This window comes from Serratia sp. CY74737 (assembly GCF_052166775.1).
GTDB lineage: Bacteria > Pseudomonadota > Gammaproteobacteria > Enterobacterales > Enterobacteriaceae > Serratia > Serratia ureilytica.
The window spans coordinates 111988-167478 of the sequence record NZ_JBJNOF010000014.1 but is presented as its reverse complement, the minus strand read 5'-3'; the positions used below and the strand labels follow the sequence as shown (position 1 = coordinate 167478).

Annotated in this window: 56 protein-coding genes, 2 tRNA genes, 3 other RNA genes and 1 pseudogene (2 of these 62 cut by a window edge); 22 read left to right on the top strand and 40 right to left on the bottom strand. The window is 58.7% G+C overall.

Annotated elements, in window-relative coordinates; translation table 11 throughout:
* A protein-coding gene (gene exoX, locus ACJ8PE_RS19385) for an exodeoxyribonuclease X (protein ID WP_197792826.1) crosses the window boundary here: on the top strand, positions 1-101 show its end. Its footprint begins 568 nt before the window's first position; the window shows 101 of its 669 coding nt (coding positions 569-669); its start codon lies beyond the left edge, outside the window; the stop codon is at positions 99-101.
* Between the two features lie 35 nt (positions 102-136).
* Here exoX and ACJ8PE_RS19380 read toward each other — a convergent pair whose 3' ends face one another.
* From ACJ8PE_RS19380 to ACJ8PE_RS19355, 6 genes are all read right to left on the bottom strand, one after another.
* Positions 137-2170 carry a S9 family peptidase gene (locus ACJ8PE_RS19380; RefSeq protein WP_047026280.1) on the bottom strand — a complete coding sequence of 678 codons (2034 nt, stop codon included), beginning with the start codon at positions 2168-2170 and terminating at the stop codon, positions 137-139.
* Positions 2171-2238: 68 nt separating this feature from the next.
* The gene (locus ACJ8PE_RS19375; RefSeq protein WP_197792825.1) at positions 2239-2892 is read right to left on the bottom strand and encodes a tellurite resistance TerB family protein; all 654 of its coding nucleotides are present in this window, start codon (positions 2890-2892) and stop codon (positions 2239-2241) included.
* A 149-nt stretch (positions 2893-3041) separates the two neighbouring features.
* Entirely contained in the window at positions 3042-3620 is a 579-nt protein-coding gene (locus tag ACJ8PE_RS19370; RefSeq protein WP_033642710.1) for a TorD/DmsD family molecular chaperone, read from the bottom strand.
* Positions 3621-3662: 42 nt separating this feature from the next.
* Positions 3663-4400, bottom strand: coding sequence for a phosphatase (locus ACJ8PE_RS19365; RefSeq protein ID WP_197792824.1), 738 nt, complete (start codon positions 4398-4400; stop codon positions 3663-3665).
* A gap of 90 nt (positions 4401-4490) precedes the next feature.
* Positions 4491-5432: a glyoxylate/hydroxypyruvate reductase GhrA gene (gene ghrA / locus ACJ8PE_RS19360; protein ID WP_046686868.1), complete on the bottom strand. Its 942-nt coding sequence runs from the start codon at positions 5430-5432 to the stop codon at positions 4491-4493.
* A 127-nt stretch (positions 5433-5559) separates the two neighbouring features.
* The gene (locus tag ACJ8PE_RS19355) at positions 5560-7026 is read right to left on the bottom strand and encodes a peptide MFS transporter (protein WP_197792863.1); all 1467 of its coding nucleotides are present in this window, start codon (positions 7024-7026) and stop codon (positions 5560-5562) included.
* Positions 7027-7472: 446 nt separating this feature from the next.
* On the opposite strand from ACJ8PE_RS19355, the gene ACJ8PE_RS19350 reads away from it, so the two are divergent.
* The 5 genes from ACJ8PE_RS19350 (at position 7473) to ACJ8PE_RS19330 (ending at position 8513) form a co-directional block, all read left to right on the top strand.
* Positions 7473-7562: transfer RNA gene (locus ACJ8PE_RS19350), tRNA-Ser, on the top strand.
* 364 nt (positions 7563-7926) lie between these two features.
* A tRNA-Ser gene (locus tag ACJ8PE_RS19345) sits at positions 7927-8016 on the top strand.
* A 46-nt stretch (positions 8017-8062) separates the two neighbouring features.
* Positions 8063-8182: non-coding RNA, RtT sRNA (locus ACJ8PE_RS19340), on the top strand.
* 46 nt (positions 8183-8228) lie between these two features.
* Positions 8229-8348, top strand: a non-coding RNA gene (locus ACJ8PE_RS19335) — RtT sRNA.
* 47 nt (positions 8349-8395) lie between these two features.
* Positions 8396-8513, top strand: a non-coding RNA gene (locus ACJ8PE_RS19330) — RtT sRNA.
* A 53-nt stretch (positions 8514-8566) separates the two neighbouring features.
* Here ACJ8PE_RS19330 and ACJ8PE_RS19325 read toward each other — a convergent pair.
* Positions 8567-8923, bottom strand: coding sequence for a helix-turn-helix domain-containing protein (locus tag ACJ8PE_RS19325; RefSeq protein ID WP_033642706.1), 357 nt, complete (start codon positions 8921-8923; stop codon positions 8567-8569).
* Between the two features lie 297 nt (positions 8924-9220).
* Between ACJ8PE_RS19325 and sdeA the strand changes: the two genes are divergently transcribed.
* Entirely contained in the window at positions 9221-10408 is a 1188-nt protein-coding gene (gene sdeA, locus ACJ8PE_RS19320) for a multidrug efflux RND transporter periplasmic adaptor subunit SdeA (protein WP_197792823.1), read from the top strand.
* 24 nt (positions 10409-10432) lie between these two features.
* A complete protein-coding gene (gene sdeB, locus ACJ8PE_RS19315) occupies positions 10433-13576 on the top strand; it encodes a multidrug efflux RND transporter permease subunit SdeB (RefSeq protein ID WP_442536832.1) in 3144 nt (1047 codons plus the stop codon).
* Positions 13577-13641: 65 nt separating this feature from the next.
* On the opposite strand, the gene ACJ8PE_RS19310 is transcribed toward sdeB, so the two are convergent.
* The 9 genes from ACJ8PE_RS19310 to hinT all read right to left on the bottom strand — a co-directional run bounded on the left by ACJ8PE_RS19310 (position 13642) and on the right by hinT (position 20811).
* A complete protein-coding gene (locus tag ACJ8PE_RS19310) occupies positions 13642-14121 on the bottom strand; it encodes an RrF2 family transcriptional regulator (protein ID WP_033642703.1) in 480 nt (159 codons plus the stop codon).
* A gap of 265 nt (positions 14122-14386) precedes the next feature.
* Positions 14387-14923 carry a glycine zipper 2TM domain-containing protein gene (locus tag ACJ8PE_RS19305; RefSeq protein WP_004928798.1) on the bottom strand — a complete coding sequence of 179 codons (537 nt, stop codon included), beginning with the start codon at positions 14921-14923 and terminating at the stop codon, positions 14387-14389.
* A gap of 356 nt (positions 14924-15279) precedes the next feature.
* Entirely contained in the window at positions 15280-16584 is a 1305-nt protein-coding gene (locus tag ACJ8PE_RS19300) for an NAD(P)/FAD-dependent oxidoreductase (RefSeq protein WP_004928794.1), read from the bottom strand.
* 332 nt (positions 16585-16916) lie between these two features.
* Positions 16917-17459 (bottom strand): alpha/beta hydrolase YcfP, encoded by a 543-nt coding sequence (ycfP, locus tag ACJ8PE_RS19295; RefSeq protein ID WP_015377468.1) that lies wholly within the window; start codon positions 17457-17459, stop codon positions 16917-16919.
* 79 nt (positions 17460-17538) lie between these two features.
* Complete coding sequence (gene nagZ / locus ACJ8PE_RS19290) at positions 17539-18558, bottom strand: beta-N-acetylhexosaminidase (RefSeq protein ID WP_404768968.1); 1020 nt, start codon at positions 18556-18558, stop codon at positions 17539-17541.
* A gap of 37 nt (positions 18559-18595) precedes the next feature.
* Positions 18596-19462: a thiamine kinase gene (thiK, locus tag ACJ8PE_RS19285; protein WP_197792817.1), complete on the bottom strand. Its 867-nt coding sequence runs from the start codon at positions 19460-19462 to the stop codon at positions 18596-18598.
* The gene (gene lpoB / locus ACJ8PE_RS19280; RefSeq protein ID WP_044031470.1) at positions 19443-20033 is read right to left on the bottom strand and encodes a penicillin-binding protein activator LpoB; all 591 of its coding nucleotides are present in this window, start codon (positions 20031-20033) and stop codon (positions 19443-19445) included. The genes thiK and lpoB overlap by 20 nt, the downstream gene beginning before the upstream one ends.
* A gap of 26 nt (positions 20034-20059) precedes the next feature.
* The gene (locus tag ACJ8PE_RS19275; RefSeq protein ID WP_025302428.1) at positions 20060-20449 is read right to left on the bottom strand and encodes a YcfL family protein; all 390 of its coding nucleotides are present in this window, start codon (positions 20447-20449) and stop codon (positions 20060-20062) included.
* A gap of 11 nt (positions 20450-20460) precedes the next feature.
* Positions 20461-20811 carry a purine nucleoside phosphoramidase gene (gene hinT / locus ACJ8PE_RS19270; protein ID WP_004928776.1) on the bottom strand — a complete coding sequence of 117 codons (351 nt, stop codon included), beginning with the start codon at positions 20809-20811 and terminating at the stop codon, positions 20461-20463.
* 221 nt (positions 20812-21032) lie between these two features.
* On the opposite strand from hinT, the gene ACJ8PE_RS19265 reads away from it, so the two are divergent.
* Positions 21033-21938 carry a transporter substrate-binding domain-containing protein gene (locus ACJ8PE_RS19265; RefSeq protein ID WP_197792815.1) on the top strand — a complete coding sequence of 302 codons (906 nt, stop codon included), beginning with the start codon at positions 21033-21035 and terminating at the stop codon, positions 21936-21938.
* Here the strand turns inward: ACJ8PE_RS19265 and ACJ8PE_RS19260 are convergent.
* Complete coding sequence (locus ACJ8PE_RS19260) at positions 21935-22312, bottom strand: winged helix-turn-helix transcriptional regulator (RefSeq protein WP_080273385.1); 378 nt, start codon at positions 22310-22312, stop codon at positions 21935-21937. The genes ACJ8PE_RS19265 and ACJ8PE_RS19260 overlap by 4 nt on opposite strands.
* Positions 22313-22411: 99 nt before the next feature.
* Between ACJ8PE_RS19260 and ACJ8PE_RS19255 the strand changes: the two genes are divergently transcribed.
* Positions 22412-23161, top strand: a complete 750-nt coding sequence (locus tag ACJ8PE_RS19255) for an SDR family oxidoreductase (protein ID WP_197792813.1) — start codon at positions 22412-22414, stop codon at positions 23159-23161.
* Between the two features lie 37 nt (positions 23162-23198).
* On the opposite strand, the gene ACJ8PE_RS19250 is transcribed toward ACJ8PE_RS19255, so the two are convergent.
* The gene (locus ACJ8PE_RS19250) at positions 23199-24503 is read right to left on the bottom strand and encodes an Nramp family divalent metal transporter (protein ID WP_033642695.1); all 1305 of its coding nucleotides are present in this window, start codon (positions 24501-24503) and stop codon (positions 23199-23201) included.
* A gap of 230 nt (positions 24504-24733) precedes the next feature.
* Here ACJ8PE_RS19250 and mntR point away from each other — a divergent pair, with 230 nt between their 5' ends.
* Both mntR and ACJ8PE_RS19240 read left to right on the top strand, forming a co-directional pair.
* A complete protein-coding gene (gene mntR / locus ACJ8PE_RS19245; protein ID WP_016928182.1) occupies positions 24734-25204 on the top strand; it encodes a manganese-binding transcriptional regulator MntR in 471 nt (156 codons plus the stop codon).
* Positions 25205-25218: 14 nt separating this feature from the next.
* Complete coding sequence (locus ACJ8PE_RS19240; RefSeq protein ID WP_197754441.1) at positions 25219-25584, top strand: DUF4180 domain-containing protein; 366 nt, start codon at positions 25219-25221, stop codon at positions 25582-25584.
* A 56-nt stretch (positions 25585-25640) separates the two neighbouring features.
* Here the strand turns inward: ACJ8PE_RS19240 and ptsG are convergent, their stop codons facing one another.
* The 14 genes from ptsG to yceD all read right to left on the bottom strand — a co-directional run bounded on the left by ptsG (position 25641) and on the right by yceD (position 37951).
* Entirely contained in the window at positions 25641-27074 is a 1434-nt protein-coding gene (gene ptsG / locus ACJ8PE_RS19235; RefSeq protein WP_016928184.1) for a PTS glucose transporter subunit IIBC, read from the bottom strand.
* Positions 27075-27417: 343 nt separating this feature from the next.
* Complete coding sequence (locus ACJ8PE_RS19230; RefSeq protein WP_033642690.1) at positions 27418-28194, bottom strand: metal-dependent hydrolase; 777 nt, start codon at positions 28192-28194, stop codon at positions 27418-27420.
* A 19-nt stretch (positions 28195-28213) separates the two neighbouring features.
* On the bottom strand, positions 28214-29221 hold the full coding sequence (gene holB / locus ACJ8PE_RS19225) for a DNA polymerase III subunit delta' (protein WP_197761077.1): 1008 nt from the start codon (positions 29219-29221) through the stop codon (positions 28214-28216).
* A complete protein-coding gene (gene tmk / locus ACJ8PE_RS19220; protein ID WP_033642688.1) occupies positions 29221-29859 on the bottom strand; it encodes a dTMP kinase in 639 nt (212 codons plus the stop codon). The genes holB and tmk overlap by 1 nt, the downstream gene beginning before the upstream one ends.
* Positions 29849-30874 (bottom strand): endolytic transglycosylase MltG, encoded by a 1026-nt coding sequence (gene mltG / locus ACJ8PE_RS19215; RefSeq protein WP_089196922.1) that lies wholly within the window; start codon positions 30872-30874, stop codon positions 29849-29851. The genes tmk and mltG overlap by 11 nt, the downstream gene beginning before the upstream one ends.
* Positions 30875-30887: 13 nt before the next feature.
* Positions 30888-31685, bottom strand: a complete 798-nt coding sequence (gene pabC, locus ACJ8PE_RS19210; RefSeq protein ID WP_033642686.1) for an aminodeoxychorismate lyase — start codon at positions 31683-31685, stop codon at positions 30888-30890.
* A 145-nt stretch (positions 31686-31830) separates the two neighbouring features.
* Positions 31831-33072, bottom strand: a complete 1242-nt coding sequence (gene fabF, locus ACJ8PE_RS19205) for a beta-ketoacyl-ACP synthase II (RefSeq protein WP_033642685.1) — start codon at positions 33070-33072, stop codon at positions 31831-31833.
* An 82-nt stretch (positions 33073-33154) separates the two neighbouring features.
* Entirely contained in the window at positions 33155-33391 is a 237-nt protein-coding gene (gene acpP, locus ACJ8PE_RS19200) for an acyl carrier protein (RefSeq protein WP_004719003.1), read from the bottom strand.
* Between the two features lie 154 nt (positions 33392-33545).
* Positions 33546-34280 (bottom strand): 3-oxoacyl-ACP reductase FabG, encoded by a 735-nt coding sequence (fabG, locus tag ACJ8PE_RS19195; RefSeq protein ID WP_004928729.1) that lies wholly within the window; start codon positions 34278-34280, stop codon positions 33546-33548.
* An 11-nt stretch (positions 34281-34291) separates the two neighbouring features.
* The gene (gene fabD / locus ACJ8PE_RS19190; protein WP_197761079.1) at positions 34292-35221 is read right to left on the bottom strand and encodes an ACP S-malonyltransferase; all 930 of its coding nucleotides are present in this window, start codon (positions 35219-35221) and stop codon (positions 34292-34294) included.
* 18 nt (positions 35222-35239) lie between these two features.
* Positions 35240-36193 carry a beta-ketoacyl-ACP synthase III gene (locus ACJ8PE_RS19185; protein WP_033642683.1) on the bottom strand — a complete coding sequence of 318 codons (954 nt, stop codon included), beginning with the start codon at positions 36191-36193 and terminating at the stop codon, positions 35240-35242.
* Positions 36194-36199: 6 nt separating this feature from the next.
* On the bottom strand, positions 36200-37234 hold the full coding sequence (plsX, locus tag ACJ8PE_RS19180; RefSeq protein ID WP_071841648.1) for a phosphate acyltransferase PlsX: 1035 nt from the start codon (positions 37232-37234) through the stop codon (positions 36200-36202).
* Positions 37235-37245: 11 nt separating this feature from the next.
* Complete coding sequence (gene rpmF, locus ACJ8PE_RS19175; RefSeq protein WP_004927778.1) at positions 37246-37413, bottom strand: 50S ribosomal protein L32; 168 nt, start codon at positions 37411-37413, stop codon at positions 37246-37248.
* A gap of 16 nt (positions 37414-37429) precedes the next feature.
* Positions 37430-37951 carry a 23S rRNA accumulation protein YceD gene (gene yceD, locus ACJ8PE_RS19170; RefSeq protein WP_004927780.1) on the bottom strand — a complete coding sequence of 174 codons (522 nt, stop codon included), beginning with the start codon at positions 37949-37951 and terminating at the stop codon, positions 37430-37432.
* Positions 37952-38092: 141 nt separating this feature from the next.
* On the opposite strand from yceD, the gene ACJ8PE_RS19165 reads away from it, so the two are divergent.
* Positions 38093-38674, top strand: coding sequence for a Maf family protein (locus tag ACJ8PE_RS19165; RefSeq protein WP_033650741.1), 582 nt, complete (start codon positions 38093-38095; stop codon positions 38672-38674).
* A 6-nt stretch (positions 38675-38680) separates the two neighbouring features.
* Here ACJ8PE_RS19165 and rluC read toward each other — a convergent pair whose 3' ends face one another.
* The gene (gene rluC / locus ACJ8PE_RS19160; RefSeq protein ID WP_197792809.1) at positions 38681-39640 is read right to left on the bottom strand and encodes a 23S rRNA pseudouridine(955/2504/2580) synthase RluC; all 960 of its coding nucleotides are present in this window, start codon (positions 39638-39640) and stop codon (positions 38681-38683) included.
* Between the two features lie 552 nt (positions 39641-40192).
* Here rluC and rne point away from each other — a divergent pair.
* Positions 40193-43561, top strand: coding sequence for a ribonuclease E (gene rne, locus ACJ8PE_RS19155; RefSeq protein WP_197792807.1), 3369 nt, complete (start codon positions 40193-40195; stop codon positions 43559-43561).
* A gap of 60 nt (positions 43562-43621) precedes the next feature.
* Here the strand turns inward: rne and ACJ8PE_RS19150 are convergent, their stop codons facing one another.
* A complete protein-coding gene (locus ACJ8PE_RS19150; RefSeq protein ID WP_025302406.1) occupies positions 43622-43909 on the bottom strand; it encodes a putative quinol monooxygenase in 288 nt (95 codons plus the stop codon).
* Positions 43910-44122: 213 nt separating this feature from the next.
* Between ACJ8PE_RS19150 and pyrC the strand changes: the two genes are divergently transcribed.
* From pyrC to ACJ8PE_RS19110, 8 genes are all read left to right on the top strand, one after another.
* Complete coding sequence (gene pyrC / locus ACJ8PE_RS19145; RefSeq protein ID WP_047026294.1) at positions 44123-45169, top strand: dihydroorotase; 1047 nt, start codon at positions 44123-44125, stop codon at positions 45167-45169.
* 75 nt (positions 45170-45244) lie between these two features.
* The gene (gene dinI / locus ACJ8PE_RS19140; protein ID WP_033638037.1) at positions 45245-45484 is read left to right on the top strand and encodes a DNA damage-inducible protein I; all 240 of its coding nucleotides are present in this window, start codon (positions 45245-45247) and stop codon (positions 45482-45484) included.
* 130 nt (positions 45485-45614) lie between these two features.
* On the top strand, positions 45615-45896 hold the full coding sequence (locus ACJ8PE_RS19135; RefSeq protein ID WP_197792806.1) for a hypothetical protein: 282 nt from the start codon (positions 45615-45617) through the stop codon (positions 45894-45896).
* A gap of 199 nt (positions 45897-46095) precedes the next feature.
* On the top strand, positions 46096-46350 hold the full coding sequence (bssS, locus tag ACJ8PE_RS19130) for a biofilm formation regulator BssS (RefSeq protein WP_004927812.1): 255 nt from the start codon (positions 46096-46098) through the stop codon (positions 46348-46350).
* Positions 46351-46489: 139 nt separating this feature from the next.
* Entirely contained in the window at positions 46490-47605 is a 1116-nt protein-coding gene (gene solA, locus ACJ8PE_RS19125) for an N-methyl-L-tryptophan oxidase (RefSeq protein ID WP_197792804.1), read from the top strand.
* A gap of 216 nt (positions 47606-47821) precedes the next feature.
* A complete protein-coding gene (locus ACJ8PE_RS19120) occupies positions 47822-48448 on the top strand; it encodes a LuxR C-terminal-related transcriptional regulator (protein WP_033642674.1) in 627 nt (208 codons plus the stop codon).
* A gap of 122 nt (positions 48449-48570) precedes the next feature.
* The gene (locus tag ACJ8PE_RS19115) at positions 48571-48687 is read left to right on the top strand and encodes a DUF2770 family protein (protein WP_004927822.1); all 117 of its coding nucleotides are present in this window, start codon (positions 48571-48573) and stop codon (positions 48685-48687) included.
* Between the two features lie 3 nt (positions 48688-48690).
* Positions 48691-49710 (top strand): zinc-dependent alcohol dehydrogenase family protein, encoded by a 1020-nt coding sequence (locus ACJ8PE_RS19110; RefSeq protein ID WP_197777359.1) that lies wholly within the window; start codon positions 48691-48693, stop codon positions 49708-49710.
* Between the two features lie 278 nt (positions 49711-49988).
* Here the strand turns inward: ACJ8PE_RS19110 and ACJ8PE_RS19105 are convergent.
* The 6 genes and pseudogenes from ACJ8PE_RS19105 to ACJ8PE_RS19080 all read right to left on the bottom strand — a co-directional run.
* Positions 49989-50468: pseudogene (locus tag ACJ8PE_RS19105) on the bottom strand (DDE-type integrase/transposase/recombinase); the annotation flags it as partial.
* A gap of 65 nt (positions 50469-50533) precedes the next feature.
* On the bottom strand, positions 50534-50950 hold the full coding sequence (locus ACJ8PE_RS19100; protein WP_071605388.1) for a ParB N-terminal domain-containing protein: 417 nt from the start codon (positions 50948-50950) through the stop codon (positions 50534-50536).
* A gap of 7 nt (positions 50951-50957) precedes the next feature.
* A complete protein-coding gene (locus ACJ8PE_RS19095; protein ID WP_197761086.1) occupies positions 50958-52142 on the bottom strand; it encodes an aminotransferase class V-fold PLP-dependent enzyme in 1185 nt (394 codons plus the stop codon).
* Positions 52111-53271 (bottom strand): ABC transporter substrate-binding protein, encoded by a 1161-nt coding sequence (locus tag ACJ8PE_RS19090; RefSeq protein WP_197792801.1) that lies wholly within the window; start codon positions 53269-53271, stop codon positions 52111-52113. The genes ACJ8PE_RS19095 and ACJ8PE_RS19090 overlap by 32 nt, the downstream gene beginning before the upstream one ends.
* Positions 53268-54494, bottom strand: a complete 1227-nt coding sequence (locus ACJ8PE_RS19085) for an MFS transporter (RefSeq protein WP_197761103.1) — start codon at positions 54492-54494, stop codon at positions 53268-53270. Before ACJ8PE_RS19085 ends, ACJ8PE_RS19090 begins: the two co-directional genes overlap by 4 nt.
* 2 nt (positions 54495-54496) lie before the next feature.
* Positions 54497-55491: the 3' portion of an NAD/NADP-dependent octopine/nopaline dehydrogenase family protein gene (locus ACJ8PE_RS19080; RefSeq protein WP_197792799.1), read on the bottom strand. The gene runs 163 nt beyond the window's last position; only the last 995 of its 1158 coding nucleotides appear in the window; its start codon lies off the right edge, out of view; it ends in the stop codon at positions 54497-54499.

Genomic DNA, 55491 nt, shown 5'->3' with positions numbered 1-55491 from the left:
TCGCCCAGGAAGATCCTGGCTATCTGCGCTGGATGCTGAAATCCATCGACGATCTGAGCCCGGACATGAAACACACGCTGAAATACTATCTGATTGGCTAACACAGCGGGCGGCGCAGGCCGCCCGCCGCACGCCGTTATTCCGCCAGCGCCAGAATGAAGGCGTACTCCAACGCAATATCCTCATAGGCCTTGAAGCGGCCGGATTTGCCGCCGTGGCCGGCATCCATGTCGGTATACAGCAGCAGCTGTCGATCGTCGGTTTTCAGCTCGCGCAGCTTGGCCACCCACTTGGCCGGCTCCCAATACTGCACCTGCGAATCGTGCAGGCCGGTGGTCACCAGCAGATGCGGGTACTCCTGCGCTTTCACCTGATCGTACGGGCTGTACTGCTTGATGTAGTCGTAATAGGCCTGCTCGTTCGGGTTGCCCCACTCGTCGTATTCGCCGGTGGTCAGCGGAATGGACTCATCCAGCATGGTGGTCACCACGTCGACGAACGGCACCTGCGCCACCACGCCGTGGAACAGCTGCGGCGCCTGGTTGATCACCGCGCCCATCAGCAGGCCGCCCGCGCTGCCGCCCATCGCGAACACTCGCTTGCCGTCGCCGTACCCTTGGGCGACCAGCGTTTCGGTCACGTCGATAAAGTCGTTGAAGGTGTTCTGCTTGTTGAACAACTTGCCGTCTTCATACCACAGCTGCCCCAGCTCGCCGCCGCCGCGAATGTGCGCCAACGCGAACACGACACCGCGATCCAGCAGGCTCAGGCGGCTGGCGCTGAACGCTGGATCCATGCTGCTGCCGTAAGAGCCGTAGCCATACACCATCAGCGGGTTGGCGCCGCGCTGGAAGCTGTCCTGGCGATACACCAGCGAAACCGGCACCTCGACGCCGTCGCGCGCCTTCACCCACACCCGCTCGCTGCGGTAGTTGTCCGGCGTGAAATTCTTCACTTCCTGCTGTTTGAGCATCGTCCGCTCGCCGCTGTCCATGTTCAGCTCGTACAGCGTGGTCGGGGTGGTCATCGACGAATAGCCGTAGCGCAGCAGCGCGGTTTCCGGATCCGGGTTATACGCCAGCCAGGTGGTGTAAGTCGGATCGTCGAAGGCGATGCGCTTCTCTTCGCCGCTTTGCCAGTGGATCTGGCGCAGCAGCGTCAGGCCGGCATTGCGCTCTTCGACCACCAACCAATCACGGAACAGGCTGAAGCCCTCCAGCATCACGTCGGCGCGCGGGGCGATCAGCGTCTGCCACTGCGCTTCGTCCGCCTGCTCGCTCTGGTACAGGCCGAAGTTCTTGCCGTCCTTGTTGGAGCGGATATAGAAATGCTGGTGATAGTGATCGATGGCGTACTCGTGATCCTTGCGCCGCGGCACGAACAGCTGCGGCTTGGCATCCGCCCGATCGGCATCCAGCAGCAGGATCTCCGAGGTGGTGGTGCTGCTCAGGTGGATCAGAATAAAGCGCTCGGAGGTGGTCTTCTCCAGCCCGACGTAGAAGGTATCGTCCTGCTCTTCGTAAATCAGCTCGTCCTGCTGCGGATCGCTGCCGACTACGTGGCGATAAACCTGATACGGCAACAGCGTCTTGGCGTGCTTGCGCACGTAGTACACCGTCGAGGAATCGTTGGCCCACTCGAAGCTGCCGGAGGTGTTTTCCAGCACTTCGTCGGCCCAGCTGCCGTCGGCCAGGTTCTTGAAACGAATGTCATACTGGCGGCGCGACAGGAAATCCTCCGCCACCCCCAGACGCTGATTGTCGGGGCTGACGTCCAGCCCGCCCAGGGTGTAAAACTCGTGGTTCTCGGCGCGTTGGTTGCCGTCGATAAGCACATCCCACTGCTCGCTCTCGGCCTGCGGCTGGCGCACATAAATCGCGTATTCGTTGCCCGGCTCATAGCGCGTCTGATAGCGATAGCCGTGGCGCACGTAAGGCACCGAATGTTCCTGCTGCGGGATGCGCGCCACCATCTCTTCGTACAGGGCTTCGCGCAGCGCCTGCTGCGGCTTCAACATCGCATCGGTGTAGGCGTTCTCCGCCTGCAGGTAGTCCAGCACCTGACGGTCTGCGCGCTCATCGTCGCGCAGCCAGTAGTAGTCATCCACGCGCGTATCGCCGTGGATAGTGATGGGATAAGGCCGTTTTTCCGCTTTCGGTGGGGTCATCATTGCTAAATCATCCGCTTACATAGATTGCGGCAAGAGTGACACGATTCCCCCCGGCTTGCCAAGCGGCGCTATGCCAGCTCGCGCTTTTTCTCGTTGACGTCGCTCTCGATGCCCTGCTTGACGTCCGCCGGGATCTTCAGCGCCTGCGCCAGCGCATCAAGATAGCCGCGCTCCATAAAGTGATCGACGTCGATCACCAGGCAACTCAGGTAATAAACCTCCAGCGCCTCGTCTTCGTTTTGCACGCTGCGGGCGATTAACGCCGGGTTGAGCGGCTGGTCGAGCGCTTCCTGCACCCAGCCCTGCGCCTCTTCCCCCACCTGCAGCTGCGCCAGGCTGTGATCGATGGCGCGCTGCTCGTCGGCATCGATATGGCCGTCGCTTTTGGCGGCGAACACCAGCGCCTGCACTAAACGCTTGGCGCGCAGATCCACCGGCGTGGTTTGCAAACCGAACTGCGGTTCGTCCTGATGGGTCTCTTTCAGCCGCTGCTTGTACTTGTTCCACAGCACCGCGCCCACCGCCGCGCTGCCGCCGATAATCAGCGCATTCTTGCCGAACTTACCCACCAGCTTGCGCGAAGATTTGTTGGCCAACAGCACACCGACCAGGCCGCCCAGCGCCGTGGGCGCCAGCAGTTTGCCGATGCCTTCTGCCCCGCCCATCGCGCCGGCCTTCTGCCCGATCAACGTTTGAATCTGCTGCATCCAGTTACTTTTCATCATCTACCCCTTGCGTGAGAAAACGCGGCGCGCAAGCGCGGCCGAACCGACGGTAAACCGCCAGATTAGGGGATCTTTTGTCAATTTACGTCTGGGGGATGCAAACCTGTGTTTAGCGGGCCGGGCGGCCCGCCTGGATGGCTGCGGCGTTACGCGTCTTCGTCGCCCGCTTCATCGTCCTGCTCGTACTCGGCCAGCTCGTCGCGCATCGCCTGGAGGGCGTCGCGGGTCATCAGCGCCAGCGTGCGGTAGAAACCGGTGGTGGCGTGCGCTTCCACTTTGCCGAGGAAGCGGCCGCACCACGGCAGCAGGAACTCGTCGAACAGCGCGATCTGCGCCTGCGCTTCATCTTCCTGCGACTGATCTTCCAGCCAGGACGCCGCCAGCAGCAGCTGGCCGAAATGGTCGGCCGGCGCCTCAGCCAGCGGCATGCCGCGCTGCTGCAGGAAGGCGCGCACTTCAGCCTCGCTTGCGCCTTCGACATAGTCGGAGCGGAACGGCGGCACGCTGCATTCGCTGCCGACGAACATCGCATTGAAGTCGGTCGCCAGTTGGTTGACGTCGCCGCCCTGCTGCAGGCGCTTGAGCAGGTCATCCTGCTCCAGCGGCCAGTGCTGCTGCAGCTTGCCCTCTTTAATCAGCGCGAACAGCGGCACCAACAGCGGATCCTGCGGCTGGCGGTAGAACAGCGTACCCAGCACGCGGCAGACAATCGAAAACTCATTCATGATAAAGCCTTATTCAATACGGAAAATTTTGCCGGGACGATGTCACAAATCGGCCAATTCCGCAATCGCCGGCTTGCCGCGCCGCTCGAGAAAATCCAGCAGTCGGCGCGGGCTGACGTTGAGAATGCGCTCCTGCGGGAAGCCCACCTCTTCGATAATGCGCTCGCAGTGCTCAAAGTTACCCAGCGAAAAGGCGACGTGCGAATCCGAGCCCAGCGCCAGCCAGCCGCCGGCGTCGCGCACCGCGGCGGCGATCGCCCGACAGTTGGCCTCGCTGCCCTTGCGGGAGTGGGTGAACGACGAGTTATTCAGCTCCAGCGCCACCTCGTATTTGGCCGCCGCCGCCGCGACGGCGGGAATGTCGATCGGGTAACGCGGGTTGCCGGGGTGGCTGATGATATGCACGTCTCCCTGCGCCATCGCGGCGATCATCGCTTCAGTATTGGACGCTTTATCCTGCGGCGCAAACACCGGCTCATGGAAACCGGCGATGATCACGTCGGTGGCCGTCAGCATCGGGCCGGTGCAGTCGATGTCGCCCTGCAGGTTTTTGATGTTGGCTTCGATACCGCGCAAAATGCCCACGCCGTTCACCCGGCGCGGCCAAACGTGCATGTTCATAAAGTGCCAGTAGTGCGGCGCATCGGCCATGTCCGGGCCGTGATCGGTGATGGCGAACAGCTGGATGCCCTTCTGCCGGGCTTCGGCGATGTAATCGTACAGCGTGCTGTAAGCGTGCGTGCTGGCGACGGTGTGCATATGCAAATCAACGGGATACATTGTTTCTCCTTCCAGAGGGCCTGCCCGCAGCGGTGCGGGCGGGCGCGATGACGGTGTCAGCTTATCAGTTACCGAACGGCGGCTGAAGGATCAGTACCCCCGTTGCCTGTCGACCACGCCGGCAGGGGTATGCCCCGCCTCCAGCGCGCGAATGTTGGCGGCGATCTGATCCATCGCCTGCTGCGGCAACGTGATGGCAGCAATATGCGGGGTAATGGTGACACGCGGATGACGCCAGAACGGGTGATCCTGCGGCAGCGGCTCGCGGGCGAACACGTCCAGCGTGGCGGCGGCCAGTTGCCCCTGCTCCAGCGCCGCCAGCAGATCGGCTTCCACCAGGTGCGCGCCGCGCGCGATGTTGATGAGATAGGCGCCCGCGCTCAACTGCGCGAACAGCTCGCGGTTGAGGATGCCGACGGTCTCCGGCGTATTGGGCAGCAGGTTGATCAGCAGTTTGACGCCGTCGAGGAAGGCCGCGCGCTGAGCCTCCCCGGCGAAGCTTTGCACGCCGTCAATCTGTTTGGCGCTGCGGCTCCAGCAGCGCACGCTAAAGCCAAACTCGGTCAGCTTGCGCGCCACGCTCTGCCCCAGCACGCCGGCGCCAAGGATGCCGATGGTGAAATCATCCAGCGAGTGCGGATCGAGCGGTTGCCATTCCTGCCGCTGCTGCAACGCCTGATACTCGTCGAAACGGCGGAAATAGCGCAGTACATAGCTCAGCGCATATTCCTGCATCTGCTGCGCCATGCCGGTATCCTCCAGCCGCAGCAGCGGCACGCCGGCGGGCAGCGTGCCGGGGTGTTTGCGCTCCTGATCGAGAATGGCGTCGACGCCGGCGCCGAGGGCGAACACCGCTTTCAGATCGCGGCGGTTGGCTAACATCTCGTGCGGCGGGCGCCATACCAGCGCGTAATCCGCCGGCCGCTCGTCGCCGCGCTGCCATTCGCGGATCTCGGCCTGCGGCAGGCGTTGCTTGATGCCGGTCAGCCATTCCTGGGCGTTAAATAAGGGATGGTAATAGATGATGTTCATACTGCGGGCTCCCGTTTGTTTTTATTGGTTTTCCTTCAGCCTTCCGCGATTCATCGCCGGATGCAAGCGTTAAAGCCCAAAATAAAAACAGCCCCGACCAGTGGGGCTGTTGTGCATGTGCGCAAAATCAGGCGGCAGACGCGCCGTCGCGCCGGATAAGACGCCGCAACAGCGGAATTAAAATCAGCATCGCCACGCCGACGCCCGTCGCCCCCCAGCCCAGCGCGCTGAAGATTTCGCTGTAGCCGGGATTGGTTTGCAGCGGCGTACTGCCGCTGTTTTCCGGCATCAAGCCGGATACGTAGCCCGCCAACACCGAAGCGACGCCGGTCACCATCATCCAGCAGCCCATCATCACGCCCTGATAGCGCGGCGGCGCCAGCTTGCCGATCATCGCGTAACCGATCGGCGAGATCATCAATTCACCGACGCTTTGCAGCACATAGCTGATGACGATCCATTTAAACGCCACCAGCCCGTCGCCGCCCGCCATGCTGATGCCCAGCGGCAATACCAGCATGCCGAGCCCGATGCAAAACAGCGATCCGGAGAACTGCAGCGGAATGTCGATGTTGCAGCCGCGGGCGCGCAGGCGGTTGAACCACCAGGCCAGCAGCGGGCCGCCCACCACGATCACCAGCGTGTTGATGTTCTGGATCCACTGCGGTGCCACCTGAATGCCGTAAACGTTCAGATTGATGTTGTGCTCGGAGAACAGCATCAGCCCCATCGGCGCCAGCTGATACAGTGCCCAGAACACCAGCGACCCCAGCGCCAGGATCAGATAGGCCGCCATTCTGCGGCGCTCATCGCGCGGATGGTGGCGCAGCGTCACGACGCACAGCATCAGGAAGATCAGCGCGCCGAGCACGATCACGAAATGGCCGCTGAACTCGGCATGGGTCAGCATCACGCGGATAATCGGCACCAGCGCCACCAGCACCGCCAACCCGACCAGCATGCGCCAGCGGTATTGGCTGCGGCTGGCGTCGTGGAGCGGCGTATTGAGATCGGCCAGAATGCGCCAGCGACAGACGGCGACGATGATCGCCGCCGCGTTGCCCAGCGTGGCGAACAGGAACAGCGCGCGATAATTTTCCGTCAGTTGGAAATACCCGGCCACGGTAAAGCCAACGAAGAACCCGAGGTTCATGCCGGCGTAATTCCACAGGAACGCCGATTCGCGCCGATCATCGTCCGGTTTGAAACGCTGGGTGAGCATCATATTGATGCAGGTCACGTTGAGGCCGCTGCCGGTCAGGAACATCGCCAGCCCCCAGTACAACCCCCACACGCCCGCGACGGCAATCAGCGCGCAGCCGAACACCTGCAGCACCATACCGAGCACGAACAGGTTGCGGTTGCTGAGGAAACGGCCGCCGAGATAGCCGCCGAACATGTGCAGGCCATAGTTGAAGGCGCCGAACACGCCCATCATGACATTGGCGCTGCTTTCGTTGAAACCCAATCGCTTGGTGGCGTACAGCACCAGCGTGGAATAGAGCACGGCGAAACCCAGCGTGGCGAAGATCTGGATGAAGAACAGCGCCCCCGCGCCGGGGGGAATGGCATGGCGCGCTTGCGGCGCCGGCATGGCATCTGAAGGAGTCAAAACGAACCTCTACTGCATTATTATGTAATGAGTCTGTCCCTGTCTGCGGTATCGCCGGCCTGTCACCCGGCAATCTGCGCGGCGACGTGATGTTCCTTGCCAAAAACGCCGCGCCGACATGATTCCATTTAGCGACACATCTGACTAATAATCCAGTATTAATGCATATAACAGCAAACAACCTCACCTCAATGGCGAGATATTGAGCTATCTGTACAGAAAAAAGTCAAACAATCGGCTTTCACGCATTTTGCTCGCTGCCGCCCTGTCCGCCGGCGGCCGAGAGTCAGGATATCGTTCGGTAAATCAGCAAATTGCTGCAAGTTTGGCTAAACAGTCATGAGAATGAAATAAGAGGGTTGACGCTGAGATCAGATTCTCCTACATTAGCGCCCGTCGACAGCGCAAGGCGTTATCGGCAACAAAACGGTGAGGTGTCTGAGTGGCTGAAGGAGCACGCCTGGAAAGTGTGTATACGCGAAAGTGTATCGAGGGTTCGAACCCCTCTCTCACCGCCAAATTCAAAGAGAAAGCCTGGATTCGCGTCCAGGCTTTTTTTTTGCATGGTGCACCGCCGAGAGGGGTGAGAAGCCCCGACAGGGTTCGACAAAACGCCCGCGTTTTGGACCGCCAACGGCGGCCCGCCGCGAACGCCTCCCGCCTTACGCTACCGAGGTTCCCCTTTTTCTCGGTTCTCCTCGAACCGCCTCTCTGATTTTCTCGCCCTTTCATGACTTCTGACGTGTAGTTCGCCGCAGTTTTCAACAAAGTGAACACGGCTTGAGCGGACAAGCAAAAACACAGAAATTATTCTTGACCGGATCGGCCCCACTCCCTATAGTAGCGCCCCGTTGCAGCGATGATTTCGCAACAAAAAAATATGGTGAGGTGTCCGAGTGGCTGAAGGAGCACGCCTGGAAAGTGTGTATACGCGAAAGTGTATCGAGGGTTCGAATCCCTCCCTCACCGCCATATTCTACGAAGAAGCCTGAACTCGCGTTCAGGCTTTTTTGTTTGCATAGCGCATCGACCGGGAGGGTGAGAATCCTCAACAGGGTTCGACAAAACGCTCGCGTTTTGGACCGCCAACGGCGGCCCGCAGGGTGAGCGTAGCGAATCTATCCCTCCCTCACCGCCATATTCTACGAAGAAGCCTGAACTCGCGTTCAGGCTTTTTTGTTTGCATCGCGCACCGACCGGGAGGGTGAGAATCCTCGACAGGGTTCGACAAAACGCCCGCGTTTTGGACCGCCAATGGCGGCCCGCAGGGTGAGCGCAGCGAATCTATCCCTCCCTCACCGCCATATTCTAACGAGAAAGCCTGAGCGAAAGCTCAGGCTTTTTTGTATGTATATCGCACCGATCGGGAGGGTGAGAACCCTCGACAGGGTTCGACAAAACGCCCGCGTTTTGGACCGCCAAGGCGGCCGCAGGGTGAACGCAGCGAATCAATCCCTCCCTCACCGCCATAAAAAAAGCCCGAACGCAAATTCAGGCTTTTTTATTCCCACTGCCAAACCGCTCAGTGGTGCGTGCATCTCACCGCCGTCGGCTGCGCCAGTGCGCGGCGCCAGTCCCCCGGCGTTTGGCCGAACTGGCGTTTGAAGCTGCGGTTGAACGACTGCTGTGAGTCGAAGCCGAGCGAGATCGCCACGCTGACGATCGGTTCGCCGCTGTTGGCCAGGCGCTCCGCCGACACCTTCAGTTTTTGCATGCGGATATACTCCCCCAACGCATAGCCGGTCTGGCGCTTGAACATGCGCTGCAGATGCCATTTGGAGTAGCCCGCGCGGTCCGCTACGGTGTTGATATCCAGTTTTTCTTCCAGATTGTTGTCGATCCACGTCTTCAAATCGGTAATGAAACCCGTCGTGTTCATGCTGATGCTCCCATCATGTCGGCAGGGTCCCCCTCTGCCCAGTGCGCATACGTTGCAACAGTTTCGCTTTAAATGCAATTTTTATTATTGCATTTACCAGAAAGCCGCCTCTATACTCCACCCAATTAATGTAACCGATATTGATACATTAATGTGACACCAATATGTTTCAAAACCTAACGTTGCGCCATGACAAGGCGCGGCGCCCCTTCCGCCGAACGCCGGCATGAAGGGAAAAGCCCGGAAAACAGGGCTGGGTATGGGGCCAGACAGCGCTTACTTATCGGAATAAAAATAATGCCAAATCAACCAAACTCATCGTTCAACGCCGGCGGCCGCACGCGCGCCTTCGCTCTGGGCCAGCGGCTCTCCGGGGTGGCGCTGCTGGCCGCCCTGCTCGCCGGGTGTGACAACAGCGTCGCGCACAACGCCCCGCCACCGCCGCCGGTGGTCAGCGCCGCCAGCGTGGTGGTCAAACCGATCAGCCAGTGGGATGCGTTCAATGGCCGGGTCGAAGCGGTGCAAAGCGTACAGCTGCGCCCGCGAGTTTCCGGCTACATCGAGCGGGTCAACTACACCGAAGGCGACGAGGTGAAGAAAGGCCAGGTGCTGTTCACCATTGACGATCGCACCTACCGCGCCGCGCGCGAACAGGCGCAGGCGGAGCTGGTGCGGGCGCGCAATCAGGCAGCCCTCGCGCGCAGCGAATCTTCGCGAACCGAGAAACTGATCGGCACTCAGGCCATCTCGCAAGAGGTGTGGGAACAGCGCCGTTCGTCCGCCGCGCAGGCGCAAAGCAACGTGCTGGCGGCGCAGGCCCAGCTCGATATGGCGCAGCTTAATCTCGACTTTACCCGCGTCACCGCCCCGATCGACGGGCGCGCCGGCCGCGCGATGATCACCGCCGGCAACCTGGTCACCGCCGGCGACAGCGCCAGCGTGCTGACGACGCTGGTATCGCTCGATAAGGTTTACGTCTATTTCGACGTGGATGAGGCGACCTTCCTGCGCTATCAGCAGCAGGGCCGACACGACGCGCGCCTGCCGGTGAAGGTGGGCCTGGTGGGCGAAGACGGCACTCCGCATCAGGGGCTGGTGGACTTCACCGACAACCAGTTGAACGCCGGTACCGGCACCATCCGCATGCGCGCCCTGCTCGACAACCGCGATCGCCGCTTCACGCCGGGGCTGTTCGCCCGCGTGCAGATGCCCGGCAGCGCCGAGTTCAACGCCATGCTGATCGACGACAAAGCGGTGATGACCGATCAGAACCGCAAGTTCGTTTACATCGTCGATAAAGACGGCAAGGCGCAGCGCCGCGACATCGACGTGGGCCGGATGGCCGAAGGATTGCGCATTGTGCAAAAAGGCCTGGTGAACGGCGATCGGGTGATCGTCGACGGCATGCAGAAAGTGTTTATGCCGGGCATGCCGGTCGACGCGAAAAGCGTCGCCATGACCACCACCGCCTCCGCCCTTAACTAAGCTCCCAGCAGAGAATTCTGACCCATGGACTTTTCCCGTTTTTTCATCGACCGGCCGATCTTCGCCGCGGTGCTGTCGATACTGATTTTTGTCGCCGGGGTGATCGCCATTCCGCTGCTGCCGATCAGCGAGTACCCGGACGTGGTGCCGCCCAGCGTGCAGGTACGCGCCGAATACCCGGGCGCCAACCCGAAAGAGATCGCTGAAACGGTGGCGACGCCGCTGGAAGAAGCGATCAACGGCGTCGAAAACATGATGTACATGAAGTCGGTCGCCGGCTCCGACGGCGTGTTGGTGACCACCGTCACCTTCCGCCCGGGCACCGATCCCGATCAGGCGCAGGTACAGGTGCAAAACCGCGTGGCGCAGGCCGAAGCGCGCCTGCCGGAGGACGTACGCCGCCAGGGCATCACTACCCAGAAACAGTCTCCGGCGCTGACGCTGGTGGTGCATCTGGTATCGCCTTCCGGCAAGTACGACTCGCTGTACCTGCGCAACTACGCCACCCTGAAGGTCAAAGATGAACTGGCCCGCCTGCCGGGCGTCGGTCAGGTGCAGATCTTCGGCGCCGGCGAATACGCAATGCGCATCTGGCTCGATCCGAACAAGGTCGCCGCGCGCGGGCTGACCGCCTCCGACGTGGTGAGCGCCATGCAGGAGCAGAACGTGCAGGTCTCCGCCGGCCAGCTCGGCGCGGAGCCGATGCCGACGCGCAGCGACTATCTGCTGTCGATCAACGCCCAGGGCCGCCTGCAAACCGAAGAAGAGTTCGGCAACATCATTCTCAAGAGCGGTGATAACGGCGAGATCGTGCGGCTGCGCGACGTGGCGCGCATCGAAATGGGTTCCGGCAGCTACGCGCTGCGCGCCCAGCTCAATAACAAGGATGCGGTCGGCATCGGCATCTTCCAGTCGCCGGGCGCCAACGCCATCGAGCTGTCGGACGCGGTGCGCGGCAAGATGGCCGAGCTGGCGACCCGCTTCCCGGACGGCATGAGCTGGAAATCGCCGTACGATCCGACGGTGTTCGTGCGCGATTCGATCCGCGCGGTGGTCGACACCCTGCTGGAAGCGGTGATCCTGGTGGTACTGGTGGTCATTCTGTTCCTGCAGACCTGGCGCGCCTCGATCATTCCCCTGTTGGCGGTGCCGATCTCCGTAGTCGGCACCTTCGCCGCGCTGTATCTGCTCGGCTTCTCGCTCAACACCCTTAGCCTGTTCGGGCTGGTGCTGGCGATCGGCATCGTGGTGGATGACGCCATCGTGGTGGTGGAGAACGTCGAGCGCAACATCGAAGAGGGGCTGTCGCCGCTGGCGGCGGCGCACCAGGCGATGCGCGAGGTCTCCGGCCCGATCATCGCCATCGCCGTGGTGCTGTGCGCGGTGTTTGTGCCGATGGCGTTCCTCTCCGGCGTTACCGGCCAGTTCTACAAACAGTTCGCCGTCACCATCGCCATCTCGACGGTGATCTCCGCCATCAACTCACTGACCCTGTCGCCGGCGCTGGCGGCGCGCTTGCTGAAGCCGCACGGCGCGCCGAAAGATCTGCCGTCGCGCCTGATCGACCGGCTGTTCGGCTGGCTGTTCCGGCCGTTCAACCGCTTCTTCGCCAGCGGCTCGCAGCGTTATCAGCACGGGGTATCCCGCGTGCTGGGCCGACGCGGCGCAGTGTTCGTCGTCTACCTGCTGCTGCTGGTCGCCGCCGGGGTGATGTTCAAGACCGTGCCCGGCGGCTTTATCCCGACGCAGGACAAGCTGTATCTGATTGGCGGCGTGAAAATGCCGGAAGGCGCCTCGCTGGAGCGCACCGATGCAGTGATCCGCAAGATGAGCGCCATCGGCCTGAGCGTGGACGGCGTCACCGATGCGGTGGCCTTCCCCGGCCTGAACGCGCTGCAGTTCACCAATACGCCCAATACCGGCACGGTGTTCTTCGCGCTGGAGTCATTGAGCACCCGTACCCGCACCGCGGCGCAGATCAACGCCGAGATTAACGCGCGCATTTCTCAGATCCAGGAAGGTTTCGCCTTCTCGATCATGCCGCCGCCGATCCTCGGCATCGGCCAGGGTTCCGGCTATTCGCTGTACGTGCAGGATCGCGGCGGGCTGGGTTACGGCGCGCTGCAGACCGCGATCAACACGATGTCCGGCGCCATTATGCAAACGCCGGGCATGGGCTTCCCGATCTCCTCTTATCAGGCCAACGTGCCGCAGCTGGACGCCAAAATCGATCGCGACAAGGCCAAGGCCCAGGGGGTGCCGCTCAATGCGCTGTTCAGCACGCTGCAGACCTACCTCGGTTCGTCTTACATCAACGACTTTAACCGTTACGGCCGCACCTGGAAGGTGATGGCGCAGGCCGACGGCCAGTTCCGCGACAGCGTGGAAGACATCGCCAACCTGCGTACCCGCAACGACAAAGGCGAAATGGTGCCGATCGGCAGTATGGTCAGCATCGGCACGACCTACGGCCCGGATCCGGTGATCCGCTACAACGGTTTCCCGGCGGCGGACCTGATCGGCGACGCCGATCCGCGCGTCCTCTCCTCTACCCAGGCGATGAGCGCACTGACGCAAATGGCCGACAAGCTGTTGCCGAACGGCATGAACATCCAGTGGACCGATCTGAGCTACCAGCAATCGACCCAGGGCAACGCCGCGCTGGTGGTGTTCCCGGTCGCGGTGCTGCTGGCGTTCCTCGCGCTGGCGGCGCTGTATGAAAGCTGGACGCTGCCGCTGGCGGTGATCCTGATCGTGCCGATGACCATGCTGTCGGCGCTGTTCGGCGTGTGGTTGACCGGCGGCGACAACAACGTGTTCGTGCAGGTCGGGTTGGTCGTTCTGATGGGGCTGGCCTGCAAGAACGCTATTCTGATCGTCGAGTTCGCCCGCGAGCTGGAAATGCAGGGCAAAGGCATCGTCGAGGCGGCGCTGGAAGCCTGTCGCCTGCGGTTGCGCCCGATCGTGATGACCTCCATCGCCTTCATCGCCGGCACCATCCCGCTGATCCTCGGCCACGGCGCCGGCGCCGAAGTGCGCGGCGTCACCGGCATCACGGTGTTCTCCGGCATGCTGGGGGTCACGCTGTTCGGGCTGTTCCTGACGCCGGTGTTCTACGTCACCCTGCGTCGCCTGGTGGCACGCAAAACGCAGCCGCAGACGGCGTAATCCTCGTCTTAACATGCAAAAAGGTCGGGCATTGCCCGACCTTTTTTTATGCATCAGAACCGCGATTATTTATCGGCGGTTTCGGCCTCTTGCGCGGCGGCGTATTCCGCACAGGCGCGCTTGTCGCCCCGCTCCAGTTCGGCCAGCGAGTCAGCCACGGTGTGGCGCGCCAGCACCGCGAGCGAAGCCTGCTCGGCCTCGTTCACCACCGATTTGAAATACCAACAGGCGTTGGCGCTCACCAGGCAACGGGCCGGCACTTCAGGGCGTGAGGCCCAGATGCGCTTGTCGTCGATCACCGCCAGGTAGATATCCCGCAGGGTAATCTCTTCCGCCGGGCGGCCAAGGTGGATAGAGCCGTTTCGGCCCAGGGTGGAAACGATGATGCCGTCTTTGGTCAGCGGCACCATCAGTTTGCGGATAAAGCTCGGGTTAGCTTCCAGAGTGGCGGCGAGCGTGGCGCTCGTCGAACGCATGCCCTGCTTCTCAGCTACGGCGACGCTAAGGACCATTTGCAACGCTGTCGGAAAGCGAAAATCTAACATGTCGTTATCTCTGCGAGACGAAATACTCGGGTTTGGCCGGTGCGGCGATTAGCGCCGAACACACCGCTTAATCGCACAATAATATAACAAACGCGGGGGCTTTTTTGAAGTTTTGCCCAGTGATATCGCACGCAGACATTAGAACGATCGTCGAATTCGCGGGCAGACAAAAAGCAGAAACCCGCGTCAATGTTAACGCCGCTCGCTTAACCGAGTTAAACGATCAGAACTAACACTGCCCGCGGGTTTAATTCGAATGCGTCGATCAGGCTCTGTTCAGCACCAGCTGGCCGTTTTTGTCCAACGGGATTTGGGTGCCCGGATCGTGATCCATGCGGATCTTGCCCTGCTGATTGCCGATCTTGTAGGTCACGTCATAGCCCAGCATTTTCTGAGACTTGTCGTAGACCGTTTTGCAACGCTGCTGAACGCTGGTGGTGACGTCGTTATTCTGCATCGCCCCTTGCACCTGGTTACCGGCGTAGCCGCCGCCCAGAGCGCCCACCACGGTCGCCACGTCGCGTCCGCGACCGCCGCCGAACTGGTGGCCGATCACGCCGCCCGCCACTGCGCCCAGCACAGAACCGGCGATGCGGTTTTCATCCTGCACCGGTGCACGGTGCGTGACGGTGACGTTGCGGCATTCCTGACGCGGCGTTTTGATGGTTTCTTTAATCGGCGTTGCGGCGAGCACCTGCGCATATTGCGGACCGGCAGAAAAGACGTCCAGGCTGGCTACCGCGGCAATCCCCAGAGCGGCAGCGATGCCAATCCCAACACCGGCTAACATTGACTTGTTCACAGGAAACCTCCTGAAAGTGTTACCACGCATTTTTTCCGGGTCTGTTACCGGCATGGCACCGCGCTTATTATTTTGCGCATGGGCGGCTTGCGGTATCCCGGTTTACGGCGTGCGCGACGCGCCGTCTGTAAACGAGGTAAAGTCTGCACAATGATTTGAGGGCTCGCAATAAGACAAGGGGACCAAAAATGCGGGAAAACGGCCGTTTTGCCGTTGTTTAGGAGGAATCTTAAGAATTTTACCCATGTCGGCGACAGCTTATGCTGAAGAATCAAGCAACCGCCGCCGTTAGCCTCGCCCCGCCATAAAAAAACCCGCGCGGGCGAACCGGCGCGGGTTGATCGACAACGGCGGGATCAGTGCATCTTCAGACGCGGGCGGATCACCCGGTTAATGCCGCCCACCAGCATCATCAGGCCGGTTTTGATGTAGCCGTGCAGCGCCACCTGGTGCATGCGGTACAGCGAGATGTAGACGAAACGCGCAATGCGCCCTTCCACCATCATCGAGCCGCGCATCAGATTGCCCATCAGGCTGCCGACGGTGCTGAAGCGCGACAGCGACACCAGCGAACCGTGGTCTTTGTACACGTAAGGCTTCAGCGTCTGACCGTTCATCAGCGCCAGGATATTGGTGGCGCAGCGTGAGGCCATCTGGTGCGCCGACTGGGCGCGCGGCGGCACGAAACCGCCGCCCTCTTTCGGGCAAGAGGCGCAGTCGCCGATGGCGAAGATGTTCGGATCGCGCGTGGTCTGCAGCGTCGGCTCCACCACCAACTGGTTGATGCGGTTGGTTTCCAGGCCGCCGATGTCCTTCATAAAGTCCGGCGCTTTGATGCCTGCCGCCCATACCATCAGATCGGCGTCGATGAACTCGCCGCCCTTGGTATTCAGGCCTTTGGCGTCCGCGCTGGTCACCATGGTGTTGGTCAGCACGCGCACGCCCAACTTGATCAGCTCCTGGTGCGCCGCAGCGGAAATGCGCGGCGGCAGCGCCGGCAGAATGCGCTCGCCGGCTTCGACCAGCGTCACGTTGAGCGCGCTGTTGTCCAGGCCTTCAAAACCGTAACTGTGCAGCTGTTTCACCGCGTTGTGCAGTTCGGCGGACAGTTCAACGCCGGTGGCGCCGCCGCCGACGATGGCGATGTTGACCCGCTCTTTTTGCCCCGGCTGCGCCGAGAACTTCAGGAACAGGTTAAGCATTTCGTTGTGGAAACGACGTGCCTGATGCGGGTTATCCAGGAAGATGCAGTGCTCTTTCACGCCCGGCGTACCGAAATCGTTTGAGGTGCTGCCCAGCGCCATCACCAGGATGTCGTACGGCAGTTCACGCGCCGGCACCAGCTCGCCGCCCTGCTCGTCGCAGATCTGCGCCAGCTGCAGCGTTTGCGTCTCGCGGTTGATGTTGGTCAACGACCCCAGCTGGAAACTGAAATGGTGATTGCGCGCGTGCGCCAGGTAGCTGAGCGCATCCACGCCGTCATCGAGGGAGCCGGTCGCCACTTCGTGCAACAGCGGTTTCCACAAATGGCTGTGGTTGCGATCCACCAGCGTGATCTCGGCTTTGTTCTTACGGCCAAGTTTATGGCCCAGGCTGGTCGCCAGCTCCAGACCACCGGCGCCGCCGCCGACAATAACGATTTTCTTCTTTGGCGTTGTCAAAATAACCCCCTAAATGTGAACCATTTGTTATCCCAGGGTAAATAAATAATATCCTTAGAATACATAGGGTTCGCGTAAAATAAATCGGCTCTCTGCAGCCAGAATAGCATGTGAGGTTATTTGGTCATACCAAAATTGACGTACATCAATTTTTTTTGGTTAAAGGCTGGACGAGGGCATTTTTTGGGGATTGCGATTCAAATAGTTAGCGCTGAGTCACAGTTTTAAATTTTGCCGATTGCCACGCAAAATCTGGCTTTGGCGCACAAAAAAGCCGCACTTTCCGTCGGTGAAAAACGGGGAGCGCGGCTCGCGGCAGCGTTATGAAACTGTTAACCCAGCGCCTTGAACGCCTTGAGCCGCTGCAGATGCGGCGAGATGTTTTTGAACTTGTGCGTCTGCTGTTCATCCCACACGATCTCGTAGTAGTGATGCAGCAATTCGGCGCTGCGCCGGTTATCCAGCACCTCGTCGTGGCGCGACAGCACCACCAGACAGCGATCGCGGTTTTTCTCGCGGAAATCCTCCACGCACTTGGTGGCGATATCGCGATACTCTTCCGGCCGGTCTATCTTGCCGTGCATGTGCTCTTCCGGGTACAGGTTGGGATTGAACATCGCCTGGCGAATGCCGCACAGGAAGCCGATGCGCTCCGCCCAGAAGCCGCCGAGGCCGACCCCGCAGATCAACGGGTGCGCATCGCCGCCCTGCTGCACCGCCTTGTCCACCTCTTTCAACAGATGCTGCATGTCGTGACGCGGGTGCAGCGTGCTGTAGCTGATAAAGCGCACATCCGGATCGATAAACTGCAGCTGTAACACCTTTTCATGATTGCCGGGGCTGGTGGAATCGAAGCCGTGCAAATAGATAATCATGTGGATCCTCGCAACAAGCCAAGGGCCGCGGGCGCGGCCCTCATCATTTCCGCTCTGCGCCGCGATGCGGCGCCTGGATTCACCCTTGCGAACGCTGCTTGTGCTCCTCCCAGCGTTCGCTCAGCGCGGTGAGCGCCTTGTGCGCCTGCTGCCAGCGCTCGGAGTCGCGCAGTTCCTGACGGGTGAACTGACCGCGATGATATAACCGCTTCACCTTCTCTGCTTTGACCGGGGACAGGTTATCCAACACGCTGACCGCGCCTGCGCGGTGGTTGCACACCAGGATCATATCGCAACCGGCATCCAGCGCCGCCTGGCCGCGTTCGGCATAGCTGCCCATGATGGCGGCGCCTTCCATCGACAGATCGTCGGAGAAAATCACGCCGTCGAAGCCCAGTTCCTGACGCAGGATCTGCTGCAGCCAGTACGGCGAGCCGCTGGCCGGACGCGGGTCCGCTTCAGTATAGATGACGTGAGCCGGCATGACGGCGTCCAGCAATTGACGATTGATCAGCTCGCGGAAGATCGCCATGTCATGCTCGCGGATCTGCGCCAGCGGCCGCGGATCGCGCGGGGTTTCCTTGTGCGAATCTGCGCTGACGGCGCCGTGCCCCGGGAAGTGCTTACCGGTGGTTTTCATGCCGGCGCTGTGCATGCCGAGGATAAAGCGCTCCGCCATCACCAACGCCTGCTGCGGATCGCTGTGGAACGAACGCTCGCCAATCGCCGCGCTGGCATGGCCGATGTCCAGCACCGGCGCAAAGCTGATGTCGATATCCTGCGCGATCATCTCCGCCGCCATCAGCCAGCCGGCCTCCTGCGCCAGGCGACCGCCTTCTTGCGCATCGTTCAAGGCGGCGAACGATTGCGCCGCCGGCAAGCGGGTGAAGCCTTCGCGGAAACGCTGCACGCGTCCGCCCTCCTGATCCACGGCCACCACCAGCCGATCGTGCGAAGCGGCGCGGATCTGGCGCACCAGCTCACGCAGCTGCTCCGCATCGTGGAAATTGCGGGTAAACAGGATCAATCCGCCAACCAGCGGGTGTTTCAAAATCTCGCGTTCTTCTGCATCCAGCTCGTAGCCGGCGACATCTAGCATTACTGGGCCCACGGGCACCTCACTTCATATTGTTCGTTCAGAATTCGGATGATGATAAACAGAATTGCCGGCGCAGCGCCGCGCCCCAGCGCAAAAATTCAACGTCGCCGCTCTGCTGCCAGCGCACTTCAAACCACAGCAGCATCAGATAATCCACCCACGGCAGCCAGCGCTGCACCTGCGCCTGCAGCCGGGCGACGTCGTGATAGCCCTGACGCGCATAGTGCTGCAAAAAGCGCTGCTGCGGCTCAGCCGCCCAGCGGTTGCCGCGAAACAGCGCGGCGATATCCAACGCCACATCGCCGTCGGCGGCATACTCCCAGTCGATCAGCCGCAGCCCCTCGCCGGTCGCGAGCAAATTGCCCGGGTGGATGTCCATGTGCAGCGGCGCCAGGCGTAATGGCCGCGGCGGCGCGCAGCGTAAGAAATGACGCTGCCAACGCAGCCAGGCGGGGGTTAAACGCCGCGTATCCAGCTGCTGCCAGTAGCGGAGGAACTGCCGCCGCAGATCCAGCCGGTAACCGCTGAGCGGCCGCCGATGCAGCGTCGTCGCCATCGCCGCCAGCCCGCCGCGTTGATTCAGCATGTCAAACTCAGCTTCTGTGACGATGTCACCTTCGAGCCATTCGAGGACAAGCCACTGATTATTCTGCGCGAAAACCCGTGGCCCCAGCCCCGACGCGCAGCGACGCAAGACCTGCGCTTCCCGCCGTCTGCTCACGCCCAGCGCGCGTTTCTCCGCGCTGTTTTGCCGCGCCAGCAGCGTAATGCCCGATCCGTCGATGCGCCAGCTCTCGCCGGTCAGCCCCTGCACCGGGCTGAAATGACAACCGGCGGTATTCACCGCCGGCAGTCTGGTTTCCATCAATTGTCGCAGCGCGGCCTCAGCGTTTAACGGCGCCATTGCCCGACCAGACGATCTCTCCGGTTTGCACCAGCATCAGCTGCATATCCAACGCCGGCGACTTCACGTCGCCGCTGACGTCGCTGTACAACACGTACTGCGCGCCGACGATGCGCGCCAGGCCAATCGCCTTGCTGCGCGAACCGAAGCTGTCATCCGCCGACAGGCCCAGCGTTTGTCTGGCGCTCGTCAGCTTCGCTTCCGGCACCACGCTGAAAGTGGAGTTCGACGCCAGCGCCTTATACAGCGCCGCGGTGGCTTTGCCCATCTGCAGCGAACCGTTGGTGTTGTTCTTGACGCTGTCCAGCAGCAGTACGCTGCCGGCCGTGACGCCATCGGCCTTCAGCATCTGATTCACCAGCGGCTGAACGCTGCCCAGCCAGTCGAGCTGCTGGATTTTCGGCGGCTGCGGCACCGGCTCGGTGGTTGGCGGCTGCGGCTGCTCGACCGGCGGCGTTGGCTGTTCCGGTTCGGCGGTGACCGGCGGCAACGGCTGATCCGGCTCAGGCGGGCGCGACAGACAGCCGCTCAGGGTGAATGCGGCCAGCGCCACTAAGACGTACTTTTTCATGCTTTTTCTCCAAACCTGGCAAGCGCTTACAGGTACAGATACAGACGCGCGCTTTTAGCTTCCAGATTACCGTTAATCGAGTAGATTTTGGCGTCCGAGTTAGGCGCCACGACGATCTCACGCGGTTTCTCGAAGGGGCGAATATCCAGCCCCTGCGCGTCGTACCAATAGAAACGATAATGCACGGTGACCGGCGTCGGTTGGCTGTTATTGAGCACCGAAGTCGCCATCACCCGCCCGGAAGCGTTCGAGACAGAGGGCGTATCGGCAAAAATGCCGGCGGTCAGCACCGAAGGATCCATCACCACCGTTTGCCCCCGGTTAACCGCGATGCCGGATGGCGAACTGCACCCCATCAGCAACGCGGCGGGCAGCGCCAACGCCATCAGACAACGCAGAGTTTTTTTACCGCGCATGATTTCCTCGCTTAACGTGACAGCAGCGGCCCCAGCGAGCGGCCACCGACCAGGTGCATATGAATATGATAGACCTCCTGACCGGCGTGGCGGTTGCAGTTGACGATCAGGCGGTAGCCATCCTCGGCGATGCCTTCCTGTTCGGCGATTTTTGCCGCGGCGGTGATCATGCGGCCCAACGCGGCCTCATGCTCAACGGTCACGTCGTTGACGGTTGGGATCAGCACGTTGGGAACGATCAGCACATGGGTGGGCGCCTGGGGGGAGATGTCACGGAAAGCGGTGACCAGTTCATCCTGGTAAACCACATCAGCAGGGATTTCGCGGCGGATAATTTTACTGAAAATCGTTTCTTCGGCCATCTGGCGTTCCTTGTTTTACACAATTAGCTGTACGCAGTATGAGTGACAAATTCTACTGCTTTCAACCTGATTGCGCACTTTCCACGTCGAGTGCTGCAGATTCGCGCAGCCCGGCCCCCCGCTTGTGCATCTTTTCACTTTGGTTATTCACTATTGTTGCTTTACTTGCCTCGCGCCGCCGCCAATAGTAACCCCATGATTAACAAAGGATAGAGGGCGTTATGTTACCGAGAATTTCGGCGCTGTGCGCGCTGTTGCTGAGCGCCGCCGTGCAGGCGGCCACGACGAGCGGTATCGACCTGCAGGCTAACCGAGAGCCGATACACACAGAGAAAAACCCCGCCGCTATCGCGCTGATCCCGGCGAACTTTCACTTCGCGGTGCCCGGCAAGCTGACGGTGGCGGTAGCATTCGAGAACTCCCCGCCGCTGGCGCTGTTCGCCGAAGACAATAAAACGCTGATCGGCAGCGATCCGGACATCGCCCGCCTGGTGGCCGATAGCCTCGGGCTGGAGCTGAATCTGGTGCCCACCTCCTGGGAAGATTGGCCCTTGGGCATCAGCGCGGGCAAATACGATGCGGCGATCTTCAATATCGCCGTCACCAAACAGCGTAAAACCAAATTCGATTTCGCCACCTACCGGGTGGACACGCTGGGCTTTTACGTCAAATCCACCAGCCACATCACCTCGATCAACCGCCCGCAGGACGTGGCCGGGCTGCGGATCATCGTCGGATCCGGCACCAATCAGGAAAACATTCTGCTGGGATGGGATAAGCAGAATCGCGCCGCCGGGCTGCCGCCGGTACAGCCGATCTACGTGACCGACGACGCCGCCACCAACCTCAGCATTCAGTCCGGGCGCGCCGATGCGTTCTTCGGCCCCCACTCCACCGGCGCCTACAAGGCGGCGCTGACCGGCAAAACCAAAATGGTCGGCATCGGCCCCAACGTGGCCTACGTCGCGGTCACCACCAAAAAAGGCAACGGGTTGGTGAACGCCGTCAACGCCGCGATCAATGGCGCGATCGTCAGCGGCGAATACGCGCAGGTGCTGGAACGCTGGGGCGAAGGCGATGAAAAGGTCGAGCGTTCAACCATCAACCCGCCGGGCATCGGCGACTAACCGCCGATCAGCTGCGGAGCATGCCGACGCATCCACTCGGCCAGCGAGTCCAGCGTCGGCCGCAGCGATTTGCCTAGCGCGGTGACCTGATACTCCACCCGCGGCGGCACTTCGGGATACACCTGCCGCGTCACCAGACCACGCTGCTCGAACAGCCGCAGCTGGCGCGTCAGCTCTTTTTGCGCGATGGGTGCCACCGCCCGCTGCAGCTCGCTGAATCGCACCGGGCCATCGATTATGATCAGCCGATACAGGATGGGTATCGCCCATTTGCCCGACACCAGATTGACGAAGTCCACCATCGGGCAGGGTTCGCCCGCCGTCGGCAGCGCCGACAAATTATTTTCCGCCGTTAAGGGCGCTTGCGTCGTCATTTCATCCCACCTCGCCCTTTAGTATCCAAAAGGTTCCTACTATGCAAAAGGAACTATAGCGCAAATAATGCCGCAACAGACGCTAAAGAGGAATCGGTTATGTCACGACTGCAAGGCAAATACGCATTGATTACCGGCGGCACCAGCGGCATCGGGCTGGAAACCGCCCGCCAATTCATCGCCGAGGGCGCAACGGTGGCGATCACCGGCCGCAGCCAACGCGCCCTGGACGCGGCGGGCCAGGCATTGGCAGGCAACGCGCTGCTGCTGCTGAGCGACGCCGGCGACATCCCACAGCAGCGCGCGCTGGCGCAGCAGTTGGAGCAACGGTGGCCGCGGCTGGACGTGCTGTACGTTAACGCCGGCGACGTCACGCATCGCCCGCTGCAGGAGTGGGATGAGCAGAGCTACCAGCGGCTGATGGACATCAACCTGAAGGGGCCGTTCTTTCTGATCCAGGCGCTGCTGCCGCTGCTGGCCAACCCTTCTTCAGTGATCCTGTGCGGTTCGGTCAGCGCCCATATCGGCCTGCCGCAGAGCAGCGCCTACGCCGCCAGCAAAGCCGGTTTGTTGTCTTTGGCCAGAACGCTCTCCGGCGAGCTGCACGCGCGCGACATTCGCGTCAACGGCCTCAGCCCCGGCCCGACCGAAACCCCGGCGCTGGGTAAGCTGGGGCTGGCGGAAGCGGATGAGCGGGCCTTGCGCGACGATATCCGCGCGCTGGTGCCGATCGGCCGCATGGGCAGCGCGTTGGAGCTGGCCAAAGCGGCGGTGTTTCTGGCGGCGGATGAGTCGGCCTTTATGGTCGGCGCGGAGCTGCAGATGGACGGCGGCGTGGGGAATTTATAATTTGGCGACGCGGCCGCGCCCTGCGCGGCCCGCAAGATCACCCCAGTCCAGGGATATCGACGCCGAAAGTCTGCAGCAGCAACACCACGTTGAGCAGCACAATCACCACCGTGCCGACCACCGCAGCCAGGCTGGTCCAGCGACCGTTGGCGAATTCGCCCATGATGTCGCGGCGACGGGTGAACATTACCAGCGCAATCATCGGCGCCGGCAGCGCCAGGCTCAGCACCACCTGGCTGTAGACCAGCGCGTCGGTGGCGTTGACGCCCATCGCCACCACGATGAACGCCGGCACCATGGTGACCAGACGGCGCACCCACACCGGGATACGGAAACCGACGAACCCCTGCATGATCATTTGTCCGGCCATGGTACCCACCACCGAGCTGGAAATGCCGGAGGCGATCAGCGAAGCCAGGAAGATGCCGGCCGCCGCCGCGCCGAACAGCGGCGTCAGCGTATGGTAGGCGGTGCCAATTTCGGCCACGTCGCTGTTACCGGCGTGGAAGGCGCTCGAGGCCATGATCACCATCGCAATATTCACCAGCCCGGCCAGCGCCAGCGCGATCACCACTTCAATATTGGAAAAACGCAGCAGCTTGCGCCGCTCGCCGTTGTCGCTGGCCGGGCTGCGGTGCTGGGTCAGCCCCGAATGCAAGAAAATGGCGTGCGGCATCACGGTGGCGCCGATAATGCCGACGGCGATGGTCAGCGCTTGGGCATCCGGCAACTGCGGCGTCACCATACCGATGCCGGCCGCCTGCCAATCCACCGGCACGATGAACATTTCCACCAGGTAGCACAGCGCGATGATGCCCACCAGGCCGCCGATCATCAGCTCAACCGGACGAAAACCTTTTTTCTCCACCATCAGCAGCGCATAGGTGATCACCGCCGTCACCCCCATGCCCGCCAGCAGCGGCATATGGAACAGCAGCGCCAGCGCGATCGCCCCGCCGAGAAACTCCGCCAGATCGGTGGCCATCGCCGCCACTTCGCTGAGCAGCCACATGCCGATCACCACCGGCCGTGAAAACTGGTCGCGGCACATCTCCGCCAGATTGCGGTTGGTGACGATGCCGAGCTTGGCCGACAGCGCCTGGAACAGCATGGCGATCAGGTTGGCCATCACCACCACCCACAGCAGGCTGTAGCCGTATTTCGCCCCGGCCTGGATGTTGGTGGCAAAGTTACCGGGGTCCATATAGGCAATAGAGGCAATCACCGCCGGACCGGCGAACAGCAGTGGCGTAAAGGCGCCGCGCTTGCGCCCGGCAAGGGCGGCGCCAATCGCGATGTTGGTCCGTTCGGTTAACGATGAGGGGGTTGCCGCGTCTCGCATGAAGTACCCTTAATCTTTTGCTGGTTATTTTTCCACCGATCATGCTGACAATGTAGCATCGGCTACACTTTATGCAACAGGCGAAATTAATGGGCTTTGTGTAGAGATATTTCTAACTACCACAATGCATGGCATCGAATTGATAATGTGTGCTATTTGGACTAACTTAGGGCAACCCTCCCCGCATTGCCGGGAGACGCCATTTTTATGCTTACAGGACGCCCCACGCTATGGTTACCCGCGCGCCAGATAACGCCGACCGCCACGCCCAGACCGACATGCCGGACGAGGCCGAGCACGCCCTGCGTTTTAGCCGCGCCCGCGAAGCGCAGTCCAATGCGCTGATCGAAGATTACGTTGAGCTGATCGCCGATTTGCTGCAAAGCACCCGCGAAGCCAGAACCACCGATATCGCGCGCCGCTTCGGCGTCTCTCACCCGACGGCGATCAAAAATATCGCGCGGCTCAAAAGCGCCGGGCTGGTGGAGTCGCGCCCTTATCGCGGGGTGTTTTTAACCGAGGAAGGCGAGCAGCTGGCGCAGAAGGTGCGCCGCCGTCACCGCATCGTGGTCGATCTGCTGATGTGCCTCGGGGTGCCGAGCGAAACCGCCGAGCTGGACAGCGAAGGGATTGAACACCATATCTCGGACGAAACGCTGGCGGTGTTCGAGCATTACCTGCAAAAACATGCCAAACCCTGATTCCCGGAGCGCCGATGAGCTACGCCGTGCAGCAAGTCCACGATCTGCGCCTGGTGGTTTTCGCCGAAGCCGGGCCGATGTTGAAAGGCGAAAACGACGTCAGCCTGTTTATCGCGCCCGCCTTTGAACACGAGGCCGGGATGATTGCCCTCCCCGTCAACCGCCTCGACGCCACCTTTTTCCAGCTCAGAAGCGGCATTGCCGGCGCCGTATTGCAGAAATTCATCAACTACCGGCTGCGCGTGGCGCTGCTAGGCGATATCACCCCATGGCTGGCGAAAAGCAACGCGCTGCAAGATTTCGTTCGCGAAGCCAACCGCGGCGAACAGGTCTGGTTCCTTCCTTCTCTCGCCGAACTCGAACAGCGCCTTAGCGCCTGACGACAGGCAACAAAAAAGGGAGGCTTTCGCCTCCCTTGATAACTCCCCTGCCTGAATCAGTGATTACGGATGTATTCGTCCATATCGGTTTTCAGGTTGTCGGACTTGGTGCCGAAGATGGCCTGCACGCCGGAGCCAGCGACGACTACGCCGGCTGCGCCCAGTTTCTTCAGGCCCGCCTGGTCGACTTTGGACACGTCGGCCACGCTGACGCGCAGACGGGTGATGCAAGCATCCAGGTTAGTGATGTTTTCTTTACCGCCGAAGGCCTGAACCAGCGCTGCGGACATTTCGGAACCGCCCTGCGCAGTCTGCTCGGCAGCGGTGTCTTCACGGCCCGGCGTTTTCAGATCCAGCTTGGCGATCAGCACGCGGAAGATGGTGTAGTACACCAGACCGTAGACGATACCGACGATTGGGAACAGCCAGATTTTGCTGCTGTTGCCGCTCAGTACGATAAAGTCGATCAGGCCGTGCGAGAAGCTGGTGCCGTCACGCATGCCCAACAGGATGCAGATTGGGAACGCCAGGCCGGCCAGGATAGCGTGGATCACGTACAGAATCGGCGCGACGAACATGAAGGAGAACTCGATCGGCTCGGTGATACCGGTCAGGAACGAGGTCAGCGCGGCGGAGATCATGATGCCGCCGACTTTCGCGCGGTTTTCCGGCTTGGCCGAGTGCCAGATGGCGATGGCCGCAGCAGGCAGACCGTACATTTTGAACAGGAAGCCGCCGGACAGTTTGCCCGCGGTCGGGTCGCCCGCCATATAGCGAGGGATATCACCGTGGAATACCTGGCCCGCCGCGTTGGTGAACTCGCCAATTTGCATTTGGAACGGGACGTTCCAGATGTGGTGCAGACCGAACGGCACCAGTGCACGCTCAACCACGCCGTAGATGCCGAAGGCCACGACCGGGTTCTGATAAGCCGCCCACTGCGAGAAGGTCTGGATAGCCGTACCGATCGGCGGCCAGATGAAGGACAGCACTACGCCCAGAACGATCGCCGCCAGACCGGAAATGATCGGCACGAAACGCTTACCGGCAAAGAAGCCCAGGTATTCCGGCAGTTGAATGCGGAAAAAGCGGTTAAACATATAGGCCGCGATGGCGCCGGAGATAATCCCCCCGAGCACACCGGTATCCGCCAGGTGTTTGGCCGCAATTTCTTCAGCCGGCAAGTGCAGCACCAGCGGCGCAACCACCGCCATGGTTTTCACCATGATGCCGTAAGCCACCACTGCCGCCAGCGCGGAAACGCCGTCGTTGTTGGTGAAGCCCAAGGCGACGCCGATGGCGAAAATCAGCGGCATGTTGGCGAAGACCGAACCGCCCGCTTCCGCCATCACGTGGGAGACTACCGCAGGTAGCCAGCTAAAGTTGGCGGAACCGACGCCCAGCAGGATACCTGCGATAGGCAACACGGACACCGGCAGCATTAGCGATTTACCTACTTTTTGCAGGTTTGCAAATGCGTTCTTGAACATAGTTGAGTGTGCTCCTGAGTAATAATGCTTTGCTACTTCTTGTCGCGATTGGTCGCGCTGCAAGGGGGGGAGAAAAACCCCTGCAATTCAGGGTGTCTGAGCACCCCTTGAATTTATTACGCAGAGTAAAATAAATAGCCTGCGCAATGTTTGATGACAATCACGTTTCGATGATCGAGCCGCGGCAACTTTGCATAAACCGGCGTTTTTTTGGCAAAACAGAGCAAAAAACGCGCGCCAATCACCCTGAAACGGGAGCGAACCTTACCCGTTTCAGTGATTAATTACGAGCTTAAAAAAAATTACGCAGACAATGACCTACCGCTATAGCCTAGGTCAAAGATCACAGTTCGAGATGAAATAAGCGTGAAAAGTTGGCGGTGGTCGCTTCGGCCAGCTGTTCCAGGCTGACGCCCTTCAATACCGCCATGTATTCAGCCACATCACGCACATAGGCGGGTTGGTTTTCTTTGCCGCGATGCGGCACCGGCGCCAGATAAGGCGAGTCGGTTTCCACCAGCATGCGATCCAGCGGCACGTAGCGTGCCACTTCGCGCAGCTGTTCGGCATTGCGGAAGGTGACGATGCCGGAGAAGGAGATGTAGAAGCCCAGATCCAGTAAGGCTTCGGCCGTGGCCAGATCTTCGGTGAAGCAGTGCAGCACGCCGCCGCAGTCTTGCGCGTTCTCTTCACGCAGGATCGCCAGCGTGTCCGCGCGCGCCTCGCGGGTGTGGACGATCACCGGCTTGTTCAGATCACGGCCAATGCGGATATGTTCGCGGAAAGAGTCCTGCTGCAGCTCAAGGTTGTCTTTCTGGTAGAAGTAATCGAGCCCGGTCTCTCCCAGCGCCACTACCCGCTCCGCCGCCGCCAGGCGACGCAGCTCGGCGTAATCATAGCCCTCTTCCAGATTAAGCGGATGCACCCCGCAGGAGAAAGCCACATCGTTGCGCTCGCCGATCAGTTCGGTCATGGAACGGTAACCCGGCAACGTGGTGGCGACCGCCAGCACATAGCCGACGTCGCGCGCCTTGGCCTTGGCCAGCGCGTCGTCCACATTCTGGTGCAGCGTTTGGTAATCCAGGCCGTCAAGGTGGCAATGAGAATCGACTAACAACATAATTTTTAACTCTTTTACTTTACAGCGAATGAGGTTGGGAATAGCCGGCGGCGCCAAGCATCTGTTCCCAGCGAAGTAACTGTTCGGTCAGCAGCAGCTCGCGGTTGATGCCCACCACGCTGAGCAGCTGGTGACGGCAGTTCAGCCACTGCTGCACAATCTGTTGCAGCGAGGCGCTGCTCAGCAGGCTGGCCAGCTGATGCACCAGCGGCTGCTGATCCTGATTCAATACATAGTGATGCGCGCCCTGTTGCCACTTCATTGCGTCCACCAATAACGCGCACAGCCAATGCAGGCGTTCGGCAACGTCTTCATGGTTTAGCACCGGCAACAGCGACAGCATATCGCGTTGCGGGAGCGCGGCGCTCAATGCGGCGCACAGGGCGCCGCGCTGTTGCCACTGCTGCGGTTGCAACAGCTGCTCGGCGGCCAGGGGTGCGCCGTCATGCAGGCGCAGCGCCGTGACTCGGTCTGTCTGAGAGCCCGCCGCCTGCCGGCCCAACCACTGCAGGCTGAGCTGCTCATCCGGGCTGGCCAAATGCCAGTACAGGCAGCGGCTGCGCAGCGTCGCCATCAGCTGCGACGGCTCACGGCAACCCAGCAGAAAATAGGTTTTCTCCGGCGGCTCCTCCAGCGTTTTCAACAGTGCGTTGGCCGCCGCCTCGGTCAGCTGTTCCGCCTGCGGCAGCCAAATCACCTTGGCGCCGCCCTGTTGCGCGTGGGCATACAGCGTTTCAATCACCTGGCGGATGGGTTCGATGCCCAGGCTGCTCTTGCCCTTTTCCGGCGCCAACACGTGATAATCCGGGTGATTGCCCGCCAGCATCAACCGGCAGCTGTGGCACTCGCCGCAGCTTTTTTCCCCGTTGCGCTGTTGGCAGATCAACCAACGGCTCAGGCCGTAGGCCAACGCATCGTCGCCATTGCCCGCCGCCGCATGCAGCAGCAGCGCATGATGGCCCCGGCCGTCGGCGTACTGCCCAATCAGCTGGCGATAAGGGCCATTCAGCCACGGGTACCAGTTCATTATGCGCCTTCCTGCTGCCGCAGCCAGTGGCTGACGCAGTCGCGGATCGCCGCAGTCACCTGCTCCAGCGGCTGGGCGGCGTCGACGGTGACGATCGTTTCGTCCTGCGCCGCCAGTTCGAGATAGCGAGCGCGGGTGCGTTCGAAGAACGGCAGCGCCTCCTGCTCGATGCGATCCAACTGACCGCGCGCCTGTGCGCGTTGCAGGCCGACCAGCGGAGGCAGATCGAGATAGACCGTCAGATCCGGGTGAAAATCTCCCAGCACGGTGTCGCGCAGCGAGGTCATCAGCTGCGGATCCACGCCACGGCCGCCACCCTGATAGGCTTGTGAAGAGAGATCGTGGCGATCGCCCACCACCCAGGCGCCGCGCGCCAGGGCGGGTTTGATCACGGTTTCCACCAACTGCACGCGCGCAGCGTACAGCATCAAGACTTCGGCCTTGATGGTCGGCAATTCGCCGTCGATGCCGCGCTTGAACAGGTCGCGCAGCTTCTCCGCCAACGGCGTGCCGCCGGGTTCACGGGTGAAGACGATGTCGTTGATGCCATGCTCACGCAGCACATTGACTACCGTGTCGCGCGCGGTGGTTTTGCCCGCGCCTTCCAGCCCTTCGATTACAACGAATTTACTTTTCATTCTTTTCCTTTAACGCCTGACGGTACACGCGCACAGCCTGGTTATGGCTCGCCAGATTGGTGGTGAAGGTATGCCCACCCTTGCCGTCGGCGACAAAATAGAGATAAGGCGTTTTAGCCGGATTGGCGGCCGCCTGCAACGAGGCCTCACCCGGCATGGCGATCGGCGTTGGCGGCAGGCCGGCGATCACATAGGTGTTGTAAGGCGTCGGCGTCTCCAGATCCTTGCGCGTGATGTTGCCATTATAGCTCTCGCCCATGCCGTAGATCACCGTCGGATCGGTCTGCAGACGCATGCCGAGACGCAAACGGTTGACGAACACCGACGCCACCTTGCTGCGCTCTTCCGGCACGGCGGTCTCTTTCTCGACGATCGATGCCATGGTCAGCAGCTCTTCCGGCGTTTTGTACGGCAGACTGGTGTCGCGGCCGTCCCAGGCGGCCTGCAGCGCTTTGTTCATGCGGACGTGGGCACGTTTGAGCAGCGCGATGTCGCTCATGCCGGCGGTATACTGGTAGGTATCCGGGTACAGCCGCCCTTCCGGGGTTTCTCCTGCAGCAATGCCGAGCGCGGCGGCGATCTCCGCGTCGCTTTTGCCCGCCAGAGTGTGTTTCAGGTATTTGGACTGCTGGAGCACCTGCTGCCAGTCACGCAGGCGTGAGCCTTCGATAAAGCGCGCGGTGAACTGCGCCTCTTTACCGCTGGCCAACAGTTTCAGCATCTGGCGCACCGTCATGCCCGGCGTGAACCGGTAGGTTCCGGCCTTGAACTCCGCCAGCTCCGGTTCCAGTTTCAGCAGCCACTGGAACCAGCGGCCGCTGCGCACCAGTTTATCGCGCACCAGTAACCCTTCCAGCGCCACCCGGCCGGTGCCGGCAGGCAGTTTGAAGATAGTCTCTTGCTGGATAGCCAGCGGCGTATCGGCAAAGCGTTCGATCTTCTGGTAGCCCCAAAACAGCAGCGCCAATGCCAGAACAACAATAACAGACAGGACCTTCAGCTTTCTTTTCTTCATCAATCAGCCATGGTTAACAGTGTGGACGCAAAAAATCATACAGCTGGCGCGAATGATAACGCCATGATTGAGCAACGTTTACCGGCAGCAGCGGCATCAGCGCGTTGCTCACCAGGACTTCGTCGGCATCGGCCAGCGTCTCCAGCGGCTCGCTGACGCAGTGCAGACGGTATTCCGATCCCGCCAGCAGCGCGATCACCCGTCGCCGCATCAGGCCCGCGACGCCCGCCTGGCTCAGGTCCGGGGTAAACACCGCTTTTCCCTTACGCCAGAACAAATTAGCCGCACAGCATTCCACCAGCATACCGGCAGTGTCAAGCACCAGCGCCTCGTCGGCGGCCGTCTGGTCAAGATGCGCGCGGATCAGCACCTGCTCCAGGCGGTTCAAATGCTTCAACCCCGCCAGCAGCGGATTGCGCGCCAGCGCCACCGGGCTGAGCGCAAGCGTGATGCCCTGCTCGCGCCACTGCAAATAGTGCGCAGGGTAGCTGCTGCGGGCGACGATGCGCGTCGGGTTTTCGCACCCCGTCGGGCTGTAGCCTCGTCCACCGCTGCCGCGCGTCAGTATCGCTTTGACCACGCCGAGCGAAATTGATTCTGCCGCCTGCGCCATCTCGCGCTCGAAAGCCGGCCAATCGGTGGCGGGCAGCATCAGCCGTTGGGCCGCCTGCTGCAGCCGCTCCAGATGCCAGGGCAGCAGCTCGATTTTACCGTCGATAACCCGGGCGGTAGTAAAGCAGCCGTCGCCGAACTGCAGACCACGATCGCTCGGCGCCAGCGCATCGTGGCGTTGTCCGTTAATCCAGTACATGCTTCCTCCTGTTGCCGGGTAATTTCATTACGTCCGCAGAATAGCAGGCGGCGAGGCAATACGCAGCCCTGCTGACGGCCGGACGCCAGGCGTAAAAAAGCCCGGTTAAAAAACCGGGCTTTTCATCAGCGAACAATCGCGCGAGTTACACTCGGCGGAAGATCAGCGAGCCGTTGGTGCCGCCGAAGCCGAAGGAGTTACACAGGGTGTACTCCATATCGCTGACCTGGCGCGCTTCGTGAGGCACGAAGTCCAGATCGCAACCTTCATCCGGGTTATCCAGGTTGATGGTCGGCGGTACCGCCTGATCGCGCAGCGCCAGCACGGTAAAGATGGACTCGATCGCGCCCGCCGCACCCAACAGGTGGCCGGTCATCGATTTGGTCGAGCTCACCAGCACGCGCTGGGCATCAGCGCCGAACACAGATTTCACCGCCTGCGCTTCCGCCTGGTCGCCCGCCGGCGTAGAGGTGCCGTGTGCGTTGATGTAACCGATTTGTGACGGGGTCACACCGGCGTCAAGCAGGGCATTTTCCATCGCCAACGCAGCGCCAGCGCCGTTTTCCGGTGGTGACGTCATGTGATAAGCATCGCTGCTCATCCCAAAGCCAACCACTTCGGCGTAGATTTTCGCGCCGCGTTTTTTCGCGTGTTCGTACTCTTCCAGCACCATCATGCCGGCGCCGTCGCCCAGCACGAAGCCGTCGCGGTCTTTATCCCACGGACGGCTCGCCGCCTGCGGGTTGTCATTACGGGTGGACAGGGCGCGCGCTGCGCCAAAGCCGCCGACGCCCAATGGGGTGCTGGCTTTCTCTGCCCCACCGGCCAGCATCACGTCCGCATCATTGTAAGCAATGATACGCGCGGCATGGCCGATGTTGTGTACACCTGAAGTACAGGCGGTGGCGATGGAAATGCTTGGGCCACGCATGCCATACATGATTGTCAGGTGACCTGCAATCATATTCACAATGGTGGAAGGCACGAAGAACGGACTGATTTTCCGTGGGCCACCGTTAACCAGTGAACTGTGGTTTTCTTCAATCAAACCCAGGCCGCCGATGCCGGAACCGATCGCGGCTCCAATGCGGCTGGCGTTAGCCTCGGTGATGTCCAGACCTGCATCCTGCATGGCTTGCATGCCGGCAGCGATACCGTACTGGATAAAGGCGTCCATCTTGCGCGCATCTTTGCGAGAGATGAAATCCTCAGAATTAAAATTCTTTACCAGGCCAGCAAACTTGGTCGCATAGGCAGTGGTATCGAAATGGTCGATCAGGCTGATGCCACTCTGACCGGCAAGAAGAGCGTTCCACGTGGACTCTACCGTATTGCCGACAGGAGACAACATGCCCAGTCCGGTCACAACTACTCGACGCTTAGACACGTTTGTCCTCCAGGGAGGGAAAAATATGACACTAGGGATAGAAAAAACTTAGGCGGTCGAACGACCGCCTAGATATGTTCTCTTACTGCTGGCTAGCGTTGATGAAATCAATAGCTGCCTGAACAGTAGTGATCTTCTCAGCTTCTTCGTCTGGAATCTCGGTGTCGAATTCTTCTTCCAGTGCCATTACCAGCTCAACGGTGTCAAGAGAATCAGCGCCCAGATCTTCAACGAAAGAAGCGTTGTTCAAAACTTCTTCCTGTTTAACACCCAGTTGCTCAACAATGATTTTCTTAACGCGTTCTTCGATAGTGCTCATACTCTTAAATTTCCTATCAAAACTCGCTTTCGCGATGGTTTTCGTAGTGTATAAAATGCTGAAAAAGATGCAACTAAATCCCGGCTGGTCAAACCACGATTTTACGCTATTTTGCGGTTTTTGCCTCAAATAACGCAAATGGTTTTCACATTTTTTAAATCATGTACATGCCGCCATTGACATGTAACGTTTCACCGGTGATATAGCCGGCCTCATCAGAGGCCAAAAATGCAACAGCGCTGGCGATTTCTTTAGCATCGCCCAGCCGGTTGGCTGGAACTGATGACAAAATGCCTGCGCGTTGATCATCTGTCAACGCCCGTGTCATGTCCGTCTCAATAAAGCCAGGTGCCACGACGTTGACCGTAATGCCACGAGAAGCAACTTCACGTGCCAAAGATTTGCTAAAACCAATCAGACCGGCTTTAGCCGCCGCGTAGTTCGCCTGCCCTGCGTTCCCCATAGTGCCGACAACGGAACCGATGGTGATGATACGGCCAAACCGCTTTTTCATCATAGCGCGCATTACCGCTTTTGACAGGCGGAATACGGAAGTCAGGTTAGTGTCGAGGATATCCTCCCACTCATCATCCTTCATACGCATCAGCAGGTTATCACGCGTAATGCCGGCATTATTCACTAAAATGTCGATTTCGCCAAATTCGGCGCGAATCGATGCCAGCACGCTGTCGATAGATTGCGCATCAACAACGTTCAACATAAACCCTTTGCCGTTTGCGCCCAGGTAGCCGCTGATCGCTTCAGCGCCGCTCTCGCTGGTCGCGGTGCCGATCACTTTGGCGCCGCGGGCCACAAACGTTTCTGCAATAGCTCGGCCAATACCGCGGCTCGCGCCGGTGACCAGAACGATTTTACCTTCGAAGCTCATCATTTTCCTCTTTATTGTTCAAGCGCCGCCGACAGGCTGGCGGTGTCGTTCACCGCCGCAGCCGTCAGGGTGTCAACAATACGTTTAGTGAGACCGGTCAGCACTTTGCCCGGCCCCACTTCCAGCAGCGACGTCACTCCCTGTGCTGCGATAAATTCTACGCTCTCGGTCCAACGCACCGGGCTGTACAGCTGACGCACCAGCGCACTGCGGATCGCTTCAGGATCGTTTTCGGTACGTACGTCGACGTTGTTCACCACCGGCACCTGCGGCGCGTTGAAGGTGATGTCCTGCAGAGCCACGGCCAACTTGTCGGCGGCCGGTTTCATCAGCGCGCAGTGCGAAGGCACGCTCACCGGCAGCGGCAGTGCACGTTTGGCGCCCGCCGCTTTACAGGCGGCGCCTGCACGTTCAACCGCTTCTTTATTGCCGGCGATAACCACCTGGCCCGGCGAGTTGAAGTTGACCGGAGAAACCACCTGTCCCTGCGCGGACTCTTCGCACGCCTTGGCGATCGCATCGTTGTCCAGGCCGATGATGGCGTACATAGCGCCGGTGCCTTCCGGCACCGCTTCCTGCATCAGCTTGCCGCGCAGCTCGACCAGGCGGATCGCCGCCTTGAAGTCCAGCACGCCGGCGCAGACCAGCGCCGAGTATTCGCCCAGGCTGTGGCCCGCCATCAATGCGGGCGCTTTACCGCCCTGCTGCTGCCACACGCGGAAAATCGCTACGGAAGCCGCCAGCAGGGCCGGTTGGGTCTGCCAGGTCTTGTTCAGCTCTTCCGCCGGGCCTTGCTGCACCAGCTGCCACAGATCGTAACCCAGCGCGGCAGAGGCCTCGCCGAAAGTCTCTTCGACGATCGGGAAATGTGCGGCCAATTCGGCCAGCATGCCAACGGCCTGCGACCCCTGGCCCGGGAAAACAAAAGCAAATTGCGTCATTTTTTATTCCTGTTCAAATCAGAAACGAACCAGCGCCGAGCCCCAGGTAAAGCCGCCGCCGAAGGCTTCCAGCAGCACCAGCTGGCCACGCTGAATTCGCCCGTCTCGCACGGCTTCGTCCAGTGCGGAAGGCACCGAGGCGGCAGAGGTGTTGCCGTGACGATCGAGCGTCACCACCACTTTGTCCATCCCCATGCCCAGTTTTTTCGCCGTTGCGCTGATGATGCGCAGGTTAGCCTGGTGCGGCACCAGCCAATCCAGCTCGCTGCGGTCCATGTTGTTGGCCTGCAACGTCTCATCGACGATGCGCGCCAGTTCGGTGACCGCAACCTTGAAGACTTCATTGCCCGCCATGGTGACATAGGCCGGCTTGTCTTGATTCTGACGATCCTTGTAAGGCAGCGTCAGCAGGCTGCCGTAGCTGCCGTCGGCATGCAGGTGGGTAGACAGAATGCCCTGCTCTTCAGAAGCCCCCAGCACCACTGCCCCTGCGCCATCGCCAAACAGAATGATGGTGCCGCGATCTTCAGGATCCAGCGTGCGCGACAAGACGTCCGCGCCGATAACCAGCGCATGTTTGACCGCGCCGTTTTTCACGTACTGATCGGCCACGCTGAGCGCATAAGTAAAGCCGGCGCAGGCCGCAGCCAGATCGAACGCCGCGCAGTCTTTGATGCCGAGCATTTGCTGCACCAGGCACGCCGCACTCGGGAACGCGTGAGTCGTCGTGGTGGTCGCCACGACGATAAGCCCAATGTCTTCTTTAGCCACACCTGCCATTTCCAGCGCTTTCTCAGCGGCCTGGAAGCTCATCGTCGCGACGGTTTCATCCGCAGCGGCGATGCGACGTTCGCGAATACCGGTACGCGTGACGATCCACTCGTCAGAGGTATCCACCATTTTTTCCAAATCAGCATTGGTGCGCACTTGTACGGGCAAATAACTCCCCGTACCGAGAATCTTTGTATACATGTACGATCAGTCACTCTTAGGTAATACAGCCTCAAGGCGCGCAGCAATCCTTTCCGGGACTTGCCGCTGCACCGCCTGCACAGCCTGTTCGATTGCGACTGCAAACGCGTGAGGGTTCGCAGCGCCGTGGCTCTTGACTACGGTGCTGCGCAATCCTAACAGACATGCGCCATTATACTGGTCGGGGTTCAGGTGGCCGAACCGCTTGACCACCCGTTTTTGCAACCAACGGCCCAACAATTTCAGCCACCAGGCTCGCTTGTTTCCATCGCCGGACGATTTCAGCAGCGATAAGAACACCCTGACCACCCCTTCCATGGTTTTCAGCGTGACGTTGCCCACGAAGCCGTCACAGACCAACACATCGGTCTTGCCGGTGAGCAGTTCGTTTCCTTCCAGGTAACCAATATAGTTGATTGCCGGAGTATTTTTTAGCACAGCGGCCGCTTCGCGGATATTATCCAGGCCTTTGGTCTCTTCTTCGCCGATATTCAGCAGCGCCACCCGCGGTTGCGCAATGCCGATCACCTCTTCCGCCATCACCGCGCCCATCACGGCAAACTGCACCAGCATGGTGCTGTCGCACTCGACGTTAGCGCCCAGATCCAGCACCACGGTTTTGCTGCGCTGCTGGTTCGGGATCACCGTCATCAGCGCCGGGCGCTCAATGCCCTCCAACGGCTTGACCAACAGCTTCGCCAATCCCATCAGCGCGCCGGTATTGCCGGCGCTGACGCAGCCCTGCGCGTTGCCGCTGCTGAGCTGTTCGAGCGCAATGCGCATCGACGTGCCGCGGCTGGCGCGTATCGCTTGTGAAGGTTTGGCGTCGCCGGCGATCACAGACTCGGCGGGCACGACTTGCAGACGCTCCAGAAGAACCGGATCGGCGTGGGCAAGCAAAGGGGAGATGGCGTCGGGATTACCGACCAGCAAGAGATGAAGCTGTAAATTAGAGGCCAGTGCCTGCAACGAAGCAGGCACTGTGACGCAGGGACCGAAGTCCCCGCCCATTGCATCTAACGCCAGGGTTAGACGAGTCAAGGTATCGCTACTTAGCCGATAACCTTGCGACCGCGGTAGAAACCGTCGGCAGTGATGTGGTGACGACGGTGAGTTTCACCGGATACTTTGTCTACAGACAGAGTAGTCGTGGTCAGAGCATCGTGAGAACGACGCATGCCACGCTTGGAACGGGTTGGTTTATTCTGTTGTACGGCCATGGACCTTACTCCTCAATTACTTACGCTTTAAACTGGCTAATACGGCAAACGGATTCGGTTTCTCCGCCTCGGGAGGCAGTTGGCCAAATACCATGTCCGCTTCGGACACTTCACAGTGTTCAGATTCATGTACCGGAACGACAGGCAGTGAAAGAATAATTTCGTCTTCAATCATTGCCAACAGATCGACTTCGCCAAACTCGTCAACTTCGATCGGTTCGTACGCTTCCGGTAATGCCTCAGCCTGCTCATCATTGACGACCGGGCTAAAACAATATGTTGTGTGAACCTGATGTTCGAACGGGACTCCACAGCGTTGGCACATCAACGTTACCGTGACGTCCGCATGCCCTGTTATCACCGCGAGGCGCTGATTGTCGATATTAAACGACAACGACACCTCAACATCACTGTCCACACTGACCACGGAGTCGGCAACACGAGTAACCTGCTCAGGCGCATAGACACCAGCATAGTCCAGGCGTTTCTGAGCGGTACGTACCGCATCAATGGTCAAGGGTAATTTTACCTTTTGCATAGGGCGCGCATATTAACTTTGTAACGACATAGAGTCAAAGAAAAAGGCCGTAAAACGGCTCCTTTCACCAATATTCGCTTCCACAGCGGCCGACAGTTTAAAATGCCGTACCCATTTACGCTACGGTTTGCGAAAAAAATTATGCAGAGATTGCTTTTAGCCTCCACCTCCCCCTATCGAAAAATGCTGCTGGAGAAACTGCAGCTGCCGTTCGACTGCGCCGCGCCGGAGGTGGATGAAACCCCGCTACCGGGCGAAGGCGCGGAAGCACTGGTGCTGCGCCTGGCGGCAGCGAAGGCTCAGGCGCTGGCCCTCGCCTACCCCGAGCATCTGATCATCGGTTCCGATCAGGTCTGCGTGATCGATGGCAGCATCACCGGCAAGCCCCATACCGAGGAAAACGCCCGCGCGCAGCTGCGCCAGGCAAGCGGCCAGGCCGTGACCTTCTATACCGGCCTGGCGCTGTACAACGGCCGCAGCAAGCAGCTGCAGGCCCTGTGCGAGCCTTTCCACGTGCATTTTCGCGCGCTGAGCGAAGCGGAGATCGCCGCCTATGTGCGTCTGGAGCAACCGCTGAATTGCGCGGGCAGTTTCAAGAGCGAGGGGTTGGGGATCGCGTTGTTCGACAGGCTGGAAGGCCGGGATCCGAACGCCCTGGTCGGCCTGCCGTTGATCGCGCTGTTGGAGATGTTGCGGGCTGAAGGCATCAACCCGCTGGTGTGACGCGGATTATTTGGCGGCCTGTCGGCGCAGCACTTGCAGGCAATGACGCAGTTCTTCGTCCATCGGCGCTTCGATACGCATCGTTTCGCCGGTGGCCGGATGCTCGAAGCGCAGCGCCGCGGCGTGCAGGAACAGACGCTTCAGGCCGGTACCCGCCAGTTGACGATCGAACTCGCGGTCGCCATAGCGATCGTCAAAGGCGATCGGATGCCCGGCATGCAGGGTGTGCACGCGGATCTGGTGGGTACGCCCGGTGATTGGGCTGGCCTTCACCAGGGTGGCGAATTCGTAACGCTCCTCCACCTTGAAGCGGGTTTCCGAAGGTTTGCCTTCGCTGTTGACGCGCACGATACGTTCGCCGCTTTGCAGAATGTTTTTCAGCAGCGGCGCCTGTACGGCCTTGCAATGGGACTGCCACTGGCCGCGCACCAGCGCCAGATAATCCTTCTGCATGCCCTTCAGCCGCAGTTGCTCATGTAGCGAACGCAGCGCGGAACGCTTCTTGGCAACCAACAGCACGCCGGAGGTATCGCGATCGAGCCGATGCACCAGCTCCAGGAAACGGGCCTCAGGGCGCAGCGCCCGCAGCCCTTCAATCACGCCGAAGCTGAGGCCGCTGCCGCCGTGCACCGCGGTGCCGGAAGGCTTGTTGAGGATCAGCAGGTGGTCATCTTCATACAGAATGCAGTCGGCCAGCGCCGCCACCTTATCCAGCTTCGCCGACACCGGCGCCTCTTCGCGCTCGGCCACGCGCACCGGCGGCACGCGCACCACGTCGCCGGTCGCCAATTTGTATTCGACCTTGATGCGCCCTTTATTAACCCGCACCTCGCCTTTGCGCACGATGCGATAAATCATGCTCTTCGGCACGCCTTTCAGGCGAGCGAGCAGAAAGTTGTCGATTCTCTGACCGGCTTCGTCGTCGGAAATCGTGATGAATTGTACTGCTGGATTGTTCGTTTTCATGGTGCGGGATTCTAAATAGAGCGCGTGAATAGCGCCACATCTTTTTCTGTGCTTAACTGTCTCTCTGACGGCGGGCGAAACCCCAGCGGACAATAAGGCAGCAAGCCGATTTGAACGTTTGCGATTTCTTCCGCAGTTAAGGAAAAGTCACCTTGCTATAACGGCATCAGCAGTGGAATAATGCAGTCACTTTCCGCGTTGATTCTCGTTAAACAGGGAAAACGGTGGAATTATAAAATTTGTCTGATCGCGCAAAAACGCAGCAATGGCGTAAGACGTAATGCGAAATCAAACAATTAGCGGGCTGCGGGTTGCAGCTTGGCCGGCAAATGGAATCAGATCTGTCGACGTAAATCAGAGGCTATTCCCCTAGTAAAAGTGCTGTCTTTCACAAAGAAAAGCAGGCTTACCGAGATAATGCGCCCCTATGCAGGCGACAACCGTGAGGTTGACGGCTTTGCGAGAAGACACGGGGCTTTCGGTTTAACTCCGGCCATGAGGTTATTTTGCCCGCAGCTTTGTCGATAATGTAAAAATAACGAGTAAGTTAAGATGAAAAGAATGTTGATTAACGCAACTCAGCAGGAAGAGTTGCGTGTTGCCCTCGTAGATGGACAGCGGCTGTATGATTTGGATATCGAAAGTCCGGGTCATGAGCAGAAAAAAGCGAATATTTACAAAGGCAAAATCACCCGCATTGAACCAAGTCTTGAAGCAGCGTTCGTGGACTACGGCGCAGAACGACATGGTTTCCTCCCTCTTAAAGAAATCGCCCGCGAATACTTCCCTAGCAATTACTCTTCCCATGGCCGCCCGAACATCAAAGATGTGCTGCGCGAAGGCCAGGAAGTCATCGTTCAGGTAGACAAAGAAGAACGTGGCAACAAAGGCGCCGCCTTGACCACCTTCATCAGCCTGGCGGGCAGCTATCTGGTGCTGATGCCGAACAACCCGCGCGCCGGCGGTATTTCTCGCCGCATCGAGGGTGACGATCGCACCGAGCTGAAAGAAGCGCTCTCTTCGCTGCAACTGCCGGACGGCATGGGCCTGATCGTTCGCACCGCGGGCGTAGGCAAATCCGCCGACGCGCTGCAGTGGGATCTCTCCTTCCGCCTGAAGCACTGGGAAGCGATTAAAAAAGCCGCCGAAGGACGCCCTGCACCGTTCCTGATCCACCAGGAAAGCAACGTTATCGTGCGCGCCTTCCGCGATTATCTGCGCCCGGACATCGGCGAAATCCTGATCGACAACCCGAAAATTCTCGACCTGGCCAAAGAGCACATCGCCGCGCTGGGCCGCCCGGATTTCAGCAGCAAAATCAAACTGTACAGCGGTGAAATTCCTCTGTTCAGCCACTATCAGATCGAATCGCAGATCGAATCCGCCTTCCAGCGCGAAGTGCGCCTGCCGTCCGGCGGCTCGATCGTCATCGACAGCACCGAAGCGCTGACCGCCATCGACATCAACTCCGCGCGCGCAACCCGCGGCGGCGACATCGAAGAGACGGCGTTCAACACCAACCTGGAAGCGGCGGACGAAATCGCTCGCCAGCTTCGCCTGCGCGATCTCGGCGGCCTGATCGTCATCGACTTCATCGACATGACGCCGGTACGCCACCAACGCGAAGTGGAAAACCGCTTGCGCGACGCCGTGCGTCAAGACCGCGCGCGCATCCAAATCGGCCGCATCTCCCGTTTCGGCCTGCTGGAAATGTCGCGTCAGCGCCTCAGCCCGTCGCTGGGTGAATCCAGCCACCACGTGTGCCCACGCTGTAACGGCACCGGCACCATCCGCGACAACGAATCGCTGGCGCTGTCCATCCTGCGCCTGATCGAAGAAGAAGCGCTGAAGGAAAACACCAAAGAAGTTCACGCTATCGTACCGGTTCAGGTCGCTTCGTACCTGCTGAACGAAAAGCGTGAATCCGTCAGCGCGATCGAAAAACGTCAGGGTGGCGTAAAAGCCGTCATCGTGCCGAACGATGAAATGCAAACCCCGCACTACTCGGTGCTGCGCGTACGCAAGGGCGAGGAAACCTCTACCCTCAGCTACCTGCTGCCGAAACTGCACGAAGAAGACATGGAGCGTCCGCTGGAAGATGCGCCGATGGAACGCAAGCGTCCGGAGCAACCGGCCCTGGCTTCCTTCTCCCTGTCCGCCGATGTGCCGCCGCCGGCTGAAGAACCCGTCGCCGTTGCCAAACCTGTCGCTGCAGCCGCCAAGGCTAAAGCCGCAGCGCCGGCCGCCGCCAAGCCGGGCTTCCTGGGCCGCCTGTTCGGTGGTTTGAAGAGCCTGTTCGCCGGTGAAGAACAACCTGCCGTCGAAGAAGCCAAACCGGCCGAAACGCCGAAGGCGGAAGGCAACGGTGAAAACCGTCGTCAGGATCGTCGCGGTCAGCGCCGTCAAGGCACCGGCCGTAAAGAGCGCGGTGAGCGTAGCGACCGTGGCGATCGTCCGGAACGCGGCGAACGTAAAGAGCGCGGTGAAGGCCGTGACAATCGCGAACGCGACAACCGTGAACCGCGTGAGAACCGTGAAGGCCGTGAATCGCGTGAATCCCGCGATGAGCAGCGCCGTAACCGCCGCAACCAGCAGCAGAACGCGCCGGTAGCGGAGGAAACTGCCTCGGAAGAAAGCGCTAAAGCGCCGCGCGAAGATCAGCAGCAGCGCCGTGAACAGCGTGCTGAACGCCAGCGTCGTCGTCAGGAAGAGAAACGTCAGGCTCAGCAGGAAGTGAAAGCGCTGGAAAGCGTTGACGCGGTCGAGAGCACCGACGAAGAGCAGGAAGAACGCCAGCAGCAGAACATGCAGCGCCGTCAGCGCCGCCCTCTGACGCAGAAAGTGCGCATCCTGTCCGCGGAAGAAGAGCTGCAGCGCGCAGCGGAAGAGCTGTTGGCGCCGAAAGCGCCGGTAGCGAAAGCCGAAGATGCGCAACCAACCGCCGACGACAGCGTGAAGCTGCTGCCGGAAACCGTTGCCGCTCAGGCGGAAGACGATGCCCAGGGCGAAAACCGCGGCAACGGCGAAGGCATGCCGCGTCGTTCCCGCCGTTCACCGCGTCACCTGCGCGTCAGCGGCCAGCGTCGCCGTCGTTACCGCGACGAGCGTTACCCACTGCAATCCCCAATGCCGTTGGTGGGCGCGTTCGCTTCCCCGGAAATGGCATCAGGCAAAGTCTGGGTCAGCTACCCGGTCGCTCAGGTTGAAGAAGCCGAAGTGCAAACCGAAGCCGTAGAGCAGGCGCCGGTTTTCGCCGCAGCGGTTGAACAGCACAGTGTTGCCGTGGAAGAAACTCAGGCCGCGGCCAGCGTCAACGAACCGGCACCAGAAGCCGCCGTTGAAACTGCCGCCGTCACCGTAACGGAAGAAGCGGCAGTCGTAGCGCCGGTTGTTGCCACCCCGGCCGAGGAAACCCCGGCGCCGGTGGAAACCGCCCCGGCAACGGTTGCGGTTGAAGAACCGAAAGCGGAAGAGACTGCCCCTGCAGTGGAAGCTGATCCGGTAGCTGAAACCGTAGCGGCAGAGCCAGTGGTTGAAGCTAAGCCAGCGGAAGACGAGCCTGTGGTCGAAACTGCACCGGTAGAAGCCGCGCCGGCGGAAGAAGCGCCAGTGGTAGAAGCCGCACCTGCAGCGGCAGCCGCTCCGGTAGAAAAAGCGCCGGAACCAACGGCCGCCGAGCCTGCGCCTGCGGTTGCTCAGCAGCCGGCGCCGGTGAAAGCCGTGCAGGACGCGCTGTACAAACACATCGCCACTGCGCCGATGACCAAAGCGCCTGCGCCGATCTACGTGCCGGAAGAACGCAAGCACAGCGACTGGCAGCGCCCTTCCTTCAACTTTGAAGGCAAAGGTTCAGCCGGTGGTCACTCGGCAGTGAGCCAGGCCACCGCGCCGGCCACCAAGCCGCAGCCGGTTAACGAATAAGTTAATCTACACACCTAAAAAAACCCGCCGACGGCGGGTTTTTTCTTGCCTGCAAAAAGCTCAGGCGATCTTTTTCAGTTTTTTGATGTCCAGAACATCCAACTTGCCGTCAAGTCGACTGACGAACTGCTGAAAATGCGCCGTCTCATTATGCTTATCCAGCGCTTCGCTGCTGGCCCAACGCTCAAAGAACACGAAGGTGCCCGGTTTTTCCAGATCGCGATGCAAATCATATTGCAGGTTGCCCAGCTCCTGGCGGCTCGGCTCGAGAATGTCGTGCACCGCTTCACTGACTGCGGCCTCAAATCCCGCTTTCGCTTGCAGGGTGGCGATAACGCGTACTTCCATTGTTTTCTCCCTTTCCACTTGATGAAAGTCGACGCTATTGGCGTCGGCATCGTTGAAATCCTTGTCACTATGCGCCTGCTGCGCCGTTGATTTCAACTTGTCGCCAACAAACAGATGCATCTGCGGCACTTTCCGCTTATCCTTACACCCCGGCGTGAATAAACCCATTATTCGCTTTTCATTAGACGTATTTGACCGCCGGAGCCTAGCTAGATGACCGCACAACCTCAAGTTCTGAAAATCCGCCGCCCAGACGACTGGCATATCCACCTGCGTGACGATGAGATGCTGAAAACGGTGGTGCCCTATACCAGCCAGGTATTTGGCCGGGCGATCGTGATGCCGAACCTGGTTCCGCCCGTGACGACCGTGGCCGCCGCGCGCGCCTACCGCGATCGGATTCTGGCGGCGGTGCCGCAGGGTCACAACTTCACTCCGCTGATGACCTGTTACCTGACCAACTCTCTGGCGGCCAGTGAACTGGTCAGCGGTTTCGAGCAAGGGGTGTTTACCGCCGCCAAGCTGTATCCGGCCAACGCCACCACCAACTCCAGCCACGGCGTCAGCGACGTGACCGGCATTTACCCGCTGTTCGAGCAAATGCAAAAAATCGGCATGCCGCTGCTGATCCACGGTGAAGTGACCGATCCTGCCGTCGATATTTTCGACCGCGAGGCGCGCTTTATCGAACAGGTGATGGAGCCTATCCGCCGTCACTTCCCGGAACTGAAAATCGTCTTCGAACACATCACCACCAAAGAAGCGGCGCAGTACGTGCAGGCAGGCAACCGTTTCCTCGGCGCCACCATCACCCCGCAGCACCTGATGTTCAACCGCAACCACATGCTGGTCGGCGGCATTCGCCCACACCTGTTCTGCCTGCCGATCCTCAAGCGCAACGTCCATCAGGAAGCGCTGCGTCAGGCGGTGGCCAGCGGCTCGGACCGTTTCTTCCTCGGCACCGACTCGGCGCCGCACCTCAAGCATCGCAAAGAGTCCAGCTGCGGCTGCGCCGGCTGCTTCAATGCGCCGAATGCGATCCCGGCTTACGCTGCCGTCTTCGAACAGCTCGGCGCGCTGGAGCACTTCGAGGCCTTCTGCTCGCTCAACGGCCCACGCTTCTATGGCCTGCCGCTCAACGAAGACTTCATCGAACTGCAGCGCGTGCCGACCACCCAGCCGGAAGAGATCGCCCTGGGCAATGAATCCGTGATCCCATTCCTGGCCGGCGAAACCCTGAACTGGTCGCTGAAAGGCTGATATTTTTGCTTCGCCCTCTTGCCCTCGCTTACGGTTAACTGTATAAATAAACAGTAAATCGCTTCGGGGGCAATTATGCGTGTTGAAGTCACTATAGATAAAACCCGGCCGCTGCCGTCGGGCGCCATTGAGGCGCTGACCGGCGAGCTGGGCAAACGGGTCAATCGCCAGTTTCCAGACGCCGTCGTGCACGTCCGTTATGCCGGCGCCAACGGGCTCTCCGTGCTAGGGGGCGCCAAAACCGACCGGGATCTGATTGAGGAAATCCTTCAGGAAACCTGGGAAAGCGCGGACGAATGGTTCAGCGCAGAATAACACTGCAATGCTGTTTTTGCCGGGGGTCGCTCTCCGGCTTTTTTGTTTCTGGCGCCCTGCCCATTCATCGCTTACCCTTACTCTGGAACCAAATCCGCCTCAGCGCTGTATTTAACGCAAAGGAGTAAGCATGGCCCCGGACAAGGTGAAATCCGAAGACGCAATGACGTTTGGCGAATTGCTGGCGCTGATTGCCGATCAGAAAAGACGTTTGAACGTACTGGAAGTGGCCTTCTCTTACCTGGCCTTCAGCCTGGATGACAAAGCCAACCAACGGCTGATCCACAGCCTGAGGATGGAATCGCAAAGCCAGAATCGCGACGCCGAAACGCAGAAACATTTCGCGCACTTGGCTGAAGAACTGGAAAAATGCCTGCACGGCTCCGCCCCACCCACCGGCGGCGCGGAATAACGCCACAGGCTTTACTCATCGCGCGTTCGCACCCAAATTTGTAGAATAATTGTTCAAATAAATATTTATTTTGCAATTTTAGGTGACAACCCCTCCACCGATGAAAGCGGATGCGTATACTGTAATTGCTCTCATGATGATGAGCCGCATTGATCCTCGTTAGTCACTCACGGTAGTTACTACTCAATAAGGGGTCTTTATGGACAGAAATGATGAAGTAATTCAGACGCACCCGCTTGTCGGTTGGGATATCAGTACTGTCGACGTTTACGACGCCATGATGATACGCCTTCATTACCTGTCTTCACTAGACCAAACGCCCGAAGAAGCCCAAGTAGACCGAACGCTTTGGCTGACCACAGATGTCGCCCGTCAATTAATCAATATCTTAGAGGCCGGCATCGCCAAGATTGAAGCTACGGATTACCAGGATCTTGATCGCAGAAAACATTGATTCATCGTCTCCTACCCCCTAAGGCGCCGCGATCTTTCCCGGCGCCTTTTCTTCGCCTTTCGCCGTTCAATCAGTGCATTGCGTCCGCCAACCTTTTATCATGGGGGCATAAGAAATCGCTATCAGAGAGGGTTGGCACGTGGAATATGATTTGATTGTGGTGGGCAGCGGTTCCGTCGGCGCGGCGGCAGGCTATTATGCCACGCGGGCCGGCTTGAAAGTGCTGATGATCGACAGCGCTATCCCTCCGCACCGAAACGGCAGCCATCACGGCGATACCCGCATTATCCGTCACGCTTACGGCGAAGGCGAAAAGTACGTGCCGCTGGTGCTGCGCGCGCAGGCGCTGTGGAATGCGCTGATTCAACAATCCGGCGAGGAACTGTTCCAGTCGTGCGGCGTGCTCAACCTGGGGCCACAGCACTCCGAATTCATTCGCAATGCGCAGCTCAGCGCGCAAAAATTCCGCCTGAACGCGCAAACCCTCAGCGCCGAACAGATCAATCAGCGCTGGCCGGAATTCCGAGCACCGGAAGGTTATGTCGGCGTATTCGAGCCAGACGCGGGGTTCCTGCGCGCCGAGCTGGCGATAACCAGCCTGATCAAGCTGGCGAAAGAAGCCGGCTGCAGCCAGCTGTTCAACTGCCCGGTCAACGCGGTAGAACCCATCGATGGCGGCGTTGAGGTCATCACCGGCGAAGGGCGTTTCACGGCGCGAAAAGCGGTGATCACCGCCGGCACCTGGGTCAAAGCGCTGTTTCCGCAACTGCCGATCGCACCGCTGCGCAAAGTCTTCTCCTGGCATCAGGCAGATGGCCGCTACAGCGTGAACAATCGTTTCCCTGCCTTTACCGTCGAAGCGCAAGACGGCACGCACTATTACGGTTTTCCGGCGGATAACGACGGCCTGAAAGTGGGCAAACACGACGGCGGCCAGCCGATGGATGCCCCCGAGCAGCGCAAACCCTTCGGCAGCTACGCCAGCGACGGCACGGAAGTTTTCTCCTTCCTGCGGCAATTTTTGCCGGGTGTAGGCGTATGTTTACACGGCGAAGCCTGCAGCTATGATATGAGCCCCGACGAAGACTTTATTATCGATACCCTGCCGGATTGCGATCGCCTGATGGTCATCAGCGGATTGAGCGGCCACGGCTTCAAGTTCGCCAGCGCTCTGGGCGAGATCGCCGCGCTGTTCGCGCAGGACAAAGCGCCGCCGGTTGACGTCTCAAGCTTTGGTCTGAAACGATTTAGCTGAGCGAAGGATTTCGCTGTCCAAGTCCCCCTCAGGCACTGGACAGCGAAATTTGGCGGTTACAATTTGTTAACCTGCTAACTCTTTTAAATACCAAGTAAAAATCCTGATAACGGAAATTTCTTATATTCAGCAGTTGAATTTCCGAATTGAACACTTGCAGTGTAAGTCCTATTTTACAGAAGATATGCTCCATCGGCTTTCAACAAGGACGTCACCATGAAACTACTTGTCGTGGACGAATGCTGCTTCACCCGGGTCGGTATAGCCAGCTACTTTGCTGATAGTGGGATCACGACGATCAAGTGCTGCCACAGCATTGAATACGCTACATCGCTGTTGGCCAGCTTTCAGCCGAGCCACATTCTGGTGAACCTCAGCAACCAATGCCGCTATAACGAAGCGGATGCGCAACTGCAGGCCTTTATGGAAGCCAGCCAGTCCGCCTTGCTGTTTATCTATCTCGATACACCTTACCCTTACAGCGAAGCGCCAATGCGCATCGCCGATAACGCTTTTCTGTTCAATAAAAGCATTCTGCCGCTCACCTTACGCACGCTGCGCGAGAATCCGCTGGCGCTGGCCGATGACGGCGAAGAGCGTTCCCTGTTCAGCCCGCAGGAGCTGACGGTAATGAAGTATTGGATGGCAGAGATGCCTAACTACCGCATTGCGAAAAAACTGCAGATTAGCTCCCATACGGTCTATGTGCACAAGCGTCACATCACGGAAAAGATCAACGCGCGCAACCGGCTGGAGTTTTACTCACTGTATAACGTGCTGCGCTATTTCTACCCGCCGAGCACGCCGGCGAATTCAACGCCGCTGGCGCTGTTGGCCGTGTAACCTCAAGCCTGCGATAACGCAGGCTTTTTTATCGCCACTTTCCCGCCACTCACGCGCGGCGCGCTATAAATGACGCCGAGAAAAGGACTATAATCAAGGGTCCTTCTCTTCAGGCGGCTGAAATGTTAAACCGAATACTGGCGGCTATCGTCAACAATGTGCGTGAGCATCTGGTGCTGTACCTTTGTCTGTGGCTGGTGCTGCTGGCGTTGGATGTCTATTTCTTCTTCGTCATGTAAGCCATGCCGCCGTTATTTCCCCGATTGAGCTTCAACCGCTTCGGCGATCCCGCCCAGGTGCTGGAATTGCAGCAGATGAGCAGACCGCTGCTGCGCCCCGGACAGCGGTTATTGCAGATGCGCTATGCCCCGATCAACCCTTCCGATCTGATCCCGATCCACGGCCAATACGCGCACCGCATCGCCCTTCCTCAGGTGCCGGGATATGAAGGCGTGGGCGTCGTCGTCAATCCGCAGAATGGGCATTCAACGGGCCGACGCGCGCTGGCGGTAGCGGGTAACGGCAGTTGGCAAACGTTCGTCACGCTGCCTGAAGATCGGGTGGTCTGGGTGCCGGACGACATCGACGACGCCTGCGCAGCGCAAATCTATATCAACCCGCTCACCTGCTGGGTGCTGTTGACCCAATGGCTGCCGCTCAGCGCCGGCGACGTACTGCTGCTCAACGGCGGCGGCTCCGCTGTCAGCCTGCTGCTGGCGCAGCTGACGGCGCTGCGCGGCATTCGTCTGGCGGTCGTGGTGCGCAATGCCGCTCATCGCCAGGCGTTGCTGGCCGCCGGCGCCTGGCGCGTTATCGAAGCGCCGCAGCTGGCGGAAATGACGAATTTTGGCGCCCGAGCGGCCATCGACTGCATCGGTGGAGAGGACGGATTGCAGCTGGCGCGGGCGGTCCGCACCGGCGGCGATTTTGTGGCGCTGGGCCTGCTGAGCGGCCGCCAGGTAGACTGGCGGTGCGTGGTGGACGAGTTAAAGCTGCGCGCTTCGCTGTTCCACCTGCGTAAATGGAATGCGCAGGCGGCGCCGGCGCAGTGGCAAACGGCGTTTTATCAGCTATTCCAGCTGCTGCGGCGTGGCCAGTTGACGCTGCGCCCGCCCGCCGCGATTTACCCTTTGCATCAGTACGCAGCGGCGCTGCACCACGCCACGCAGCCCGGCGTGAATGGCAAAATCTTCCTTACGCCGACGACATCTGAGACGATTGCGGTGGATGAACCATTATTCAACGGGGTTCCCAATAAATAAAACGCAATGGAGGAAAAGGCGCCTTTTCCGTTAATGTAAACTTATTAGTGGTGAGATGCCCTTTTATTAGGGCAACGGACATTATTATGCTATCAATCTCTACGCTTTGAGATAAGGCGCATCGTTACCCAAGAAATAACGATCGATAGTAAAATGAGCATGGCAATTAAAGAGTCAAACGATGAACTCATTAAATCTAGTGGGTTTGAGATCTTCGCCACCTTTAAGTACGAATCCTCTGATAGATGCCTGAAAACTACTTCAGCCAGTACGACAAGTCAGGCAACAACAGCAGATTGGGGTTGTAGTGGTAAAGTAATACTGGCCACGGTTTTACAGTAAGAACGGTATCTGTTCTCTGATTCTTCCGGCGTCAGCCCCCCGCTGTAATGATGAGGTCTGACGCTATTGTCTTAATTCAGGATATAACCGCCGATTTGACGCCGGGCCTCATCACTCCCTGCGTAACCATTTGTCGGAACCCATTCTGTTTTCAGACTACGGAAGAAGCGTCCCATTGGGCTGTTATCCCAGTAGTTCCCTCGCCGACTGACGCTTTGCTTTATCCTGTAACGCCAAAGAACTTGTTGATATTTAAGGCCGGTATACTGGCTTCCTTGATCACTATGGAACATGACCTACCGGGGTTGGCCACGCGTCTCATAGGCCATCCGTAGGACACGACTTACCCACTCTGTATCGGCATTCGCTGACAGACTCCAGCCGATAATTCTGCAGACAAAAAGATCCATGACAACTCCCTAGTGCAAAACTATTCCAGCAAAAAGGCTCCGGTATTAATTTTTTTCAGAGCCAACAATAGTTACATGGTTAATGAATTTATATCGAGTAACTGCCTTAGCTGAAAATCAACGACTGGAAGAACCGGTGAAAATAAATGACGAGTGGTTTTATACGGAAAAATTTTTCCTTGGTTGACTATGTGCTCTCTGATTTTTAACGGGCAGAACGGCTCACCATTATTCCAGTCGTGTACTCTCACGCGTACATCAGTATAGTCAAGCAATATACAAGGAAGGTACGTTAGCCCAAGATTATTGGCCACGCGATATCGATGGTTGCCATCCATAATGATCCCCGTGTTTTTTTCAATGGGAACGGGTGTTATCCATTTTTGGCAACGCGCTATCTCCTCTGTTAATGCTATAACATGTTCCATGTTGACCTCTTCAGAGGGACGGATCAAGGCAACTGGGTGTAATATTACCTCATACTGCATGTTCACCTCACCTGAAATTTTCAAGGGCATTAAGTAAGATATCTATCTCATCTTCACTGTTATACGCATGAACGGATGCACGAACGACTGACTCCAACCCACGATTTCGCATGTCAATGAATGTCGAACTCGATCGAGAACATGAGACATTAATTCGACGTGGTTGAGCCGATAGGTATTCCTTAACAGATTCAGCTGTTTTATTTTTAACTGTAAATGTAACGATTCCTGATAGATTCTCTCCTTTATCCTGTAACTGAACGTGCGGTATACATTTCAGGCCTGAGCGAAGTTGCTTAGCCAACTTAAAAATCCTTTGCGTTACTTTATCTTGCCCTAACGAAAGCGCATATTTCGCGGCCGCCCCCAGGCCAAGCCTGTCAGCAATATTTGCCTCCCAGCATTCGAATCGTCGGGCTCCCTCGCTAATATGATAACACTGCTCATCTATAAGACTGGCAGCATGGTGATCAAGCCACACCGGTTCAATATTCGAACTCAGGGTGCTGTCCATCCATAAAAAACCCGTACCGCGTGGAGCTCTCAGGTATTTACGCCCTGAGGCTGTTAACACGTGGCACCCAATTTTTTGGACATCAAGTTGTAAATGTCCAATACCCTGGCAAGCATCAAGGAAAAACCACACGCCAGCATCACGAGCAAGGACGCCCATTTTTTCTACCGGCTGTATTGGTCCTCCATGAGTTCCCAGTATTGGGAGACTGATTAATCTGACTCGAGGATTGTCAAGGGCATGTTGTAACTGCTTCAGACAAACAGCCCCGTCCTCATCCGCTTCCAGAATGTTGATCTGAATGCCATCACGTTTTTGTCGTTGCAGGTAAGGTATATAATTGCCTGCATATTCAGTGGTCGAAGTCAGGATGATATCCCCTGGGCGCAAGGGAAGAGAGTAGAATGCGATGTCCCAGGCCCGGGTAGCATTTTCCACAAGCGCGATATCTGCAGGCTTTGCCTGGATCAATTTCGCCAGATAACCATATATATCACCAAGCCATTGGCGCTCACGCTCTGCGGCTTCATACCCACCGAGGGTAATTTCTTTTAAATAGTGTTCATGTACAGCCTGTATAACCGGGACAGGCATTAAGCTTGCTCCCGCATTGTTAAAATGAATAACATGCTCAGTCCCTGGCGTGTCAGCGCGGAGTTGCTCCAGACTTAATACCATGATTATCCTCCTCTTTTTTCAGGCTTACCATATATCCGGATTGATACGGAACGGGAAGAAATTCCTGATGCAGGCGACGGAATGTATCATCAGCGTCCAGGTCCGCGAATAATTGTGGATGTATCCATCTGGCTAGTTGCTGGATGGCAATGACATCATACGGGCTGTTGTAGAACTGATGCCAGATGGCGAAAAATGCGCTATTACGGCGGGCAGTGCTATCTGCATAAGCTGGACGGCTGGTGAACCATGCCAGCTTACGCCTGGATTCGTCGATATTGACGCCCGGCCCGAGAGGGATCCACCTTCCACCAGGAACGAAGGCCTGAAAATTCCCGCTGGTGAGTATGACGACATCAGGATTTGCAGCTATGACCTTTTCGGGATTTAACGTAAAAAATGAACCGGGAGCAAGATTGGCTGCGATATTGTCTCCTCCGGCTAATTTAGTAAAACGCCCAAAGCTCCCCTTGCCAAAGGTCATACAGCATTCTTCTGAATAACCTCCAAGACGTTCTAAAAATACCGTTGGCAATGGCTTCTTTAATTTTAAAGTCCTGGATGTGACGCGTTGTAATTCACTATCGCGAAATTTTAAATAGGCTTCAGAGCGTTCCGATTGGCCAAATAGCTCGCCAAATAGTTTCACTGTTGGAGGAATATGTGCAATAGGGTCATACCGAAAATCCACGTAGACAATTGGGATACCCGCACTGGCAAGTGCGGCCTCATACCCTGAGTCAACAATGGCATTTCGCGCATCCATATTCATGATGATGACGTCAGGTTTCAGATTAATAGCCTGTTCGATATCGAAGGTCCCTTGCTCGCGGCCTCCAAATGTCGGAATTTTCTCCAGTTGTGGAAACTGTTGCCGGTACTGCTGCCATGTTGCCGGATCTGACTGTATTAAATCTTTCCGCCAGGCCACTATCCTCTTGGCAGGATTTTCTTTATCAAGCATGGCGACCAGATACAGTTGGCGCCCTTCCCCAAGGATGACACGCTGTACCGGTAATTTGATGTTAACGGTTCGGCCAAAGAGATCGGTTACAGGCGTCATCGTCTGTTCAGCATGAGCAATTGATGAGGTTAACAATACAATAAAGAGCACAAGTCGTAATATCATTTCTCATAACCTATTTTCTTGTTGAATTCCCTTGAAGATCGGCTGATTTTTAACGTAATAATTAAAGTCATGGAATACATAACCGCAACGCAAAGAAACAACGCTGACAACCCTGGCCAGAGAAGGACTACGCCCCCCAAAGCAATACCTGTAATGGAGGCGAACTGGCTGATACTCTGGACTACCCCCAATATATACCCTTGCATACCTTCGGCTGTTGTACGCGAGATTAATGCGGTAAGTACAGGCGTGGTTGCGCCAAGGAGAATTCCCCATAAAAAATAAAGCCCGATAAACCAGCGGGTTTCCCTTACTGTAGCCAGCAGCAGTGTTACCAGGATACATCCCATGATGACCCCCACCATTCGGTAGAGCGTGCTGGCTATATCGTGCGCTTCAAACCATCTTGCCCAGAGAGACGCTGATACAATCACTCCCGTAGCCTGTAATCCATAAGCTAATCCTGTTAGCCAATTAGGGGCATTGAACACCGTGCTGACATAAAGAGAAAAAGGCGTTTGCGTAATCATACGGCTCATTAATAACAAGCCAAGAACCGTCAGTAAGCCAACAATGACGCCATTGTTGATTCCAGTTGGAGTCCTTTTCTTATCTTTTGAATGAACAGCTGAAGTGGGCGAGACTCCATGAGGAGCATCAGCAGGTAATATGAAAAGAACAATCAGTGCACACAGCGTACAAATAATAAATGCGCTGACGTTTATCCAGAAGAAACTCAGTAGATCGAGAATGGCTCCCCCGATAATCGCCCCTGCCAAAGAGCCTGCGTTGGTTGACACCTGTAACCAGGCAAAAAGTCTCGTACGCTGTGCCGCTGGCACCATTGCAATACCATAGGCCTGAGCCGGCGCAATATAACCCGCACAGGTACCCTGCAAAAAACGTAAAATAAGCACCAGCCAGACGTCATTGGCGAAAGCAAGCCCGAGTTGCGTTAATGCCAGGCCCATCAGTGCGCGGATCATCATGACTTTATTGCCCGTTTTGTCGCCTACCCGCCCCCAGAATGTACTGGTTAGCATAACGCCAAGCATCGGCGCTATATACACTCCCGTGCCAGCGATGCTCAGTAGTTCTGTGGACGTCATGCTTTCGAGATGAAGCGGCCAAAAAGGGCCACTCATTTCCATCGCTCCCATCGAAAGCAGTTGCACGATAAACAGAAACTGGACAATAAAAGTCACGCTGCCCGTTACGCGCATCCTCACTCCCCCCTTACCATTGGCCAATCGGCGGGGATCGGGGAGGGGGCAATCTTCCCTCCCATATACTCGCAACACCAGTAATAGATTTCTTCTATATATGGTGTTGGCACCCTGAGCCTCTGGCCGATCGAAACCAACAGGCTTAAACCACAGCCAATATCTTCCCGAAAGACCCGATGGTTTTTGTCAAAAATAAAAGTGTCGGATCGCCCTTCGCGGATCAGAGGCAGCGGGATACCCTCATAGGCCTTATTCGTTCGTAAAACGCTGAGGAGTGTTCTGGGGTCAGAAATTGAGTCACCGTATGCCTCGACTATTTCCTGCTGCAATGACTGCACAGAGCTGAGATCGATACCCAGTGAAAGTTCGGCAGCTTTACATAAGGCCTGATTTTCCTCATCACAGCGAGCAAGGAAATAAGCACCGAGTTCCGGGCAGTCACTCCACCAACACGGAATATGATTGAAAGCATGCCCGTGCCACTGCCCCCATGGGCCGATGAGACCATAAATGACGGAGCTGTGCATGATTGGATTTCCTGGTGTAAGGGTAATCTCCAGGTAATTAGAAAGCAGAGTGACGGGAGCTTCATAAAGCTGCTTCAGGTAATCAAGCAGAATATCGGTATTCTCAGGTGTTTCCCGGCAATGAACAGCCACGTACAACTGTGATTTCGCCCCCCCCATCCTGACACGTTTTCCAGGTACAAGATCAAACGCAATATGGGGGACATCTTTCATGCCCCATATAACAATATTCGATAAGCATCCAAATGCTTTTTCTGCCATCCAGTCAAATCCGCCAAAACCGGGAATGGCTCCGACGAAGACCTGCTTATGCCGTGGCAGTGCTGGCGCGATGCTGTGAAGCACGCTTTCGCGCACATGGCTTGGGGCAGTAATGATAATGAGATCTGCAGCGGTACAGGCTTCATCGGCAGACGCCGTCATCCTGACGGCAGGGGCTTTTATAACATTTCCGTCAGGCATGATCG

What these genes read in the sequence shown, in the direction of transcription:
- ACJ8PE_RS19380 (WP_047026280.1), bottom strand. Translation starts at nt 2,170, where the DNA reads ATGATGACCCCACCGAAAGCGGAAAAACGGCCTTATCCCATCACTATC.
- ACJ8PE_RS19375 (WP_197792825.1), bottom strand. Translation starts at nt 2,892, where the DNA reads ATGAAAAGTAACTGGATGCAGCAGATTCAAACGTTGATCGGGCAGAAG.
- ACJ8PE_RS19370 (WP_033642710.1), bottom strand. Translation starts at nt 3,620, where the DNA reads ATGAATGAGTTTTCGATTGTCTGCCGCGTGCTGGGTACGCTGTTCTAC.
- ACJ8PE_RS19365 (WP_197792824.1), bottom strand. Translation starts at nt 4,400, where the DNA reads ATGTATCCCGTTGATTTGCATATGCACACCGTCGCCAGCACGCACGCT.
- ghrA (WP_046686868.1), bottom strand. Translation starts at nt 5,432, where the DNA reads ATGAACATCATCTATTACCATCCCTTATTTAACGCCCAGGAATGGCTG.
- ACJ8PE_RS19355 (WP_197792863.1), bottom strand. Translation starts at nt 7,026, where the DNA reads ATGCCGGCGCCGCAAGCGCGCCATGCCATTCCCCCCGGCGCGGGGGCG.
- ACJ8PE_RS19325 (WP_033642706.1), bottom strand. Translation starts at nt 8,923, where the DNA reads ATGAACACGACGGGTTTCATTACCGATTTGAAGACGTGGATCGACAAC.
- sdeA (WP_197792823.1), top strand. Translation starts at nt 9,221, where the DNA reads ATGCCAAATCAACCAAACTCATCGTTCAACGCCGGCGGCCGCACGCGC.
- sdeB (WP_442536832.1), top strand. Translation starts at nt 10,433, where the DNA reads ATGGACTTTTCCCGTTTTTTCATCGACCGGCCGATCTTCGCCGCGGTG.
- ACJ8PE_RS19310 (WP_033642703.1), bottom strand. Translation starts at nt 14,121, where the DNA reads ATGTTAGATTTTCGCTTTCCGACAGCGTTGCAAATGGTCCTTAGCGTC.
- ycfP (WP_015377468.1), bottom strand. Translation starts at nt 17,459, where the DNA reads ATGATTATCTATTTGCACGGCTTCGATTCCACCAGCCCCGGCAATCAT.
- nagZ (WP_404768968.1), bottom strand. Translation starts at nt 18,558, where the DNA reads ATGCTAGATGTCGCCGGCTACGAGCTGGATGCAGAAGAACGCGAGATT.
- thiK (WP_197792817.1), bottom strand. Translation starts at nt 19,462, where the DNA reads ATGGCGCCGTTAAACGCTGAGGCCGCGCTGCGACAATTGATGGAAACC.
- lpoB (WP_044031470.1), bottom strand. Translation starts at nt 20,033, where the DNA reads ATGAAAAAGTACGTCTTAGTGGCGCTGGCCGCATTCACCCTGAGCGGC.
- ACJ8PE_RS19275 (WP_025302428.1), bottom strand. Translation starts at nt 20,449, where the DNA reads ATGCGCGGTAAAAAAACTCTGCGTTGTCTGATGGCGTTGGCGCTGCCC.
- hinT (WP_004928776.1), bottom strand. Translation starts at nt 20,811, where the DNA reads ATGGCCGAAGAAACGATTTTCAGTAAAATTATCCGCCGCGAAATCCCT.
- ACJ8PE_RS19265 (WP_197792815.1), top strand. Translation starts at nt 21,033, where the DNA reads ATGTTACCGAGAATTTCGGCGCTGTGCGCGCTGTTGCTGAGCGCCGCC.
- ACJ8PE_RS19260 (WP_080273385.1), bottom strand. Translation starts at nt 22,312, where the DNA reads ATGACGACGCAAGCGCCCTTAACGGCGGAAAATAATTTGTCGGCGCTG.
- ACJ8PE_RS19255 (WP_197792813.1), top strand. Translation starts at nt 22,412, where the DNA reads ATGTCACGACTGCAAGGCAAATACGCATTGATTACCGGCGGCACCAGC.
- ACJ8PE_RS19250 (WP_033642695.1), bottom strand. Translation starts at nt 24,503, where the DNA reads ATGCGAGACGCGGCAACCCCCTCATCGTTAACCGAACGGACCAACATC.
- mntR (WP_016928182.1), top strand. Translation starts at nt 24,734, where the DNA reads ATGGTTACCCGCGCGCCAGATAACGCCGACCGCCACGCCCAGACCGAC.
- ACJ8PE_RS19240 (WP_197754441.1), top strand. Translation starts at nt 25,219, where the DNA reads ATGAGCTACGCCGTGCAGCAAGTCCACGATCTGCGCCTGGTGGTTTTC.
- ptsG (WP_016928184.1), bottom strand. Translation starts at nt 27,074, where the DNA reads ATGTTCAAGAACGCATTTGCAAACCTGCAAAAAGTAGGTAAATCGCTA.
- ACJ8PE_RS19230 (WP_033642690.1), bottom strand. Translation starts at nt 28,194, where the DNA reads ATGTTGTTAGTCGATTCTCATTGCCACCTTGACGGCCTGGATTACCAA.
- holB (WP_197761077.1), bottom strand. Translation starts at nt 29,221, where the DNA reads ATGAACTGGTACCCGTGGCTGAATGGCCCTTATCGCCAGCTGATTGGG.
- tmk (WP_033642688.1), bottom strand. Translation starts at nt 29,859, where the DNA reads ATGAAAAGTAAATTCGTTGTAATCGAAGGGCTGGAAGGCGCGGGCAAA.
- mltG (WP_089196922.1), bottom strand. Translation starts at nt 30,874, where the DNA reads ATGAAGAAAAGAAAGCTGAAGGTCCTGTCTGTTATTGTTGTTCTGGCA.
- pabC (WP_033642686.1), bottom strand. Translation starts at nt 31,685, where the DNA reads ATGTACTGGATTAACGGACAACGCCACGATGCGCTGGCGCCGAGCGAT.
- acpP (WP_004719003.1), bottom strand. Translation starts at nt 33,391, where the DNA reads ATGAGCACTATCGAAGAACGCGTTAAGAAAATCATTGTTGAGCAACTG.
- fabG (WP_004928729.1), bottom strand. Translation starts at nt 34,280, where the DNA reads ATGAGCTTCGAAGGTAAAATCGTTCTGGTCACCGGCGCGAGCCGCGGT.
- fabD (WP_197761079.1), bottom strand. Translation starts at nt 35,221, where the DNA reads ATGACGCAATTTGCTTTTGTTTTCCCGGGCCAGGGGTCGCAGGCCGTT.
- ACJ8PE_RS19185 (WP_033642683.1), bottom strand. Translation starts at nt 36,193, where the DNA reads ATGTATACAAAGATTCTCGGTACGGGGAGTTATTTGCCCGTACAAGTG.
- rpmF (WP_004927778.1), bottom strand. Translation starts at nt 37,413, where the DNA reads ATGGCCGTACAACAGAATAAACCAACCCGTTCCAAGCGTGGCATGCGT.
- yceD (WP_004927780.1), bottom strand. Translation starts at nt 37,951, where the DNA reads ATGCAAAAGGTAAAATTACCCTTGACCATTGATGCGGTACGTACCGCT.
- ACJ8PE_RS19165 (WP_033650741.1), top strand. Translation starts at nt 38,093, where the DNA reads ATGCAGAGATTGCTTTTAGCCTCCACCTCCCCCTATCGAAAAATGCTG.
- rluC (WP_197792809.1), bottom strand. Translation starts at nt 39,640, where the DNA reads ATGAAAACGAACAATCCAGCAGTACAATTCATCACGATTTCCGACGAC.
- rne (WP_197792807.1), top strand. Translation starts at nt 40,193, where the DNA reads ATGAAAAGAATGTTGATTAACGCAACTCAGCAGGAAGAGTTGCGTGTT.
- ACJ8PE_RS19150 (WP_025302406.1), bottom strand. Translation starts at nt 43,909, where the DNA reads ATGGAAGTACGCGTTATCGCCACCCTGCAAGCGAAAGCGGGATTTGAG.
- pyrC (WP_047026294.1), top strand. Translation starts at nt 44,123, where the DNA reads ATGACCGCACAACCTCAAGTTCTGAAAATCCGCCGCCCAGACGACTGG.
- dinI (WP_033638037.1), top strand. Translation starts at nt 45,245, where the DNA reads ATGCGTGTTGAAGTCACTATAGATAAAACCCGGCCGCTGCCGTCGGGC.
- ACJ8PE_RS19135 (WP_197792806.1), top strand. Translation starts at nt 45,615, where the DNA reads ATGGCCCCGGACAAGGTGAAATCCGAAGACGCAATGACGTTTGGCGAA.
- bssS (WP_004927812.1), top strand. Translation starts at nt 46,096, where the DNA reads ATGGACAGAAATGATGAAGTAATTCAGACGCACCCGCTTGTCGGTTGG.
- ACJ8PE_RS19120 (WP_033642674.1), top strand. Translation starts at nt 47,822, where the DNA reads ATGAAACTACTTGTCGTGGACGAATGCTGCTTCACCCGGGTCGGTATA.
- ACJ8PE_RS19115 (WP_004927822.1), top strand. Translation starts at nt 48,571, where the DNA reads ATGTTAAACCGAATACTGGCGGCTATCGTCAACAATGTGCGTGAGCAT.
- ACJ8PE_RS19110 (WP_197777359.1), top strand. Translation starts at nt 48,691, where the DNA reads ATGCCGCCGTTATTTCCCCGATTGAGCTTCAACCGCTTCGGCGATCCC.
- ACJ8PE_RS19100 (WP_071605388.1), bottom strand. Translation starts at nt 50,950, where the DNA reads ATGCAGTATGAGGTAATATTACACCCAGTTGCCTTGATCCGTCCCTCT.
- ACJ8PE_RS19095 (WP_197761086.1), bottom strand. Translation starts at nt 52,142, where the DNA reads ATGGTATTAAGTCTGGAGCAACTCCGCGCTGACACGCCAGGGACTGAG.
- ACJ8PE_RS19090 (WP_197792801.1), bottom strand. Translation starts at nt 53,271, where the DNA reads ATGATATTACGACTTGTGCTCTTTATTGTATTGTTAACCTCATCAATT.
- ACJ8PE_RS19085 (WP_197761103.1), bottom strand. Translation starts at nt 54,494, where the DNA reads ATGCGCGTAACGGGCAGCGTGACTTTTATTGTCCAGTTTCTGTTTATC.